This window comes from Metabacillus bambusae, from assembly GCF_017497975.1.
GTDB classification, from domain to species: Bacteria; Bacillota; Bacilli; order Bacillales; family Bacillaceae; genus Metabacillus; species Metabacillus bambusae.
The window spans coordinates 57,672-115,194 of sequence record NZ_JAGDEL010000010.1; the positions used below are offsets into that span (position 1 = coordinate 57,672).

The 57,523-nt window shown below is 35.4% G+C and carries 61 protein-coding genes, 2 pseudogenes and 1 riboswitch (2 of these 64 only partly in view); of the genes and pseudogenes, 32 read left to right on the top strand and 31 right to left on the bottom strand.

Annotation, left to right across the window (positions count from 1 at the left end; all coding sequences use genetic code 11):
- Together I7822_RS14345 and I7822_RS14350 are read right to left on the bottom strand one after the other, a co-directional pair.
- Nucleotides 1-375, bottom strand: partial view of a hypothetical protein gene (locus tag I7822_RS14345; protein ID WP_207979279.1) — the 5' portion only. Its footprint begins 87 nt before the window's first position; the window shows 375 of its 462 coding nt (coding positions 1-375); it begins with the start codon at nt 373-375; the stop codon falls past the left edge of the window.
- Nucleotides 376-401: 26 nt separating this feature from the next.
- Complete coding sequence (locus I7822_RS14350) at nt 402-869, bottom strand: DUF2243 domain-containing protein (RefSeq protein ID WP_307847763.1); 468 nt, start codon at nt 867-869, stop codon at nt 402-404.
- A 346-nt stretch (nt 870-1,215) separates the two neighbouring features.
- On the opposite strand from I7822_RS14350, the gene I7822_RS14355 reads away from it, so the two are divergent.
- The 8 genes from I7822_RS14355 to I7822_RS14390 all read left to right on the top strand — a co-directional run bounded on the left by I7822_RS14355 (nt 1,216) and on the right by I7822_RS14390 (nt 8,091).
- On the top strand, nt 1,216-2,631 hold the full coding sequence (locus I7822_RS14355; protein WP_207979281.1) for a SpoVR family protein: 1,416 nt from the start codon (nt 1,216-1,218) through the stop codon (nt 2,629-2,631).
- Between the two features lie 168 nt (nt 2,632-2,799).
- Nucleotides 2,800-3,144 (top strand): ArsR/SmtB family transcription factor, encoded by a 345-nt coding sequence (locus I7822_RS14360; RefSeq protein WP_207979282.1) that lies wholly within the window; start codon nt 2,800-2,802, stop codon nt 3,142-3,144.
- Nucleotides 3,145-3,160: 16 nt separating this feature from the next.
- The gene (locus tag I7822_RS14365; RefSeq protein WP_243459476.1) at nt 3,161-4,459 is read left to right on the top strand and encodes an arsenic transporter; all 1,299 of its coding nucleotides are present in this window, start codon (nt 3,161-3,163) and stop codon (nt 4,457-4,459) included.
- 25 nt (nt 4,460-4,484) lie between these two features.
- Nucleotides 4,485-4,904, top strand: a complete 420-nt coding sequence (arsC, locus tag I7822_RS14370; RefSeq protein WP_207979283.1) for an arsenate reductase (thioredoxin) — start codon at nt 4,485-4,487, stop codon at nt 4,902-4,904.
- A gap of 94 nt (nt 4,905-4,998) precedes the next feature.
- Nucleotides 4,999-5,358, top strand: a complete 360-nt coding sequence (gene arsD / locus I7822_RS14375) for an arsenite efflux transporter metallochaperone ArsD (protein ID WP_207979288.1) — start codon at nt 4,999-5,001, stop codon at nt 5,356-5,358.
- Nucleotides 5,359-5,379: 21 nt separating this feature from the next.
- On the top strand, nt 5,380-7,152 hold the full coding sequence (arsA, locus tag I7822_RS14380; RefSeq protein ID WP_207979290.1) for an arsenical pump-driving ATPase: 1,773 nt from the start codon (nt 5,380-5,382) through the stop codon (nt 7,150-7,152).
- 20 nt (nt 7,153-7,172) lie between these two features.
- Nucleotides 7,173-7,601, top strand: a complete 429-nt coding sequence (locus tag I7822_RS14385) for a protein-tyrosine phosphatase family protein (protein ID WP_207979292.1) — start codon at nt 7,173-7,175, stop codon at nt 7,599-7,601.
- A 214-nt stretch (nt 7,602-7,815) separates the two neighbouring features.
- Nucleotides 7,816-8,091, top strand: a complete 276-nt coding sequence (locus tag I7822_RS14390; protein WP_207979294.1) for an adhesin — start codon at nt 7,816-7,818, stop codon at nt 8,089-8,091.
- 162 nt (nt 8,092-8,253) lie between these two features.
- Here the strand turns inward: I7822_RS14390 and I7822_RS14395 are convergent, their stop codons facing one another.
- From I7822_RS14395 to I7822_RS14415, 5 genes are all read right to left on the bottom strand, one after another.
- Nucleotides 8,254-8,577, bottom strand: coding sequence for a YnfA family protein (locus tag I7822_RS14395; RefSeq protein ID WP_207979296.1), 324 nt, complete (start codon nt 8,575-8,577; stop codon nt 8,254-8,256).
- Between the two features lie 169 nt (nt 8,578-8,746).
- Complete coding sequence (locus I7822_RS14400) at nt 8,747-8,911, bottom strand: hypothetical protein (protein ID WP_207979301.1); 165 nt, start codon at nt 8,909-8,911, stop codon at nt 8,747-8,749.
- An 18-nt stretch (nt 8,912-8,929) separates the two neighbouring features.
- Entirely contained in the window at nt 8,930-9,796 is an 867-nt protein-coding gene (locus I7822_RS14405; protein WP_207979302.1) for a permease, read from the bottom strand.
- 16 nt (nt 9,797-9,812) lie between these two features.
- A complete protein-coding gene (locus tag I7822_RS14410) occupies nt 9,813-9,989 on the bottom strand; it encodes a hypothetical protein (RefSeq protein WP_207979303.1) in 177 nt (58 codons plus the stop codon).
- Nucleotides 9,990-10,168: 179 nt separating this feature from the next.
- On the bottom strand, nt 10,169-10,492 hold the full coding sequence (locus I7822_RS14415) for an ArsR/SmtB family transcription factor (RefSeq protein WP_207979304.1): 324 nt from the start codon (nt 10,490-10,492) through the stop codon (nt 10,169-10,171).
- A 411-nt stretch (nt 10,493-10,903) separates the two neighbouring features.
- On the opposite strand from I7822_RS14415, the gene I7822_RS14420 reads away from it, so the two are divergent.
- Nucleotides 10,904-11,581: a hypothetical protein gene (locus I7822_RS14420; protein WP_207979306.1), complete on the top strand. Its 678-nt coding sequence runs from the start codon at nt 10,904-10,906 to the stop codon at nt 11,579-11,581.
- 258 nt (nt 11,582-11,839) lie between these two features.
- Here the strand turns inward: I7822_RS14420 and I7822_RS14425 are convergent, their stop codons facing one another.
- Complete coding sequence (locus tag I7822_RS14425; RefSeq protein ID WP_207979307.1) at nt 11,840-12,700, bottom strand: Cof-type HAD-IIB family hydrolase; 861 nt, start codon at nt 12,698-12,700, stop codon at nt 11,840-11,842.
- Between the two features lie 215 nt (nt 12,701-12,915).
- Between I7822_RS14425 and I7822_RS14430 the strand changes: the two genes are divergently transcribed.
- The 7 genes from I7822_RS14430 (at nt 12,916) to I7822_RS14455 (ending at nt 20,614) form a co-directional block, all read left to right on the top strand.
- On the top strand, nt 12,916-13,899 hold the full coding sequence (locus tag I7822_RS14430) for a Gfo/Idh/MocA family protein (protein WP_207979309.1): 984 nt from the start codon (nt 12,916-12,918) through the stop codon (nt 13,897-13,899).
- 160 nt (nt 13,900-14,059) lie between these two features.
- Nucleotides 14,060-15,664, top strand: a complete 1,605-nt coding sequence (locus I7822_RS14435; RefSeq protein ID WP_207979311.1) for a catalase — start codon at nt 14,060-14,062, stop codon at nt 15,662-15,664.
- Between the two features lie 119 nt (nt 15,665-15,783).
- Nucleotides 15,784-15,915, top strand: coding sequence for a hypothetical protein (locus tag I7822_RS30250; protein ID WP_279381977.1), 132 nt, complete (start codon nt 15,784-15,786; stop codon nt 15,913-15,915).
- A 207-nt stretch (nt 15,916-16,122) separates the two neighbouring features.
- A complete protein-coding gene (locus tag I7822_RS14440; RefSeq protein ID WP_207979313.1) occupies nt 16,123-17,019 on the top strand; it encodes a YitT family protein in 897 nt (298 codons plus the stop codon).
- Between the two features lie 366 nt (nt 17,020-17,385).
- Entirely contained in the window at nt 17,386-17,982 is a 597-nt protein-coding gene (uptA, locus tag I7822_RS14445; protein WP_207979315.1) for an undecaprenyl phosphate transporter UptA, read from the top strand.
- A gap of 477 nt (nt 17,983-18,459) precedes the next feature.
- Nucleotides 18,460-20,088, top strand: a complete 1,629-nt coding sequence (locus I7822_RS14450) for an MDR family MFS transporter (protein WP_207979317.1) — start codon at nt 18,460-18,462, stop codon at nt 20,086-20,088.
- Nucleotides 20,089-20,449: 361 nt separating this feature from the next.
- The gene (locus I7822_RS14455; protein ID WP_207979319.1) at nt 20,450-20,614 is read left to right on the top strand and encodes a transcriptional regulator SplA domain-containing protein; all 165 of its coding nucleotides are present in this window, start codon (nt 20,450-20,452) and stop codon (nt 20,612-20,614) included.
- A gap of 126 nt (nt 20,615-20,740) precedes the next feature.
- Here the strand turns inward: I7822_RS14455 and I7822_RS14460 are convergent, their stop codons facing one another.
- Nucleotides 20,741-22,210: a SulP family inorganic anion transporter gene (locus tag I7822_RS14460; RefSeq protein ID WP_243459477.1), complete on the bottom strand. Its 1,470-nt coding sequence runs from the start codon at nt 22,208-22,210 to the stop codon at nt 20,741-20,743.
- A gap of 261 nt (nt 22,211-22,471) precedes the next feature.
- Between I7822_RS14460 and I7822_RS14465 the strand changes: the two genes are divergently transcribed.
- Complete coding sequence (locus I7822_RS14465; protein ID WP_207979321.1) at nt 22,472-22,891, top strand: universal stress protein; 420 nt, start codon at nt 22,472-22,474, stop codon at nt 22,889-22,891.
- 88 nt (nt 22,892-22,979) lie between these two features.
- On the opposite strand, the gene sda is transcribed toward I7822_RS14465, so the two are convergent.
- The gene (gene sda / locus I7822_RS14470) at nt 22,980-23,144 is read right to left on the bottom strand and encodes a sporulation histidine kinase inhibitor Sda (RefSeq protein ID WP_207979323.1); all 165 of its coding nucleotides are present in this window, start codon (nt 23,142-23,144) and stop codon (nt 22,980-22,982) included.
- Nucleotides 23,145-23,403: 259 nt separating this feature from the next.
- Between sda and I7822_RS14475 the strand changes: the two genes are divergently transcribed.
- Entirely contained in the window at nt 23,404-23,508 is a 105-nt protein-coding gene (locus tag I7822_RS14475; RefSeq protein ID WP_207979324.1) for a YhdX family protein, read from the top strand.
- 241 nt (nt 23,509-23,749) lie between these two features.
- On the opposite strand, the gene I7822_RS14480 is transcribed toward I7822_RS14475, so the two are convergent.
- From I7822_RS14480 to I7822_RS14505, 6 genes and pseudogenes are all read right to left on the bottom strand, one after another.
- Nucleotides 23,750-24,796, bottom strand: coding sequence for a ribonucleotide-diphosphate reductase subunit beta (locus tag I7822_RS14480; protein ID WP_207979326.1), 1,047 nt, complete (start codon nt 24,794-24,796; stop codon nt 23,750-23,752).
- Between the two features lie 238 nt (nt 24,797-25,034).
- A pseudogene (locus I7822_RS14485) lies at nt 25,035-26,459 on the bottom strand (ribonucleoside-diphosphate reductase subunit alpha); the annotation flags it as partial.
- A gap of 332 nt (nt 26,460-26,791) precedes the next feature.
- Nucleotides 26,792-27,652 (bottom strand): annotated as a pseudogene (locus I7822_RS14490) (ribonucleotide reductase N-terminal alpha domain-containing protein); the annotation flags it as partial.
- A 141-nt stretch (nt 27,653-27,793) separates the two neighbouring features.
- A riboswitch (cobalamin riboswitch) is annotated at nt 27,794-27,973 on the bottom strand.
- A gap of 174 nt (nt 27,974-28,147) precedes the next feature.
- Entirely contained in the window at nt 28,148-29,524 is a 1,377-nt protein-coding gene (nhaC, locus tag I7822_RS14495) for a Na+/H+ antiporter NhaC (protein ID WP_207979328.1), read from the bottom strand.
- A gap of 287 nt (nt 29,525-29,811) precedes the next feature.
- The gene (locus tag I7822_RS14500) at nt 29,812-30,318 is read right to left on the bottom strand and encodes a universal stress protein (protein ID WP_207979329.1); all 507 of its coding nucleotides are present in this window, start codon (nt 30,316-30,318) and stop codon (nt 29,812-29,814) included.
- Between the two features lie 219 nt (nt 30,319-30,537).
- Nucleotides 30,538-30,855, bottom strand: coding sequence for a hypothetical protein (locus tag I7822_RS14505; RefSeq protein ID WP_207979330.1), 318 nt, complete (start codon nt 30,853-30,855; stop codon nt 30,538-30,540).
- A 218-nt stretch (nt 30,856-31,073) separates the two neighbouring features.
- Between I7822_RS14505 and I7822_RS14510 the strand changes: the two genes are divergently transcribed.
- Both I7822_RS14510 and I7822_RS14515 read left to right on the top strand, forming a co-directional pair.
- Entirely contained in the window at nt 31,074-31,277 is a 204-nt protein-coding gene (locus tag I7822_RS14510; protein WP_207979331.1) for a hypothetical protein, read from the top strand.
- Nucleotides 31,258-31,575 carry a YbjQ family protein gene (locus tag I7822_RS14515; RefSeq protein ID WP_207979332.1) on the top strand — a complete coding sequence of 106 codons (318 nt, stop codon included), beginning with the start codon at nt 31,258-31,260 and terminating at the stop codon, nt 31,573-31,575. The genes I7822_RS14510 and I7822_RS14515 overlap by 20 nt, the downstream gene beginning before the upstream one ends.
- A gap of 299 nt (nt 31,576-31,874) precedes the next feature.
- On the opposite strand, the gene I7822_RS30255 is transcribed toward I7822_RS14515, so the two are convergent.
- Together I7822_RS30255 and I7822_RS14520 are read right to left on the bottom strand one after the other, a co-directional pair.
- Nucleotides 31,875-31,997: a hypothetical protein gene (locus tag I7822_RS30255; protein WP_279381979.1), complete on the bottom strand. Its 123-nt coding sequence runs from the start codon at nt 31,995-31,997 to the stop codon at nt 31,875-31,877.
- 213 nt (nt 31,998-32,210) lie between these two features.
- Entirely contained in the window at nt 32,211-32,429 is a 219-nt protein-coding gene (locus I7822_RS14520) for an alpha/beta-type small acid-soluble spore protein (protein WP_207979333.1), read from the bottom strand.
- Between the two features lie 649 nt (nt 32,430-33,078).
- On the opposite strand from I7822_RS14520, the gene I7822_RS14525 reads away from it, so the two are divergent.
- Nucleotides 33,079-33,321 carry a hypothetical protein gene (locus tag I7822_RS14525; RefSeq protein ID WP_207979334.1) on the top strand — a complete coding sequence of 81 codons (243 nt, stop codon included), beginning with the start codon at nt 33,079-33,081 and terminating at the stop codon, nt 33,319-33,321.
- A gap of 63 nt (nt 33,322-33,384) precedes the next feature.
- Here the strand turns inward: I7822_RS14525 and I7822_RS14530 are convergent, their stop codons facing one another.
- From I7822_RS14530 to I7822_RS14565, 8 genes are all read right to left on the bottom strand, one after another.
- The gene (locus tag I7822_RS14530) at nt 33,385-34,497 is read right to left on the bottom strand and encodes an ABC transporter ATP-binding protein (RefSeq protein WP_207979335.1); all 1,113 of its coding nucleotides are present in this window, start codon (nt 34,495-34,497) and stop codon (nt 33,385-33,387) included.
- A gap of 128 nt (nt 34,498-34,625) precedes the next feature.
- Nucleotides 34,626-35,525 (bottom strand): PucR family transcriptional regulator, encoded by a 900-nt coding sequence (locus tag I7822_RS14535; RefSeq protein ID WP_207979336.1) that lies wholly within the window; start codon nt 35,523-35,525, stop codon nt 34,626-34,628.
- A 428-nt stretch (nt 35,526-35,953) separates the two neighbouring features.
- Nucleotides 35,954-36,145: a hypothetical protein gene (locus I7822_RS14540; RefSeq protein ID WP_207979338.1), complete on the bottom strand. Its 192-nt coding sequence runs from the start codon at nt 36,143-36,145 to the stop codon at nt 35,954-35,956.
- A gap of 57 nt (nt 36,146-36,202) precedes the next feature.
- Nucleotides 36,203-36,412, bottom strand: coding sequence for a YheE family protein (locus I7822_RS14545; RefSeq protein ID WP_207979339.1), 210 nt, complete (start codon nt 36,410-36,412; stop codon nt 36,203-36,205).
- 44 nt (nt 36,413-36,456) lie between these two features.
- On the bottom strand, nt 36,457-37,518 hold the full coding sequence (locus tag I7822_RS14550) for a YheC/YheD family endospore coat-associated protein (protein ID WP_207979341.1): 1,062 nt from the start codon (nt 37,516-37,518) through the stop codon (nt 36,457-36,459).
- Nucleotides 37,505-38,878, bottom strand: a complete 1,374-nt coding sequence (locus I7822_RS14555; RefSeq protein WP_207979343.1) for a YheC/YheD family endospore coat-associated protein — start codon at nt 38,876-38,878, stop codon at nt 37,505-37,507. Before I7822_RS14555 ends, I7822_RS14550 begins: the two co-directional genes overlap by 14 nt.
- Complete coding sequence (locus tag I7822_RS14560; protein ID WP_207979344.1) at nt 38,878-39,981, bottom strand: YheC/YheD family endospore coat-associated protein; 1,104 nt, start codon at nt 39,979-39,981, stop codon at nt 38,878-38,880. The genes I7822_RS14555 and I7822_RS14560 overlap by 1 nt, the downstream gene beginning before the upstream one ends.
- Before the next feature lie 81 nt (nt 39,982-40,062).
- A complete protein-coding gene (locus tag I7822_RS14565; protein ID WP_207979346.1) occupies nt 40,063-41,427 on the bottom strand; it encodes a YheC/YheD family endospore coat-associated protein in 1,365 nt (454 codons plus the stop codon).
- 275 nt (nt 41,428-41,702) lie between these two features.
- Here I7822_RS14565 and I7822_RS14570 point away from each other — a divergent pair, with 275 nt between their 5' ends.
- From I7822_RS14570 to I7822_RS14580, 3 genes are all read left to right on the top strand, one after another.
- Nucleotides 41,703-42,836, top strand: coding sequence for a DUF445 domain-containing protein (locus I7822_RS14570; protein WP_207979348.1), 1,134 nt, complete (start codon nt 41,703-41,705; stop codon nt 42,834-42,836).
- Nucleotides 42,837-42,941: 105 nt separating this feature from the next.
- Nucleotides 42,942-43,289: a YlbF/YmcA family competence regulator gene (locus I7822_RS14575; protein ID WP_066336969.1), complete on the top strand. Its 348-nt coding sequence runs from the start codon at nt 42,942-42,944 to the stop codon at nt 43,287-43,289.
- A 540-nt stretch (nt 43,290-43,829) separates the two neighbouring features.
- On the top strand, nt 43,830-44,699 hold the full coding sequence (locus I7822_RS14580) for a Cof-type HAD-IIB family hydrolase (RefSeq protein WP_207979352.1): 870 nt from the start codon (nt 43,830-43,832) through the stop codon (nt 44,697-44,699).
- Nucleotides 44,700-44,796: 97 nt separating this feature from the next.
- Here the strand turns inward: I7822_RS14580 and I7822_RS14585 are convergent, their stop codons facing one another.
- Entirely contained in the window at nt 44,797-45,342 is a 546-nt protein-coding gene (locus I7822_RS14585; protein ID WP_207979354.1) for a C40 family peptidase, read from the bottom strand.
- Between the two features lie 102 nt (nt 45,343-45,444).
- Here I7822_RS14585 and I7822_RS14590 point away from each other — a divergent pair, with 102 nt between their 5' ends.
- Nucleotides 45,445-46,359 (top strand): phosphatidate cytidylyltransferase, encoded by a 915-nt coding sequence (locus tag I7822_RS14590; protein WP_207979356.1) that lies wholly within the window; start codon nt 45,445-45,447, stop codon nt 46,357-46,359.
- Nucleotides 46,360-46,410: 51 nt separating this feature from the next.
- On the opposite strand, the gene I7822_RS14595 is transcribed toward I7822_RS14590, so the two are convergent.
- Nucleotides 46,411-46,740, bottom strand: a complete 330-nt coding sequence (locus I7822_RS14595) for a hypothetical protein (RefSeq protein WP_207979358.1) — start codon at nt 46,738-46,740, stop codon at nt 46,411-46,413.
- A 254-nt stretch (nt 46,741-46,994) separates the two neighbouring features.
- Here I7822_RS14595 and I7822_RS14600 point away from each other — a divergent pair, with 254 nt between their 5' ends.
- Nucleotides 46,995-48,494 (top strand): coproporphyrinogen III oxidase, encoded by a 1,500-nt coding sequence (locus I7822_RS14600; protein ID WP_207979360.1) that lies wholly within the window; start codon nt 46,995-46,997, stop codon nt 48,492-48,494.
- A gap of 228 nt (nt 48,495-48,722) precedes the next feature.
- On the opposite strand, the gene I7822_RS14605 is transcribed toward I7822_RS14600, so the two are convergent.
- The gene (locus I7822_RS14605; protein ID WP_207979362.1) at nt 48,723-49,592 is read right to left on the bottom strand and encodes an AraC family transcriptional regulator; all 870 of its coding nucleotides are present in this window, start codon (nt 49,590-49,592) and stop codon (nt 48,723-48,725) included.
- A gap of 266 nt (nt 49,593-49,858) precedes the next feature.
- On the opposite strand from I7822_RS14605, the gene I7822_RS14610 reads away from it, so the two are divergent.
- Nucleotides 49,859-50,635, top strand: coding sequence for an enoyl-CoA hydratase (locus I7822_RS14610; protein ID WP_207979363.1), 777 nt, complete (start codon nt 49,859-49,861; stop codon nt 50,633-50,635).
- Nucleotides 50,636-50,727: 92 nt separating this feature from the next.
- On the opposite strand, the gene I7822_RS14615 is transcribed toward I7822_RS14610, so the two are convergent.
- Nucleotides 50,728-51,033: a hypothetical protein gene (locus I7822_RS14615; RefSeq protein WP_207979366.1), complete on the bottom strand. Its 306-nt coding sequence runs from the start codon at nt 51,031-51,033 to the stop codon at nt 50,728-50,730.
- Nucleotides 51,034-51,180: 147 nt separating this feature from the next.
- Between I7822_RS14615 and I7822_RS14620 the strand changes: the two genes are divergently transcribed.
- Entirely contained in the window at nt 51,181-51,318 is a 138-nt protein-coding gene (locus I7822_RS14620; RefSeq protein ID WP_207979367.1) for a hypothetical protein, read from the top strand.
- 271 nt (nt 51,319-51,589) lie between these two features.
- Here the strand turns inward: I7822_RS14620 and I7822_RS14625 are convergent, their stop codons facing one another.
- A complete protein-coding gene (locus I7822_RS14625; RefSeq protein ID WP_207979369.1) occupies nt 51,590-51,775 on the bottom strand; it encodes a YhzD family protein in 186 nt (61 codons plus the stop codon).
- Nucleotides 51,776-51,906: 131 nt separating this feature from the next.
- Between I7822_RS14625 and I7822_RS14630 the strand changes: the two genes are divergently transcribed.
- From I7822_RS14630 to I7822_RS14645, 4 genes are all read left to right on the top strand, one after another.
- Nucleotides 51,907-52,806, top strand: a complete 900-nt coding sequence (locus tag I7822_RS14630; RefSeq protein ID WP_207979371.1) for an ABC transporter ATP-binding protein — start codon at nt 51,907-51,909, stop codon at nt 52,804-52,806.
- On the top strand, nt 52,799-54,052 hold the full coding sequence (locus I7822_RS14635; protein WP_207979378.1) for an ABC transporter permease: 1,254 nt from the start codon (nt 52,799-52,801) through the stop codon (nt 54,050-54,052). Before I7822_RS14630 ends, I7822_RS14635 begins: the two co-directional genes overlap by 8 nt.
- 502 nt (nt 54,053-54,554) lie before the next feature.
- The gene (locus I7822_RS14640) at nt 54,555-55,802 is read left to right on the top strand and encodes a metallophosphoesterase family protein (RefSeq protein WP_207979379.1); all 1,248 of its coding nucleotides are present in this window, start codon (nt 54,555-54,557) and stop codon (nt 55,800-55,802) included.
- Nucleotides 55,799-57,523, top strand: the 5' portion of a protein-coding gene (locus I7822_RS14645; RefSeq protein WP_207979381.1) for an ATP-binding protein. Its footprint extends 1,260 nt past the window's final position; only the first 1,725 of its 2,985 coding nucleotides appear in the window; its start codon is at nt 55,799-55,801; the stop codon falls past the right edge of the window. Before I7822_RS14640 ends, I7822_RS14645 begins: the two co-directional genes overlap by 4 nt.

Consider the following 57,523-nt stretch of genomic DNA (forward strand, 5'->3'; position numbering starts at 1 on the left):
AAGCGTCACCTTAATATGATAAGTCCCTGGCTTGAGAACATCTAAATTGTAAAAATTACCGTATAACCGATTCTTTTTCTCTCCGTTTATATAAAGGTGGGCATGTCCCTCATCATAACGAATATCATTTGTTCCAATTTTTTTTGGTGTAAAGCTGAAATTTTCTGTTTGGATTTCCAGTAACCAGGTACCAGATGGGTCTTGTGTAACAGAGCCTGTTAACGAAGGTGGTTGTTGGAAGTGAGGGATTTCAATTAGCTTATGGTTATGAACTTCAGAATTACTCGATGCATGATCGTGCCCATTTTGAAGATGGAAATATAGCATCACTGAAACAAAGGAAAAGATCACAATAAAACTAAAAAATCTATACATTATGTCCTCCTATTTTTAAAATTACATTATGCATTAATTGATGTTAGATGTGGTCTTCCACTTCGCTTAATGATCATACCAATGATAAGTAAAAGTAATCCAACTGCTAGGAAAGCAAGATCAAAAGCTAAAGCATTCGGATCACCTGGCTTCACACGATGGATTTGAAGTATATGGTGGTTTATAATACCTTCCACTATATTGAATGTACCACCCCCGATTAAAATACCTCCGACTAACAACCTAATACCTTTTGAAAGATTAGTTGGATTTCCAGCTACCCACAGTAGAATTCCTCCAAGAACTAATGTAATGGTAACGGCAAAATGAAATATCCCATCACTGACAATCTGTCCGGGCCGATCTGTTGCCATTATCACACTATGCCATTGCAATAATTGATGAAAAATAATCCCATCCAAAGCCCCTAAAAAACCAAATCCTAATACAAAACTACCAATATTAATGAATCTTGTTTTTGTTTTTGTACTCACAATTTTTTCTCCTTTATATACAATTCTGAACATTAATACATTTTTTCCGAATTATTAAAAATTAAACTGTTAATTTAATTGTGACCCTCATTTCATGCGTTTTTCGTTTTTCAAGGACATTCCGTACATCTGATTTGTAATGTTTGCAATTTTAACAACGCTCAAAAAGAAAATATTGATGTTCATAATTACGAACCCTTGTATGTTGATGTAGATGCATGTAGAAGTATTTTCGTTTTGTTATTTCTCATTTTTAAGATAAAAACTTATTCATATGAAAAATACAACCTCATGTTTCGCTAATTCCGCTCATACACTATGTTAAGAATAGCTTAGGGGGGAGACCATGAAAGATGCTGATCAAAAGGCCCTTGAATATGCAATTGGTGAAATAACTGAAATTGCAAAAGGATTTGGGCTAGATTTTTATCCGATGAGATATGAAATCTGTCCTGCTGATATTATTTATACATTTGGCGCATATGGTATGCCAACGAGGTTTTCACACTGGAGCTTTGGTAAACAATTTCATAAAATGAAACTCCAATATGATCTTGGATTAAGTAAAATTTATGAACTAGTTATTAATTCTGATCCTTGTTATGCCTTCTTGTTAGACACGAACTCCCTGATCCAAAATAAATTAATTGTTGCCCATGTATTAGCGCATTGTGATTTCTTTAAAAACAATGCTCGTTTTAGTAATACAAAACGGGAAATGGTTGAAAGTATGGCAGCAACTGCTGAACGAATAAAGAATTATGAAATTGAATACGGGAGACAGGAAGTAGAGACGTTTTTAGATGCAGTCCTTTCGATTCAAGAGCATATTGATCCATCACTTGTTCGTCCAAAGCTTGCGTGGTCAATCGATGATATCGACATCGAAGAAGAAGAACAAAAAACCGTCACACCTTATGATGATCTTTGGAAGCTTGATCAAAAACAAGACCTAAATCGTTCAATTAAAAAGAAAAAACGTAAACTTCCACCATCTCCAGAAAAGGATATTCTCTTATTTATAGAGGAATATAGTCGGGAACTAGAGGATTGGCAGCGTGATATTTTAACAATGATGCGTGAGGAAATGCTGTATTTTTGGCCACAGCTTGAAACAAAAATCATGAACGAAGGCTGGGCTTCCTATTGGCATCAACGGATCATCCGTGAGCTTGATTTAACATCTGATGAGTCAATAGAATTTGCAAAATTAAACGCAGGTGTAGTTCAGCCATCTAAAACTAGTATTAATCCTTACTATTTAGGATTGAAAATCTTTGAAGATATTGAGGAGCGCTACAACAACCCAACTGAAGAGATGAAAATGTTTGGTGCAACACCCGGATCTGGTCGAGACAAAATGTTTGAAGTACGTGAAGTTGAATCAGATATATCGTTTATTCGCAATTATTTAACGAAGGACCTAGTCATGCGTGAAGATATGTATTTATTCCAAAAACAGGGCCGTGATTATAAAATTGTTGATAAAGAGTGGGAAGCGGTCAGAGATCAGCTTGTAAGTATGCGTGTAAATGGTGGATTTCCATACATCACTGTAAATGATGGAGACTACTTGAAAAATAATGAGCTTTATTTAAAGCATTGGTTTGAAGATATTGAATTGGATCTTAAGTATTTGGAGAAGGTTCTGCCTTATGTGTATCAACTTTGGGGTCGACCAGTTCATATGGAAAGTGTGCTAGAGGATAAGCCAGTGCTGTTTACGTATGATGGTAAAAGTATTTCTAGGAAATATTTATAAGTGGAGAGAGTCACTGAGATTTCAGTGGCTTTTTTAATGGGGAAAAAATAGCATATTATCTGCATAAACTAAGAAGATGCTTCTAATAATAAAAAAACATCTATTCTATTGAATATATAAGTGAATTATTATATAGTAATATACGGATAATCATTGGAGGTGTATAAAATGTTAGAAACTACGATTGAAATAGAAAAAGCTGCAACAATTCTAAAGCTTTTAGGTGATAAAACAAGACTGACAATGGTGAAAATGTTAGATTCAAATGATTGCTGTGTTTGTGAGTTTGTTGAAATCTTTAAAGCAAGTCAGCCGGCAATTAGTCAACATCTTCGTAAACTAAAAGATGCAGGGATTGTGAAAGAAACGAGAAGAGGGCAGTGGATCATTTATTCGTTAAATAAAAATAGTGATTATTATCCTCTTGTCCAAAACTTACTTCAACACCTTCCGAATCAAGATTATCGAATAAAAGAATTAGAAGAACAAGGTTTACGAATCTCGTGTGAATAAATGGAGGATTTAACAAATGACATCAATCATTTTAGCATCAGTCATCTTTTTACTTACACTTACATTAGTTATATGGCAACCTAAAGGACTATCCATCGGTTGGTCTGCATGTGGTGGTGCCATTTTAGCTCTTATTGTAGGTGTGGTTGATTTTAAAGATGTTATTGATGTGACATCAATTGTATGGAACGCCACGTTAGCATTTATTGCAATTATTATTATTTCACTCATATTAGATGAAATAGGTTTTTTCGAATGGTCAGCTTTACACATGGCTAGAGCAGCTAAAGGAAACGGCATTAAAATGTTCGTTTATGTAAGTATCCTAGGAGCAATTGTTGCGGCATTCTTTGCGAACGATGGAGCTGCATTAATTCTTACACCAATTGTACTTGCAATGGTACGTAATTTAAACTTTAGTGAAAAAATGGTCTTTCCATTTATTATAGCAAGTGGATTTATTGCCGATACAACATCACTTCCATTAGTGGTAAGTAACTTAGTTAACATCGTATCAGCTGACTTTTTTGGCATTGGCTTTGTTGAGTTTGCATCTAGGATGATCATTCCCAACCTTTTCTCTTTAGGTGCAAGTATCTTGGTTTTATTTCTCTTTTTCAGAAAGAGCATTCCAAGTAATTACGATTTATCTCAATTAAAAAAACCTGTTGAAGCAATTCGTGATGAAAAGATGTTCAAATTATCTTGGATTGTTTTGGGCATATTACTTGTTGGCTATTTTGCAAGTGAATTCATTGGAATTCCTGTATCGATTATTGCAGGTATTGTTGCCATCTTCTTTCTCTATATGGCAAAAAGAAGTCCTGCTGTAAACACAAGGACTGTCATTAAAGGGGCACCTTGGGCAATTGTATTTTTCTCAATCGGAATGTATGTAGTTGTTTACAGTTTGCGAAACGTTGGATTAACAAATGTTTTAGCAGATTTAATCCAAGTGACAGCTGATCAAGGTTTATTTGCAGCAACTATAGGAATGGGCTTTATTGCTGCTATTTTATCGTCTGTTATGAATAACATGCCAACAGTTATGATTGATGCACTTGCGATCTCTGATACAAATACAAGTGGTGTCATTAGAGAAGCGCTTATTTATGCAAATGTGATCGGTTCTGATTTAGGTCCGAAAATTACACCAATAGGTTCACTTGCAACTTTATTATGGCTACATGTTCTATCATTAAAAAATGTGAAAATCTCTTGGGGAACCTACTTTAAAACAGGAATTATCTTAACCATTCCGACATTGTTTATTACACTTGTTGGTCTATATATTTGGTTACTTATCATCCATTAATCTTATTTAAAAAGGAGTAATTAATATGTCTAAAAAAACTATCTACTTTTTATGTACTGGGAACTCTTGCAGAAGCCAAATGGCAGAAGGCTGGGCAAAAAAACATTTAGGTGACGAATGGGAAGTGAAAAGTGCTGGCTTAGAGGCTCACGGTTTAAATCCGAACGCAGTAAAAGCAATGAAAGAGACTGGAATTGACATTTCAAATCAAACATCAGATGTGATTGATCCAGAAATTTTAAATAATGCTGATTTAATCGTAACACTTTGCGGCCATGCGGCAGACAATTGCCCAGTGACCCCTCCACATATCAAACGTGTACACTGGGGCTTTGATGATCCTGCTAAAGCTGAAGGAACAGAAGAAGAAAAATGGGCATTTTTTGGCCGTGTTCGTGATGAAATTGGAGAAAGAATTGAACGTTTCGCGAAAACTGGAGAATAATAAAAAAAACGAAAGCCGTGAGTATATCTCCCGGCTTTCACTTTAACGAATGTATAAGTAAATTCTTATATCTTAATAAAGGGGATGAAAACATATGAAAGTTGAGATATTTGATCCTGCTATGTGTTGTTCAACGGGTGTATGTGGACCAAGTGTTGATCCTGAGTTAACTCGAGTAGCGTCTGCCGTTTATTCACTTGAAAAAAAAGGCTTAGAAATTAAAAGGTACAATCTTACAAATGAACCTGGTGTATTTGCTGAAAATAGTGAGATTACTCGAATTCTTATTGAAAAGGGTCCAGATGCTCTACCTGTAACCCTCTTGAATAGCCAAATTAAAAAAGTTGGAGAGTATCCAACCACTGAAGAGCTTTCTGAATGGTTTGGTGTTAATCCAGAAGAGTTAAAAGAAAAGCCAAAGGTGAAATTATCAATTGATTTAAAACAACTGTAAAACCTAGGAAGGTGGGATTGAATGTATCACCCTTTTCACCCAAAGAGTATCCATACTCCATTTCTATTTTTTACAGGAAAAGGTGGAGTAGGAAAAACCTCTACTGCTTGTGCATCAGCTGTTGCATTAGCTGATGCAGAGAAAAAAGTATTGCTTGTCAGTACAGATCCAGCTTCAAACTTACAGGATGTATTAGAAGTGGAATTAACGAATACACCGAAGTTAATTCCAAATGTACCCAATCTTTATGCATGTAATTTAGACCCAGTAGAAGCTGCTAAAAATTATCGAGAAAAAGTTGTCGGCCCTTATCGTGGTAAATTACCTGAATCAGTAATTGCTACAATGGAAGAGCAACTTTCTGGTGCTTGTACGGTTGAAATTGCTGCTTTCGATGAATTTACAAGTTTGTTAACTGATGATTCAACTGTGAACAAGTATGAACATATCATTTTTGATACCGCTCCGACAGGACACACATTAAGACTTCTCCAATTGCCTACTGCATGGAGTGGATTTTTAGAAGAAAGTACACATGGTGCTTCCTGTTTAGGTCCATTATCTGGTTTAGGAGAAAAGAAGGATATATATTCTAAAACTGTTGAGGCATTATCAGATCCCGAAAAAACTACATTATGCTTGGTATCAAGACCTGAAGTTTCATCCATTAATGAAGCAAAGCGAGCATCAGTTGAATTAAAGGGAATTGGTATAACAAATCAGACGCTTATTATGAATGGAGAGTTACAAACTCATGTTTCGGACGATGCGGTCTCTACTGCTTTTTATCATCGTCAGCAAAATGCACTGAAAAACATTCCTGATGAATTAAAACAAGTGCCGATCTATTCCTTACCATTTGTGTCATATCCTTTAACAGGTATCGAAAACCTTCGTTATTTATTTAAACAGTATTCATTATCAGAATCAGAAGAGGTAAGAGGTATAGATTCCAATCTCTCCTTAAATAGACTAAAAGATGTAATTGATGATTTATCAAGTACAAATAAAAGAATAATATTTACCATGGGAAAAGGTGGAGTAGGGAAAACAACAGTTGCATCAGCAATTGCTGTTGGACTAGTAGAAAAAGGGCATAAGGTCCATTTAACAACAACAGACCCTGCCTCCCATATTCATTACATGTTTGATAATAGTGAGAGTAATAATAATCTAACCATTAGAGCCATTAATCCAGTTGAGGAAGTTGAAAAGTACAAGAAAGAAGTCATTTCAAAAGCAAGAGAAGAACTTGATGAAGAAGGTATTGCCTACTTACAAGAAGACTTAAATTCTCCTTGTACAGAAGAAATTGCTGTTTTTCGAGCTTTTGCAGAAGTTGTTGCAAAGTCAGAACAAGAAATTGTCGTGATTGATACAGCTCCAACTGGGCACACGTTATTGTTATTAGATTCAGCACAGAATTATCATAAAGAACTTGCTCGTTCTACTGGAGATGTGCCAGAAAGTGTAAGCAAATTGCTTCCAAGGTTAAGAAATCCTGAAGAAACGAGTGTAGTGATTGTTACTTTAGCTGAAACAACACCTGTTTTAGAAGCTGATAGGCTTCAAGAGGATTTAAAACGGGCAGATATTCAACCAAAATGGTGGATCATTAATCAAAGTATGTATGCAACAAAAACTAAAGATCCGATTTTAAAGGGAAGAGCTGCATCCGAAAAAAAATGGATTAATAAGGTTAACCTGGAACTAGCCACTCATTCTGCTATCATTCCTTGGATAAGTGAAGAGAAGATAGGCTATGAAGTAATTAAAGAGTATGTGAGATTATAACATAAATAGGAGGAGTTAATATGACAACTAAGAATTACCATGAATTATTGAAAGATCGTATTTATATCGGTGGTGCAGATGATATCCATGAAGTGATGAAAAATGAAAAAATCGATATTGCATTTGATTTAAGAGCAGAGGCACCGAAAGAAGAGTCAACATATAATCGTTTGCACAGTCCAATTGTTGATGATGCAGACCAACAAGATGAATCGGTTAAGAAATCGATTGATCAAGTAGTAAATGCATATATCGAAGGGAAGAATGTGTACTTCCACTGCCAAGGAGGCAGTAACCGTACAGGTACTGTTGCCATTGGAACACTTTTAGCTTTAGGAAAAGCTAAGACAATTGAAGAAGCAGAAGATATGGCAATGACTGCTCGACCAAAAATCAATGTAAAAGCTGAGATGAAAGAAACTTTAAATAGAATCTATCCAAATGCATAATAAAGTGAGACTTCATTCAGTGGTTTTTTTTCATCCCCCACTGAACGGTAGTGAAACTTATCAAACTTAAAACGCCACGTCTTGTGGCTTCGTCTGACTTGGACGTCTGTCCTTCGTCGGATATTTACGGGCAGTTATCGCCCATCTTTACTTAAGCTTAGAAATTAGGGCTTACTGCTCGTTAAGAATTGGATAAAGTAAAGGGGAGAAAGTAATGAAAATAACGGATGAAGCAAAAATACTCTTGGAAAACTTTTTAAATGAAAAAGGTGCAGAAGGAATTCGTCTTACTTCTGTTGCTGGCTGCTGTGGACCGCAATTTACGATCTCATTAGATGCACCACAAGAAGCAGATACAGTTCATACCATTAACGGAATCAAAGTTGCTATCGATTCACAAATTACAGGAACAGAAGATTTAACATTAGATAAAGAAGCTAATCAAAACGGTGCAGGATTAGTTTTATTAGGGGCAAGTGATTGTTGTTAAATAAAGAAGGAAGTCAGTGTTGCTTGTACTGTGTATAAAGCTTTGACATCTAGCTCCTAGTCCCTCTAGGTATTAAGCCACACATGAATAAAAGGTGAAAAACACCTTCTATTCATGTGCGTCTTATTATTGTCGGGGCTGATCAAGTTGGGTGAGTTTTTATTATTGCCTTGAAGGCAAGAGCATAACTGAGACTCCTATTAAGCAAATTACTGCCCCAATCCAATCGTATGTATCAGGTGTTTTCTTATCCACTCCCCATCCCCAAAGGACAGAAAGAACAATAAAAACTCCACCATACGCAGCATAGACCCTTCCGAATGATGGAAATGATTGAAAGGTGGCTATCACGCCATATAATGCTAAAGCCACACCACCAGCTATTCCATAATAAAATGGTTTCCCATCACGTAACCACAACCAAATTAGATAACCTCCACCAATTTCCGCTAATCCTGCTAAAAGAAATAATGCAATAATAATCACTCATCTACACCTACCATTCTCTTTCTCTAAATAAATAATTACATGTACAGTTTGCTTTTACAAACTAAATGCCAATTTATGCACCCCTTAAATAGAATAAAAGGTCCCCGTTCTAAGAAGACCTTTCTATTTTTAAATCAATTCGATCTCTAGCTGTCTAACAACAATCCTACTTAGCATCATCTGTTGAACAGCAGACTTTCTTTTCGTCCTCATTTAAACTTTCTTCAGAGGTAGAGGTAGAGGTAGAGGTATTGCTATCTTTAACTTCTTCGATTTTGACATTACAACAATTTGCATCCTTTTTAGAACCATTTTTGAAAAAACGTAACATAATATCATCTCCATTTCATTAAATTAGATAAAATATAAAACCTGAAATCGTGGACATTGTTACAACAGATAAAACAAAGGTAACAACCAATTCCTTTTTAAAGATTGATTTTAATAAAATGACTTCTGGTAAACTTGCACCAGCTGAGCTAATCATCATTGCCATTACAGGTCCTAGTGCCATCCCTTTCATAATAAGAATTTGCGATATAGGGATCATACTGGAAAGACGGATATACAATGGTATTCCAATAATCGCAGCTATTGGGATTAGCCACCAATGGTCTTCACCGAAAATAGATGAAATCCATTCAGTTGGAACTAATCCATTAATGATCGCTCCAATAGCTGCACCAATTATTAAGTAGGGATAAACATTTTTCATTAGATCCATTGTTTCTTTAACAGCTAGTTTAAAATTGAACTTATTGTTACGATCTTGATATCCAGTCATAACTACATTTTTCACATACTTTTCAAATCCAAATGCTTCAAGTGCAAAGCCAATAATGACTGAAAAGATGCTTGTAACAATGGTGTATAGAATGGTTACTTTCCAACCAAGTACTACACCCATAATTGTTATTATTGTTGGGTCTAAAACAGGTGAAGCAAATAAAAAGATCATCACAATCCCAAAAGGCATCTTCTTTTTTAACATATTTACAACTACTGGTATGGTGGAACATGAACAAAAAGGCGTAATAAAAGCAAATGCAATCGCTGCTGAAGCAGCTAAAAATCTATTTTTACCTGCCAACTTCTTCTCGATTTTTTTGTAAGGAATATATCCTTGTAAAAGACTAATGAGAAAGGAAATGATGACAAATAAAATCGTTAATTCAAGTGCAATATAAATAAAGCTTTTAACTAGATCGATCCACATCTTTAATCACCCCCTATTAACAGCAAGCTGTTTCACAGCAAATTGTGGAATTTTTTGGTTTAGTTTTTACTTGTACCTTAAAAGTGTTTTTCTGATCCTTTATTGAGGAAAATGACATACGTTCGTTAGCAAATGTCACCATTTCTTCTTGTTTTAATTTTGAAAGCATATAGAATTCATAATCATTAAACATTATTTCTCCTCCTAAAACAAATAATTTTGATATATTAATCAAAAAAAATTGATGTTATTTTCAAAAAAAATTTACCCCACATTAACCTGACAGAAAGGTTCCTGAAGTCTAAGCATTAGGTGATAAAAGAAGTAAAGATAAGGGATAACTGACCGTAAAAGTCGATCAGTCTTGTTTTATTAGCAGGTAGGTCTAAATAAACAACAGAGTTCTGCAGACAATAAGTGGTTAACTTCATCTAGATTAAGTTTGTAATAATTCCATGTACCTCTAGTATCTCTTATGATGAAGTTTGCATCTAAGAGTATTTTCAAATGGTACGATAACTTTGATTGTGTCATGTTTACCATTGGAGCAAGATCATTAACGTTTATTTCGCCTTTTTGTGTAAGGAGATTCATAATTTGTAGTCTTTTTTTATCTGCAATCGCTTTAAATTTTCCTTCATATGTCTCAAAAACTTTTTCTAATGACACATCCTGTAGGTTAATATTTTGATTCATGAAAAACACCTTTTCTTAATCAATTTTTTTTGATGTTTTAACTATATCTCCAATATTTTCATTTGTCAATTAATTAAATCAAAAAAAATTGATTTAATTAATTGAGAGGTTTTGACAATACAATTTCACTTTCATTTGGGCTTATAGGCATCTTGTATAATTATTATTAAAAATACGAAAGATAATTACTATCTAGTTATTAGGAGTAGGATTGCGATAATGCGATTGAAGAGAAAGTTAAAAAACAATTCAGTACCATTTGTAGTGCTATTAATTGTCCATGTGCTAATTTTAGCCTTTACTTTTTATAAAAAAAGAGACAAAAGCTACCGTATATTATTATGGTCAAACATTGGATTTGCCTATCTCTTTGAATATTTTGTCCTTAATTTATTCCAGGGATATAGATACATGCCCAAAATCTTAAAGAATCGACAATTGGATAATATTTTAGGTGCCGTATTTTCACAGGCAATATATATACCAATCATAGGGACGACAATAACCGCATTTCGTTTGGGATGGAAGTGGAAGCTATTTTTCACCATTTATTTTACCTTAATTGAGCGTTTATTTATTTATTGGAAGATCTTTAAGAAAAGATGGTGGGAAACATACTATACATTCTTTTTTTTGTTTCTATTTTTTAATGTAAGTGACTTCTGCTATCGGTTATTAAAAAGGAAAAATCCGATTGCACAGGGGATTACTTCATACCTATCTGTTACTTCTATTAGTGTGAATGTTCTATTTATACTTTCAATTTTCAGTAGGAGGTTTAAATCAGGCTTTGGTGTAATTCATACTTGGAAAGAGCACTTTATTATTATTCCGTGTTACTCCTTTATTATATCGGCAATATTATTAACAACATACAAAATTAGATTTAAATATTCTCTGCTCCTCAGGATTTTCTTTGTTGCAATATTGGATTATCTTTTATATCGATTCAAGGTTTTCAAAAACAAACAGACCGTATTCTTACTATATCCGCTCCACTTCTTTATGTTTTTTATCTCAAATCGATTATTTGATATGATTTATAATCTTGATGCTGCTGACTCAGAAAAGGTAATAGACAACGTGTAATAATTGTTGTCTATTTTATTTATTTGGTTGAAGTGTTTAAACTGTTTGTATCTGTCAAAGAAATTAGGGAGAAACAGAGTAAGTGTTGCAGCCAGAAAAAAAGCTAACAAGTCTTAGTTGATCTTGTTAGCTTTTTAGTATGGAAGAAATGTGATGGAAATTCGAAATTAGCTTTAATTATCATTATAGACCCTGCTTCGTTTGAGGAAGAAGAGTTCTTGTATTCATTGCAGTTTTTTTCAATGGTTGCGATTTAGTTTAGTTATTTGTTAAAACATACTTTTCTATAGCGTGAGCAACACCATGTTCATTGTTTGTTAAGGTTACAACATCAGCAATGTCTTTTACAAACGGATCAGCATTTCCCATCGCAACTGAAAGGCCAGCTGCTTCTAGCATTGGAACATCATTGAAGTTATCACCGATTGCAACCGTGTTTTCGATAGGAATATTATAGTACTCAGCCATTACTTTAATCCCATTGCCTTTATGTCCATTTGTGTCCATAATTTCGATATTGAATGGACCTGAAGTAGTAATTGAAATGCCTTCAATTTCATCGAGCTTGGAAATGAGTTCGGTTTTTCCTGATATAGTTGGGATAAAGAATTTTTGAACAGCAATATTCTCTTTATTTAAAACGTCGTCTATATGATCGAATATTTTAATAGTATCTGTTTCTTTAGGCTGCTCAGTCATAAATTTATATTCTTTTGGTGTTAATCCTTTACTAACTTCTTGATTTTGTTCTAAGAATGCAAGCATGCGCTCAGTCCAGGTTGAAGCAACGAAAATACCTTGGCTTGAATAAATTTTGAAAGGGTATTTGTTTTCATTAAGTATATTTGCAACGGTTTTCACGTTATTTTTATCTATTGAAATTTGGCTTAATAATTTGCCGTCAGCAAGAACCATTGTACCATTGCTTCCTGCAACAGGACATTCAAGTGGAGTTTGGCTAATGACTGTTTTTATATCCTCTGGTGCACGACCTGAACAAATCATGACGACATGGCCTGCCTTTTGAGCTTTTTGAATAGCTTGAACGTTTACCTCAGAAATTTCAATGTTAGATGATAACAATGTTCCATCTAGATCAATTGCAATTAATTTTTTCATACTAATTGTCTCCTTTGCTACTTTTCGATTCTACATATATGTAAATGATGTACATTATAACTCAATTATTTATTATGACATATTATCAGTTAATTAATTATAAAAAAGGAATGAAATAATAATAAATTTACAAAAAGATAATAGTTCTCTTTTTCTTTATTCAAAAAAAAGATATACTGTCCAATAGAAATAGAGTACATATGGAGGGATAAATCATGGTTCGATTCGGAATTATCGGAACTAACTGGATTACAGAAAGCTTTCTTCAAGCTGCTAGTAAAGTGGAGGGCTTTTCACTCACAGCTGTTTATTCTAGAACAAGTGAAAAGGCGGAGGAGTTTGCTGGCAAATTTGATATTAAGCATACATACACTGATTTAGAACAATTTGCTAGTAGTAACGAATTTGATGCAGTTTATATTGCAAGCCCAAATTCACTTCATGCGTCTCAAGCAATTTTATGCATGAAAAATGGAAAGCACGTTCTTTGTGAAAAGCCAATGGCATCTAATACAAAGGAAATTAGTGAAATGATTAAGGTTGCTAATGAAAATTCTGTTGTCTTAATGGAAGCTCTTAAAACAACTTTACTACCGAACTTTTTAGCAATAAAAGAAAATCTACATAAAATTAGCCAGATTCGTCGCTATTTTGCAAGTTATTGTCAATACTCTTCTCGTTATGATAAATACAAAGAAGGTATCGTATTAAATGCATTCAATCCAGAATTCTCTAATGGAGCATTAATGGATATTGGAATTTATTGTGTGTATCCTGCTGTTGCATTATTTGGTGAGCCAAAGCAAATTCAGGCTTCAAGTTATATGCTTGAGTCTGGTGTTGATGGTGAGGGAAGTATCCTGCTAACGTATGATGAGATGGATGCAGTTATTATGTATTCTAAGATTACAAACTCATATGTGCCTTCTGAAATACAAGGAGAAAACGGCAGCATTATCATCGATCAAATGAATACACCTCTAAGTATAAAAATTCAGTATAAAGATGGAACGGTTGAAGACATTACAAGAACACAAGACTCAGATAGTATGTATTATGAGGCAAAAGAATTCGTTGAATTAATTACGCATAAAAAGCAGCAATCAGAAATGAATTCTCACCAAAATTCCATCATAACAGCAAAAATATTAGAGGATACTAGAAAACAAATTGGATTGGTTTTTCCAGCGGATAAGTAAATTTTCTTTGGGGACAGTCCCTCACTGCTTTAAAGCAGTGAGGGACTGTCCCCTTTTTAATTAACTGGAATATTTTACTGAAAAGCGGGAGATAGTAAAGATGAAAATATGAAAAACCATAAAATACCAATGTTTACTTGCATACTGAGGAGGTCGAGGGTTGACAAAGGATCAATCAAATCAAGGAAATCAAAATACGAATGAAGAAAACGAAGATACCTTAACAAACAGACAGGGGCATCCTGTAACAAATAATCAAAATATGCGAACAGTGGGAAATCGCGGTCCTGCAACGTTGGAAAATTACGATTTTATTGAAAAAATAAGCCACTTTGATAGAGAACGTGTTCCTGAGCGTGTTGTTCATGCGCGTGGTGCTGGTGCACATGGTTATTTTGAAGCTTATGGAACAGCAGGAAATGACCATGTATCAAAATATACTCGTGCGAAATTATTTCAAGAAAAGGGGAAAAAGACTCCTGTTTTTGTCCGTTTTTCATCTGTTATCCATGGTGGGCATTCACCAGAAACACTTCGAGATCCTCGTGGGTTTGCTGTTAAATTTTATACGGAAGATGGAAACTGGGATTTAGTTGGGAATAACTTAAAAATTTTCTTTATCCGCGATGCGATAAAATTCCCTGATATGATTCATGCCTTTAAACCAGATCCAGTTACGAATATTCAAGATAGTGAAAGATTTTTTGACTTTTGTTGTAACTCTCCGGAAACATTCCATATGGTCACTTTTGTCTATTCACCATGGGGAATTCCAGCTAACTATCGTATGATGCAGGGCTCTGGCGTTAATACATACAAATGGGTAAATAGTGAAGGGGAAGGGGTTCTTGTAAAATATCACTGGGAACCAAAGCAAGGGATTAAAAACTTAACACAAAAGGAAGCCCAAGAAATTCAAGCAAAAAACTTTAACCATGCTACCCAGGATTTATATGAAGCAATTGAGCGTGGCGACTTTCCAGAATGGGAGTTGCTTGTCCAAGTTATGAGCGATGATGAACATCCTGAATTAGATTTCGATCCTCTTGATGATACAAAACTTTGGCCTGAAGATCAGTTTCCTTGGCTACCAGTAGGAAAAATGGTGTTAGATAGAAACCCTGAAGATTATTTTACTGAGGTTGAACAAGCTGCATTTGGAACAGGAGTTCTTGTTGATGGGCTTGATTTCTCTGATGATAAAATGCTTCAAGGTCGGACGTTCTCATATTCTGATACTCAACGTTATCGAGTAGGTGCAAATTATTTACAGCTGCCAATTAATGCTCCAAAAAAACGAGTAGCGACTAATCAAAGCGGGGGACAAATGCAATACAAAGTAGACCGCGCACCTAACCAAAATCCTCATATTAACTACGAGCCATCAATATTGGGTGGGTTAAAGGAAGCTAAACAATATGGAAAAGAGCACACTCCAAAAGTTGAAGGGAACCTAGTCCGTGAATCCATTGATCGCCAAAGTAATACAAAACAAGCGGGTGAAACATATCGTAGATTTGAGCAATGGGAAAAAGATGAACTCATTTCAAACCTTGTAGGAGATCTTTCTACATGTGACCAAAGGATCCAAGATAAAATGGTTGCTCTTGCTGAAGAAGCTGATGAAGAGTATGGTCGCCTTTTAAGAGAAGGCTTGGCTCACGCTTCTAAGGAAGGATCAAGTCAAAAACCTCTTGGCAACAAAGATGGAAATCAAGCAACTAAAACTGCTGTGAATAAGGGGCACGATGCTGAACCTTATTAATAGGGAGAGTCATTGTATGATCACTTCAAAATTATGAGAGCTTTAACATAATGATTTTTGAAAATATGGTCATACTATTTTTTAATGCTAGTCAATAAACTAAAAAGGGGCTAATTAATATGGCTGAAAGAGATAGTCACAAAAATCAACAAAAGAAAATGAAAAAAGCAAGTGACGCAATAAATACAGACAAGGACTTTGGAAATGATTTAGCTGAAAAAAACCATAACGAGAAAAGTTCAAAAAAATAGTGCGTTTTTTAAAAAAGCAAAAAACTTGGGTTTGTTCGAAAGTGAACAAACCCAAACTTTTTTGTGGAATTCTCAGGTTGCTTTGCTTTAAGCATTTTAGTCCACTATTCACTAAATTAACGTTATAATAGAGTAATAATACTTTAAATAAGTAGATATTTTCTACTTAATAGATAGAATGAAAATTTGAATAAAAGGGGGACATTTATGACAGAAATTCCAATGGTAGTACAAAAGGAAATAAAAAAACATCAGGGTTTAACGAAAGCGAAAATATTTAAAAGAGCTTTTTTCATTTTTATTGGTGCAGTCTTAATGGCTGTTGGTTTAGAGATCTTTTTAGTCCCAAATAAGGTTATTGATGGGGGAATTGTTGGGATATCAATCATCTTATCCCATTTACTAGGAATGAATCTTGGTTTGTTTATATTCCTATTAAATATTCCATTTTTCTTCATTGGTTATAAACAAATAGGAAAGACATTTGCTCTATCTACTTTGTTTGGAATTACCGTGTTATCAATAGCGACGGCATTATTTCACCCTGTTCCAGCTTTCACTGAAGATATCCTTCTAGCAACAGTCTTTGGCGGGATTATTCTTGGAGTTGGTGTAGGAATTGTTATTCGTTATGGAGGATCGTTAGATGGAACTGAAATTTTAGCTATCCTTGCGAATAAGAAGTTACCTTTTTCTGTTGGCGAAATCATTATGTTTTTTAATATTTTTATTCTAGGAAGCGCGGGCTTTGTCTTTGGCTGGAACAGAGCTATGTATTCTTTAATCGCTTATTTCGTAGCATTTAAAACAATCGATATTGTTCTTGAGGGACTTGATGAATCAAAATCTGCATGGATTATTAGTGAGCACTACCGTGAGATTGGAGACGCGATTTTAGCTCGGTTAGGCCGTGGTGTAACATACCTCAATGGAGAAGGGGCGTATACAGGAGATGATAAGAAGGTTATTTTCTGTGTCATTACTCGATTAGAGGAAGCAAAATTAAAATCGATTGTTGAAGACTTAGATCCCTCTGCCTTTTTAGCAGTTGCAAACATTGCAGAGGTGCGAGGCGGAAGGTTTAAGAAAAAGGATATTCATTAATGATGTTGCAGCTCTGTGGAGAACGTATCCCACAGAGTTTTTTTTGTCTAGGAAATTATAAAAAACTAGTACTGTGGATAAGCGCTAGGCATCTAGCTCCAGAGCCTAGCCCCTCTTGGGTCTACAGCCACTCATGAATTGAAGGTGAAAAATACCTTCTATTCATGAGCGTCTTATTTACCCGAGGCTGTTCAAGGCGCTCGCGCTTTTGTTCCTGGTTACATAATTTGTTCCTATTGAAAAGAGCACAACATTATATTAATGCTTTTCTTTAAGTGTTGAAAATTGGGCTAATTTCTTATACTTCTTCATACCTTTATAAGGACAAGAAATGCTTGGACTTTAAAAAGGTAAGGGTGTGAACAAATGGAGCAAGCGATTCTGAACATATTAGAATGGCTAACAGGTCTTGGATATGTAGGTATAGCACTAGGGCTAATGCTTGAGGTCATTCCGAGTGAAATAGTTCTTGGTTATGGTGGGTACTTAATTGTACTTGGACGGGTTGGTTTTATAGGAGCATTTGCTGCAGGTGTAATTGGAGGAACAATTGCTCAATTAATCTTATATTGGATCGGTAGCTACGGGGGGAGGCCCTTTCTTGAGAAGTATGGAAAATTCCTGCTTTTAAAAAAGCACCATTTAGATTTAGCAGAAACCTGGTTTGAGAAGTATGGTTCTGGTGTTATATTCGGAGCAAGGTTTATCCCAGTTGTAAGACATGCAATTAGTATACCTGCTGGGATTGCAAAAATGTCATTATGGAAATTCACCTTATATACTGTTGCAGCGATGATCCCATGGACGCTTTTCTTTTTATATTTAGGGATTGAGCTAGGGAGTAATTGGATGTATATAAAAGAGGTTGCTCGTCCTTACCTCATTCCAATTATAAGCTGTGCACTATTAATGGCTGTGGTTTACTATTTAGTGAAAAAGTTTAAAGCTCCACGGACATATTAATGAAAAACATCTTATGCATGGCTTACGTTTTGGTAAGCCCTTTTTGTCGTTTAGAAATTCTAAAATTCTTGAACTGTGGATATGCGCACGACATCCAGCTCCAGCGCCTAGCCCCTCGAGGTCAAAAGCTAATTTAGAATTGAAGGCAAAGAACGCCTTCTATTCTAAAACATCTTATTTGCCTTAGGCTGATCAAGGTGCTTGCGCTTTTGTTCATTGTAAATATATTTTATTGCATTTTAGAGGGAATCAGAATATAATCAGTATTGCTATTATTTTTCTATATGAAATATTATCTAGGTTAAGTATTAGTTTCTTGAATAGATAAATTGAATAGAATCCAACAAATGAATAGGTAAAAGCTCTGTCGAAAGTGGGAATCATTCAGATGATCTCCACTTTTTAAATCGATTAATACTTCATTTAGTTAACATTATGACGAATAAATAATAAATAATAAATAAGGGGGAACGTATAATGGAACATTTAAGTAAGAAAGAAAAAATTACAATTATGATTGCGATTATTGGAGCAATGTTTTTTGCTGCGGTAAACCAAACAATTGTAGGGAATGCTCTTCCTAAGATAATTGCAGACCTGGGAGGACTAGATTACTATAGTTGGGTCTTTACAATCTATATGTTAACATCAGCTATTACAACGATTCTTGTTGGTAAATTATCAGATATATATGGACGTAAACCATTTATATTAATCGGGATCTTTATTTTTATGGTCGGTGCCTTTTTATCTGGCTTATCAAAGGATATTTTTCAGCTAATTACCTATCGAGGTTTTCAAGGATTTGGAGCAGGGATGATTATGTCCACAGCTTTTACAGCTGTTGGAGATCTTTTTGCACCGCGTGAACGTGGCCGTTGGCAGGGTGCGATGGGAGCTGTATTTGGAATTTCGAGTGTGTTTGGCCCAACTCTTGGTGGATATATTGTCGATAACTTAGAATGGAAATGGGTATTCTGGGTGTTTTTACCTTTAGGAATTGTAGCTGCTATTTTAATATGGAAGCTTTTCCCTAAGGCGGAGAAGAAAGAAGGAGAGTCTGTCGATTACTTAGGATCGATTTTCTTAACTACTACTATTGTTCCTACATTATTAGCATTTTCATGGGCAGGTACAAAATATGATTGGAATTCTACGCAAATTATTGGTTTATTTGCTAGTGCGATCATTTCATTGATTTTATTTATTTTAGTAGAAAGAAAAGCTAAGAGCCCAATTCTCCCACTTTATTTGTTTAAAAATAGCATTTTTACAATATCAAATATTATCGGTTTTGCAATTGGTGTTGCGATGTTCGGTGGTGTTATGTATATTCCATATTTTGTTCAAGGAGTATTAGGATTTACAGCAACACATTCAAGCTTTATTACAATGACCATGACATTAGGATTAGTTATTGCAAGTGGCATAGGCGGACAGATTATTACGAAAACAGGGAAATATAAGCTACAAGCAATTATCGGATTAATTGTAACAACAGTTGGAATGTTTTTATTTACAACAATGGATGCTGGAACGTCTCAGTGGTTATTGATTATTTATTTAGTATTAGTGGGACTTGGTCTTGGTGTCGGAATGACTGTCTTTACATTAACTGTGCAAAATGCTGTTGATCAGCGTTATTTAGGAGTGGCAACTGCAACTTCACAGCTATTCCGTTCTGTTGGAGGAACAGTTGGAGTAGCAATTATGGGAACTGTTTTAAATCAGCGAATGAGTGACAAAATGGCTGAATCGTTTGCAGGGGTCAGTAAGCAGGCAGCAGCTGTACCACCTGAAATGCAAGATAAGCTAGCTGAGCTACAAAATCCACAACTATTATTGGATCATGAGAAGTTAGCGGAAATCCAACAAAGCCTTCCTGAAGAAATGATTGTGTTTTTTGAAAAAATTGTAAGTATGCTTCAGGACTCATTGAGTTTTGCATTATCTGGCGTGTTCATGACTGCAGCAATTATTATGATCCTTGCTGTCTTTTTAACCTTATTCTTAAAAGAAATACCTTTAAGAAGTTCAAGTGATGCCCTTCCTGATCCACAACAAAATCAGCATAAGAAAGAGAAATTAACAAAACAACCTGTTTAAAAAAGTTGAGAGGATTGCCTCTCAACTTTTTTTAGTATGGAAAATTGTCAATCGCAGTATAAGGAGAGGCATCAAATTGCAGTTGGTTTAATAAATGAGATAAGTGGTTCAATTCATAACATAGGTGGTTAAATTATCTAAAAAAGAGGTTCAATCCGCAATAAAACGACGATCTTAAATTGGAGGTTGGTTAAATAACCAGGATAAGTGGTTCAATAAATGACAAAGCAGGTTCAACCTGCTTAAAATAAATTGATCAAACCATAATAAAAAATGAATTGTCATACTTCTTACATAAAGCCTCAAATACATGGATAAAATGTAAGCGATAGAACTGCTAATAGTAGAAAGGAATGAAAAAATGTTCCCCAAAGATGAAGAATTCTATGATAACGAGGTTTTTGCTCAGGCTGAAGTGGTTCCACACCCTAAAGAAGAAAATCGGTCTGCACTAATCTTAACGCAATCGTACCATCTTTTGTCTAATGATGACCTATCAGTTGGTGACAACTCTTCAAATGATTAATTAACTCATTAACGCTTAGTATTAAACTGAGCGTTTTTATTAAGTTTAAAAGTTTAGGCTAAAGAGCGTTAAATGAGACTATAAAAAGATCCTGATCAATAAAGATCAGGATCTTCTTTGAGTTTATTAATGATTTGCCATTTTAGCTTTTGCTTTATCATAAACAGCAAGTTTTTTTACGAGTGTTGAACTGTCTTTATTTAGGCCTTCAATACTAACATTTGTACCGTTTTGCTTGAATTTAAGGACAACTTTATCAATCGCTCCAACAGCAGAATCATCCCATAGGTGTGCATGACTAAAATCAATAACAACATGCTGAATATCTTCTTTGAAGTCAAAGCTTGACACTAAATCTGTAACAGATGCGAAGAACAACTGTCCTTTTACATTGTAAGTTTTGTGATTTTGTTCATCAAGTTTTGATTCAACTTGTACCTTTGAAATTTTAGCGGCAAAGAAGATTGCACTAAGTAAAACACCTACTAGTACACCCTTAGATAGATCATGTGTAAGTACAACAGTAACAACTGTAACAATCATAACAGCAGAATCAGTAAGAGGCATTACCCTTAGCTTTCTTAGAGAAGACCAATCAAATGTACCAATTGATACCATGATCATAACACCAACTAAAGCTGCCATCGGGATTTGTACTAAAATGTTGTTCAGTAGTAAAATTAACACCATTAGGAATACACCGGCAACAAGTGTAGACAATCGACCACGACCACCAGATTTAATATTGATACCTGATTGACCAATCATCGCACAGCCTGCCATTCCTCCAAAGAAGCCAGCTACAATATTAGCAATACCTTGACCTCTTGCCTCTCTGTTTTTATCACTTTCAGTATCGGTCATATCATCAACGATTTGTGCAGTTAATAGTGATTCTAATAATCCGACAAAAGTTAAAGCGATTGAATAAGGGAGGATAATTTGCAATGTTTCAAGATTAAAAGGAATCTGAGGAATTAAAAATAATGGTAAAGCTTGTGTTAATTCACCCATATCTCCAACAGTGCGAACCGAAACTCCTGACATAATTGCATAGATTGTCATCACAATGATCGCTACAAGTGGCGAAGGAACGACTTTCGTAAATCTAGGCAGTATATAAATGATTGCTAGTGAGCCAGCAACCATTGCATACATTACCCAGGATTCACCAATGAAGTGTGGTAATTGTGCCATGAAAATAAGGATAGCTAGAGAGTTTACAAAGCCCACCATAACAGAACGAGGGATAAACCTCATAAGCCTTCCCACTTTTAATACGCCAAGAATAATTTGAATTATTCCGGTTAAAATTGTCGCTGCAAGGAGATATTGTAGTCCATGGTCAGCTACTAAAGTAACCATAACTAATGCCATTGCACCTGTCGCAGCTGAAATCATTCCCGGTCTTCCTCCTACAAAGGCAATCACGACAGCGATACAGAATGAAGCGTACAATCCAACCATTGGATCTACACCGGCGATAATGGAAAACGCAATTGCCTCAGGAATTAGTGCTAATGCAACAACAATACCTGAGAGAATATCTCCTCGTATGTTTCCAAACCACTGTTGTTTTAATGTTTGTGTGTTCAAAACAGCACCTCTTTCTTCATATTTAATTGTCTGAAAAGATATGTGACTTTCAACTCTCATGAAAGTCGGGTCCGTTATTATCGGTCATGATTATACCATCGAATAATAAATTATAGTAATACTATGTAAGCGTATTAATCGAATGTTTTCTTTTAATATCTTTAAAATTCTCCGTTTTAAGCAGAAATTTGTAAAAAGAAGTTTATATTAATGAAGCAATTGCTGTTGTAAAATAATAGTAAAGAGTTTGGAGGGGGAAACATGTTCAAAGACATATTATTAGCAATAGATGGATCAGAACATGCTTTACGTGCAGCCATTAAAGCTTCCGAAATTGCAAGAATGGACCCTGAGGCAATCATTACAGTCGTTTATGTAATAGATGGAACAAAATCTAAGTCCGATATGTTATCAGAAGGAAATAAGGAAGCAGTTCAAGAAATGCGTTTGAGGAAGCTAAGACCAACTGAGGAAATACTAAAAAAACAACTTGTGAACTTTAAGGTGGAATTGCTTAAGGGTGAGCCTGGTCCAGAGATTGTAAAGTATGCAAATAAACAGCACTTTGATTTAGTTGTTGTGGGCAGTCGCGGTCTTAATGGTTTACAGGAAATGGTTCTAGGTAGTGTAAGTCACAAAGTTGCGAAACGTGTTGAATGTCCGGTTATGATTGTGAAATAAAGTAAACTAAGGATTTTTCTATATTGGGTTGACCTAAAGGGTGTGAGATGTAAAAATCTCATTACTCTCTAGGTCAACTGTAAAAAACTTAATCTACTTTCTTTAACTGCTTATGAAAAACGTTCGGAAGAGGAAGTCCTCTCTCATTAATCTCCTTTTCTAGCATTTTAATAAAGTCAGAGCTTATTTGTAATCTGTATGCTTCATGAAAACTTACTATTAATGTTTCATCTGACATTTTTATAAATCTCATTGAAAACCATCCTTTAATTTAATGCTTTTTAGAACAATCATCGCTGTGTTGCTTGCTGTTAAACCACTTTCCTTTTACATACCACGAAAGAAAAGTCCCTAAACTGAAGTTTGTAATAAAATGTAGAAAATAGAAGAATTCTATATGACGGAATTAATATTTTAGTAGAAAAATTCTTTTAATTTAGTACTTTCGTTATGTTTACATATACAATGATTTTTTTATAATGTAGGTAAGCTTTCGGGAGGAGGGAACTCTGATGGGAAAAGGTCGAATCCGAGTGGAAGAAAGTATTAAGGTAGAGACAGATAAGGAAATTAGTGAAGCTAAGCTTTTAGATGATAAGGAAAAAGAAAAAGAGTAAAGAAGAGGAGAGTGACTTAAAATCAAGGGCGCAGACCCTTTAAGTCACTCTCCTTTTTCTTAATGTCTAGGAAATTATAAAATTGTTGTACTGTGGATAAGCGCTTGGCATCCAGCTCCAGTGCCTAGCCCCTCTTGGGTCTACAGCCACTTAAGAATTGAAGGTAAAGAACACCTTCTATTCTTAAGCGTCTTATTTGCCCGAGGCTGTTCAAGGCGCTTGCGCTTTTGTTCATGATTGATCAAAGATCATCAAAGCCATTATCTACATGGTTTACTTTCGTATATTGTCTTGATTTTTGTTCGAAGAAATCGGATTTACCTAGATCTACTTCTTCGTAAGCTTTAATCCATTTAAGAGGGTTTGTACGGTATCCCTCAAAAGGGCGGTCATAGCCTAGTTGATGGCATCGGACATTTGCATAAAACTTAATATAATCTTCAAGGTCCTGCATATTAATCCCATCCATTTTATTGCCAATAATAAATTTTCCCCATTCAATCTCAAGATCAGCAGCTTGAATAAATGTATTTTTTACAAATGTAGCTAGCTCTTTTGTATCATATTCAGGGTATTGATTTAAAACTTCTTTATAGATTTGAACAAATAAGTCAACATGTATTTGTTCATCACGATTGATATAGTTAATCATTGTGCTCGTTGCAACCATTTTCTGATTACGTGCAAGATTGTAAAAGAAGGCAAATCCTGAATAAAAGAAAAGTCCTTCTAATATGACATCATATACGATTGATTTTAACAGATTCTCAATGTTTGGTTGCTCAGAAAAGGCTTGATAGCCATCCGTAACAAATTCATTTCGTTTTCTTAGGATGGGTTCATTTCTCCAATACTCAAATACCTCATCTTGTATCTGCTTAGGTACTAGACTTGAGAGTACATAGGAATAGGAATGATTATGAATAACCTCTTGTTGAGCAAGAATAATCATTAAAGCATTGACGCTGGAATCTGTAATGTAGTCAGAAACTTTTCCAGCATAATCAGTTTGAATACTATCTAGAAGAGCAAGAAGCCCAATGATTTTTAGAAATGCATCCTTCTCATCATTTGTTAGATTGGGATATTGTTTTATATCCTGAGCCATATTGATCTCAAATGGGGTCCAGAAATTTGCTAGCATTTTTTTGTAGCGTGGATATGCCCATGGGAATGTGACATCATCCCAGTTTAAAACATTTGAGCTTTCGCCATTAATAATTGCAGTTGAACGGTTTGGAGCGGAAGCATCCATGATTTTGCGTTTAATTAAAGCTGTGTTTTCCATTTTGGAACTCCTTTTAACGTTTTGATTAATTAAGATAGAGAGGCTGACCCTTTACATAAGGTCAGCTTCGAATTTTTTATACACCAGAATTTATAATTATGTACTTAGTGTCGGTGTCTAGCTTCAGCGCCTAGCCCCTCGAGGTCATAAGTCACAAATGAATTGAAGACAAAGAACGTCTTCTATTCATTTGCGTCTTATTACCCGAGGCTGAACAAGGCGCTTGCGCTTTTCTATGTTAGCTAGCACATGAATCGCAGTCTTCAATTTCACTAGAAGTTGAGCGTACGTAATAAGTCGTTTTCAACCCTTCACTCCAAGCAGTCAAATGTAGATCCAATAGGTCTTTAGCTTTAATGTTGTTCTGTACATAAAAATTGAAGGAGATAGACTGATCGATATGACGTTGTCTTGCAGCATTTTGCTTGATACTCCAGAGCTGGTCAATAAAATAAGCAGATTTATAAAACCAGGTTGTTGATGTATTTAAATCAGGAACTGTAACCGGAATTTTATAGTCTTTCTTTTCTTCTGAATAAACCTTTTGGAAAATTGGATCGATGCTAGCTGTACTTCCTGCGATGATCGATGTCGATGCATTTGGTGCAACTGCCATTAAGTATCCATTGCGAATTCCGTATTTTTTTACATTTTCTTTTAATAAGCCCCAATCGAATATGCTTTCCTTTGACTGATAGCCTCTTTTTTCGAAGTACGAACCAGTTTCCCAATCTGACCCTGCAAATACGGAATAGGAACCTTTTTCCTTTGAGAGCTCCATACTTGCTCGAATTGTAAGATAGGATATTTTCTCATATAGCTCGTCTGCGAATTTAACAGCTTCTTCATGCTCCCACTTTATTTGTTTAAGAGCTAATAAATGGTGCCATCCAAATGTACCTAGACCGATGGCACGATATTTCTCATTTGTTAGCTTTGCTTGCAGAATTGGTATTGTATTTAAATCAATGACATTATCTAACATTCTTACTTGAATAGGGATAAGTTTTTCTAATACATCATCTGTAACAGCTTTTGCAAGATTAATAGAGGAGAGGTTACAAACGACAAAATCGCCAGGTGTTTTAACAGTAATTATTTTTCCGTCCTCTGTATATTGCTCCTCAACAGTTGTAGCGCTTTGATTTTGTGTGATTTCTGTACAAAGATTGCTGCAGTAAATCATTCCTTTGTGAGAATTAGCATTTTGTCTGTTCACTTCATCACGATAGAACATATATGGTGTACCAGCTTCTAATTGGCTGATCATAATACGTTTCATTATTTCAATTGCTGGTATCTTTTCTTTAGAAAGTTGTTCGTTATCGACACATTCCCAGTACTTTTGACGGAAGCTACCATTTCCTTTTTCTTCGTCGTAAAAGTCCTCAATGCTATACCCCATTACTTTGCGAACTTCATGTGGATCAAATAAATACCAATCGGCACGAGCTTCAACCTGCTCCATGAAGATATCTGGAATACAAACACCTGTGAATAAGTCATGGGTACGCATTCGTTCATCACCATTATTAAGTTTGGAATCTAGGAATGAGAAGATATCTTTATGCCATACATCTAAATAAACAGCAATTGCACCTTTTCGCTGTCCAAGTTGGTCAACGCTTACTGCTGTGTTGTTAAGCTGTTTCATCCATGGAATTCTTTAATTGTTACTCTCTAAAAAGTTTAGAGGGATAGGTCATTTCTGCCTATCTCTGCACATCGCTGTCCAGAACAGACTATATCTTTATCCACTTTTCACTTATTGGTAGTGGATAGGTGGTTTGAATTATAAAATCTCTTTTATAACTACTTAGTCGTTGAACCTTCTACCTATTAAAATAGGTAGCTCGGCTGCGGATTATCCGCACTCTCGGTTTTTTAGGGTTCGCCATGTCATTACTGCATGGTATCCTACCTTGAGATACTCGGAGTTTCCCGCAATTGACCACCATTATTACTTGTAACTTACGCTACAAGAGGGCTACATTTAACCCCTGATGAAACACCTTTAAACCCTTTAATATCACTGCCACGGCTTCGGATTTTCCCGAAATACGCGCCTACGCCACCACCCGACTTTGATACGTTCGCAATATCCGTATTACTATCAAATATCCCTTGTAAACTATCATCAATTGTATCAATAAAACAACTAGATAATTGTCCTATAGGTTTTCCGGCATTTGATAATGTTGGAGTTGCTACAGTCATATAAAGGTTACTCATGGCCCAATATGCTTGTTTAACGAGCTCAAAACGTTTTTCTTTATGCTCCTCGGCCATAAGTGTCATTGCGATAATTAAGAACCTTTCTTGTGGAAGCTCAAAGGTTTGTTTTGTGAAATCACGTGTTAAGTAGCGATCTGCTAAAGTTCGAAGTCCAATATAAGTAAATAACCTATCTTTTTCAGGTTGGATAAATGAGCCAACTTGTTCTATTTCTTCTTTTGTATAAAGATTAAGCAGCTTAGAGTGGTAAAGACCCTTTGAAACTAATGTCTCAACTAATTTATAGAAGTTACCATATTTTTGATTTTTGTCATATCCACGGTTAGCTGCAGCTTCCTTGTAGAGTTTTGTTAAGTAAATTTGAGCGCAAAAGTAAGTCCATTCTGGCTCTTGTTCATTAATATTAGATAATCCCTCTAAAATAAGTAGATTTGTAAGCTGTTCAGTCGTATAGGAATCTCTCTGGAGAAGGGTATTATTGATCCTTTTAAGATAATCATCTATATTTAGTGAAGGGAAATGTTGATGGATATTCCTAATGAAAGCAGTAAGTTTTGTAGCGTCAAATGCTTCTTCATTTAAGCTATCGATAATGATAGGTGTGGTTGTTGTTGTACTCATGATAATTCCTCCATCTGTTCTTTTGGTAAAAAAAACCGCTCGAGAATGAGCGGATAAAACGACAGATAAGAAGGGCAGGCATATAGTTAAGCCCATAATTACTTACTATCGTTTCATCTTCTCAGTCCCCGAAGAAATTGAAACTTTGGCAAGCTTTAGGTAGGTCTCCTGACTTGTGCTCGTCCTACTATGAGGCCTTCCCATACATGTTGATGTACAGTGGCTATCTCAGTTCGTCACACTTACAGTTGCGGGGACAGTTCTGGATTTACACCAGATTCCCTTTTCAGCCTTATAGGCGCCTATCACTTGCAAAGATACAATATATAGTTTTTATGTTTATAATTCTATCAATATGTAGTTAATTGTTCTATTTACATGATAAGGCACACTTGCAAATTAATCAACCAATACTTTCTAATTGTCGAAATTTATCTATATCAAGAGAATTTTGGAAGGAAAACAAAAAGGATCTGACAAACTAGGTCAGATCCGTTAAGATGTCGTTTTAGCTTTACTAAAAAATCCGAAAAGGATCGAAAAGAATGGTGAGAGATACAAAAAGAATGCAAAAGGTAAAAAAGCGATTACTGGAACACCCAGTGTTTGAGCAAAGAAAGCACCACTTACGCCCCATGGAATCAGTGGATTTATCAAAGTTCCAGCATCCTCAAGTGTTCTTGACATGTATTTACGCTCAAGCTTCATTTTGTCATATATGCCTTTAAAAGATTGGCCTGGGATGAGAATTGATAAGTACTGTTCACCTGTTAATAAATTCACCCCAAACGAGGATGCAGCAGTTGATAGAATCAGCTGGCCTTTTGTTTTAACGCGCTCTATCAATCCATTTAAGAGGATCGGAATGATGTTTAACGTATCGAGTAATCCACCGAAAGCAAAAGCAATCAGGATGAGTGAAATCGACCACATCATTGATTGTAGTCCACCACGGTTCATCATATTGACAACCTGCGCATTTTCAATTGTGAAGGTTGTACCATTTTGTAAAACATGAAGGAATTCGCCTAATTTTACTCCTTGAAATCCTATAGCTGTAATCCCTGCTGTAATAATTCCAACGATTAATGCTGGTGCGACTGGTACCTTACGAATAGCTAAAATAATAACCAATATCGGTGAAAGCAGTGTAAGACCACTTATTTGAACATGACTCTTGATTATATTTATCATGTTTGTCATTTCAGTAAGTGATGCTGATTGGATAGGAGTGATTCTCCCAAGTATGAAAAAAATTAAAGTTGTAATAAGAATGCTAGGAATGGTAGTTTTTGTCATATGTCTAATATGTGTGAAAAGCTCAACAGATGAAACACCTGACGCAAAATTTGTTGTATCAGACATTGGAGACATCTTATCACCAAAGCAAGCACCGCAAATGATAGCACCAGCCACCCATGGGGCAGGTATGCCAATAGCGATTCCAGCACCCATAAGAGCTACACCAACAGTACTAACTGTAGTAAATGAGCTTCCAACAAGGCTTGAGATGACCATACACGAAAATAATGAAGTAATTAATAAGTAGTTCGGATTAATTACTGTTAGTGCGTAAACCATTACTGTTGGTATTGTTCCACTGCTCATCCATGCACCAATTAAGATTCCAATTAATGCGAGCACAATTATTGGTTGAATTCCGCTCTGAATGCCTTTGATCATTCCTGTTTCTAACTCTTTCCATGAATAACGCTTTATTAACCCAAGAATAGCCACAACAACTAAACAATTAAGTAAGGCAAGATGTGGTTCTGTTTTTAATACAAATAGACTCGTAAAGATAATGGCCAAAATAAGAAATAAAATTAATACTGCTTCTTTAAACTGAAAAGTCTTTTTATAGCTACTCATATACTTGCTCCTTTATGGCTTAAACGCTTTTGTGCTTTTTTGCGCAAAAGCATACCATGAAATATTATATCAATCTAATAATATATGTCAATTGTTAAAGGGCATTAATGTTTAAATTTGCTGTTTAATCAAATTGATTATTGAATTACATGGATTATTTTGAATTTTCATTTTTTAGCTAAGGAGGGAGCTATTTTATTGAAATAGTAGTTGGGGAATTAGATGAAAGGAAAAAAATCTGCAAAATAAAAAGAGATAGACATTATAAGTGTCTACCTCTTATATCATCACTTAGCAATTAATACAGGAATGTTAGAACGTTGTGAAACCTTTTCACTAACACTACCAAATAATAAACGTTTTAACCCACTAATATCGCGACTGCCAACAACGATTAAATCAGCATTATGTTCAGTTGCGAATGAAACAATTGCTTCGGATGGTTCACCATAGGAAACATTTACATTTCCTTTAATATTATGATGATCCAATATCCGTCTTGCTTCACTTTCCAAAGCCTGTGTTTCCTTACTATGTTCTTCCGTGTCTAAATGTTCAGTTGGCACTGGCATAATTGGATAGTGCCTTATGTCATCTGTTGGGTAACTGCTATTAGTTCCTGGAAAAACCATGTTATCTTCAATAGAATCTCCATTGAAGACCCCCTTTTTTTGAATATGAACAACTGAAAGTTCGGAATGTAACTGCTTACTTATATGAATTCCTAACTCAAGAGCATCTTTACTATCTTCAGTTCCATCAAAAGCCACTACTAAATGTTGAAATTCCTTCATTTCGATCATCCTTTCAAAAGCTTTGATGTTATTTCATACCCTTTTGAAAAAAATGTAATCTTTCGTAACCCTTATATATGCAACTTCGTAAAATCTATTATTAGAATATCAAATTAAGTAAAAACCCAATGACCACAATAGCACCCACAACCATAAATATCGTTCGCAGCATTTAAAATGCACCTCCTAGAAGTTTTTTATATAGGAATCTAATGCAAATTAAAGCTTTATTTTCATGGCAGGCTGTAAAACTTGCTGACGTTGTTTAATAGCAGTTGAAGAACAAATTTCTTCGAGATCATTTACGATTAGATGTGGAAAAGGCCCATCTATAATGACATTTAAGGCTTGTCCATTTTTTACAGTTAATAAATAGGTAATTAAAGACGGGAATTTAGAAGCATCAATAACATTTTTACTCTTAGATAGAAAATATATTTTTCCTGAATAGGATTTTGCTAATTGAGTTATTTTTAATATTTGATCAATCCTTAATTGCCTTTTCATACGTAGGTTTATTTTCATTAATTTATTCATATATACCTCCAAATTGTAATTGTTAGTATTATTTTGTTAATGATTAAATACCTCTATGACTTGAATTGAAAACACAATGAAGTGAAAATGGTTATATAGTCCCGATGTTCATTCATATTACCTATTGCTTGAAAAGTTTTGAATACATGTAAAAAAGCATTCATCTTTTTTCTAAAAGGAGATATAGTAAAAGTAGTGAATGAGAAAGGAAGTTGAAGATGGAAAAAGTAAAGTACATTAGTATGATTACTGCAATCTTCACTCAGATTACTGGTATTATTTTTTTATTTATAAACATAAAAATAGCATTTGGACTGTTTTATGTTTATTTCTTTTCTTTGCTTGTGTTGCTCGTCGTGTTTATAAAATCTAGAATGGATGAGAAAAAGGAGGATGATAAAAATGATTATCGTGACTACTGAATCAGTACCAGGTAAAGAAACAAAGGAATTCAAAGGGTTTGTAAAAGGAAGTACTGTTCAATCAAAACATATTGGAAAAGATATAATGGCTGGACTAAAAACTATTGTTGGAGGTGAGCTAAAAGAATACACTGAAATGATGGATGAAGCGAGACAAAAAGCGATCGGAAGAATGGTAGAGGATGCAAAGGAGAAAGGTGCTAACGCAGTAGTATGTATGAGATTAGAATCCTCAGCTGTCATGCAAAATGCTTCTGAAATTATTGCCTATGGAACCGCAGTATTGATCGAGGAATAAAGGATACATATCTTTTGTTTTTTGAGAAGAGGCTGAATCCTAGGGCCAGCCTCTTGTTTGTTACTACCTTTATTTAAGCATTTAATAACAGATATCAACACGTTTAATGGCAATTTACCCACAATAGCAGATGCACCTAACAAAGCAATCTCCATTTTTCTTTCTTCTTTAATTTTCATCTGACATTAACAATCACAAAAATTAAATATAAATTTTAGGAATAAAGTTAATCCTAAACATGATAATTTTAGAAAAGTAAAAAGCTGACATTCCGTCAGCCTTCTAGGGAATAGTATAAATTATAGCTTCTTCTTTGCTTGCTCCCAATAATACATTTGCGGAAAGCGTATATGAACAACATATTCATGGAATAGAGTATAGCTAATAAAACCAACGAGCTTCCAATCTACTGCATCAAACATAAACGATCAGCCCCTTTATTGTGTGAAACGAACATGATGGGAAATATAAGTGCTTAGTAAAGGGAACATTACATGTACGTTTTTATAATATATGGTCTGATAGACTTGTTTGATACATAGGAAATTGCTTTTGTGTGTTTACTTCGGGATTGATATAGAACAGTAAAGAGGTTGACACAAAGTGCCAACCGCTTTAGCCAATTTATTAAATTGTTATTGTTGAGAAAAACCGCCCATAGATTGTTGAGCCATTGATACTAAACGTTTAGTGATTTCTCCACCTACAGAACCGTTAGCTCTTGAAGTAGTTTCTCCACCTAAGTTTACACCAAATTCTGAAGCGATTTCATACTTCATTTGATCAATCGCTTGTGCAGCTCCCGGTACTAAAAGTTGATTAGACGAATTGCTGTTTGAACTGTTTTGTGCCATCTGTCATTCATCTCCTCATAAAAGTTGTATTGGTTGGGTTAGTTGGAATTGCACCAAACATATGAAGACCATATTGGTTTCAAAGCCTTACTTGGCGTAACCCATTCATAAAAAATGTTGGTTGCAATTGCGTTGTTGCATCGATGTTACTAAATATTATGGATAATTCTTTCGTTAATATTCAAAGAAAATGTGGTAATTTTTTCTGATTAAAATAAATTAAATTTTATATAATAACTTGCTCCAAGAGCCGTAGTTTGAAACAAAGGATGTCATGTTATTAAATGCGAAGTATTGGACCACCATCTATTCTTAATTACTTTTTTATCTCAAGGCTGCCCAATGTATTCCGCATTTGTTTTTACATAAAGGCTCTTTTCTAAGAGATTGTTGCTTTTAAAACAAACTATTTAAGGTTGATTGGAACGGATTGCGAGACTCCTGCGGGAGCAGTGGGACAGGTGAGACTTATGCAGGCGTTTACGCCGAGGAGGCTCACCGCCCGCCCCGCGGAAAGCGAGCATCTCTCACTGCAATCAACCACACCGCATTACTTGGTAAATAACAACAAAGTTTGCGAAAACAGCCTACATAAAAAAATGATGTTTAGAGATTCTAAAAATATGTAGTTAATAAAGGGGATGGGTCGATGGAATTGTGTCCTTTATGTAATGGGTTGGAAACGCGAATTATCCAATGTCCTAATTGCCAGAGGATCATGGAGGATAGAGGGAAGATCACCGATTATCTTGATGATTATAGTGCATATATGGATATTGATATAATGAAGCTGTTTGATGGAAATGTAAACTCCTTGGAAGGACATCAATGTATTCATTATTTTTATTGTCCTACGTGTCAGCATGAAGAAACAAATGCGATAAATGAGTGACTTTGTTTCACTTTAGAAAAAACAAAAACCCCGTTCATTAGAACGAGGCTTTTTGTCCATTTCTTATTTCTCACCAGCAGGGCGAATTCTTAGTTCAGAATCATTATCGAAGAAGTGAGCTTTGTTCATATCTAAAGCTAAATCAAGTGTTTGACCTGGTTTAATGTCTGTACGAGAGTCAACACGCGCTACGAATGTTTGACCATCAATTTCAGAGTAAAGCATAGTTTCTGCACCCATTAACTCAGCAACTTCAATTTTTGCAGTGATTTTTGTATTTTGGGAAGCATCGATGAATACTGGCTCATCGTGAATTTCTTCAGGACGAACTCCCATAAGAATGTCTTTGTTTACATAGCCTTGCTCACGAAGGTATTTCATTTTGCCTTCTGGAACAACTACTGAAGTAGTACCAAATGAGAATTTACCATCTGTAAGTTTACCTTTAAAGAAGTTCATTGCAGGTGATCCAATGAATCCACCAACGAATGCATTTTCTGGCTTGTCATATACTTCTTTAGGTGATCCAACTTGTTGGATGATACCATCTTTAAGTACAACAAGACGAGTAGCCATTGTCATCGCTTCAGTTTGGTCATGTGTTACATAAATTGTTGTTGTTTGTAAGCGTTGGTGTAATTTTGTGATTTCAGCACGCATTTGTACACGAAGCTTAGCATCAAGGTTAGATAAAGGCTCATCCATTAAGAATACTTTTGCATCACGAACGATCGCACGACCAAGCGCAACACGCTGACGTTGACCACCTGATAATGCTTTTGGCTTACGTTGTAAGTATTGTTCAAGCCCAAGGATTTTAGCTGCATCTGTTACACGACGCTCAATTTCGTCTTTTGGTAGTTTACGAAGCTTTAATCCAAATGCCATGTTGTCATATACGTTCATATGTGGGTAAAGAGCGTAGTTTTGGAATACCATCGCGATGTCACGATCTTTAGGTGCTACATCGTTCATACGTTTTCCATCGATGAAGAAATCACCTTTTGAAATTTCTTCTAATCCTGCTACCATACGAAGTGTAGTAGATTTACCACAACCAGATGGACCAACGAATACGATAAACTCTTTATCCTGGATATGAAGGTTGAAGTCTTCTACTGCAGTTACTTTATTGTCATAGATTTTGTAAATATTATCTAGTCTTAATTCAGCCATTTTTAATTCCTCCCCGATTTTGAAAGCGTTTTAACTTGTTTTCATTGTAAGGGATTTCATAGAAGAAAGTAAACGTACAAGTTGCACGAAAAAAAATAGGCTCTTTTGTGCAACTTGTAAACGCTATCCTAGTTTTCTTGACGAACTAGCATAATTGCTAGGAAAATAAAAGCAGCATTTGAAAACGTTCGGATGTCCAAACCCGTCTTTTCTAGTAACTTTTCTAATCGATATTGCAGGCTATTACGATGAATAAATAATCTTTTAGCCGTTGATGAAGCATTTAAATTTGATTGTAAAAAGGCCTCAATCGTATAGAGAAGCTCTTTATCTTCAATTGCCTCTACTAAATGATTAGATAGAATATCCTTTTTAGCACTAGATGGAGACTTCATGATTAGCAAGGGTAATCCCTCATAAAAGGTTAATGCTTTTTCACGATTAGAAGAACGGTGCAAGGTTTGGAAGCAGTTTTGCTCCAAGGAAAATTTGTCTCTCAAAGCATTATCATTTTTTTGTAGCTGGCCAATATAAAAATAGGGCTCTACATAAAAATCAGTCGTTAATGTATCACTTAGATCCTTTAGAGATTCAACTTCAAAAGTAATGGTCGGTTTTTCCTCTATAATAATACCATGAGAACAACTCAACCATAAGACAAGCTCGGAGTTAATAATCCCTTGAACTGCTTCCTCAAAGTTTTGTTTATCCTCAATTGGCTGTTTTAAATAAAAGTAATAAAACCGGAGTGCCACATGATCTGATGGAAGGGGGGATTCACCACTTTTACTCTCAGTAAATAGGTAATCAAACCATCTACGCTGGGACGCTGTAAAGTTATCTTCATTCAGCAATTCAACAGGTTGAAATAGGGAAGAGAGTAACTCTATTTCTTTTTCTGCTAAATTAGTTTTAAGAATACCAAAGATTTGACCAATCTCAGTTCGGAACCATTTAAATCTTGTATCATTTGGATTATATGTAATCGTCATGGCTTCTTTATAATGTTGCATAAGATTTTCTAACATCGAGATGCTCCTTTAATGCATGGATTCTTTATATCCATTATAGAAAAGATAGCGAAAGCATGAAAGCCTAAGTATTTAAGATTACGTCTTACTATCAACTGTTGACCTTAGGAACAATAAAATGTTGTTTAGCTTAGAAGTATTGGAGGGGGGCTGCTTTCTAATTGAATAAAAAGTAAAGGATGTTTTCGCAAACTTTGTTGCTATTTACCAAGTAATGAGGTGTGGTTGATTGCAGCGAGAGTTGCTCGCTTTCCGCGGGGCGGGCGGTGAGCCTCCTCGGCATAAACGCCTGCGGGGTCTCACCTGTCCCGCTGCTCCCGCAGGAGTCTCGCAATCCGTTCCAATCAACCAAATAGTTTTTGTTTTAAAAGCAACAATCTCTTAGAAAAGAGCCAAAGTAAAAGACTGCAATATTGATTGCAGTCTTATTCCTCAATTTGATGTGGTCGTTCTTCTTTTACAAGATCCCTTGCTTCTTCAATATTAGTCGTGTCTTCTCTCATATGGACAGAACCGCCAGATAATCCTTCATTTATCATTCGGTCAATATCCAAATAAGCTTTGTCTTTCCCTTCATAATTCAGATCCTGTTTTACAGCATCATCATTATTGGTCATTTTTAAAACCTCCTCATACACGGTAGTTTGTGCTTGAGGTGCTATCATCATTCATGATTATTCGTATACATGGAAAAGCATTAGTTCGTGAATTTGCGATTGGATATTTGTTACTACTTCTTTAGGGGGTGTCATCACGCCCCATTCAATTTGTCCATTTTTATGGTAAATTCCGTCGTAATGATTTCCTCTAAAGTAAAAGGAGATTCGCCAGCCTGGTAAATTTACTTGCTTAAATAAAGGTTTATATTGAAAATGTGTAATCAACCATATCGCCCCTTTCCTATAATAGGATTAATACGGCGAAATTCTCAAAAATCCTCCTGATCATATGTGGTAACATTTGTTAATTTTGTAAACAATTCTATTAACTGGGTTATTCGGTTTTTTTGGATAGTCATTTCATCAAATATCATAGGCTTTGAATTAACTTCAAATAGCATTGGATCTCCTTGAGGAGTTAACCCGACGTCCATTGAAAACTCTCCGATAAAACCGTAGTTTTTTGTTAGTTGATTACCAACTGTTTGAGCTAACCAATTTAATTGCGAAATAGAACATTTATGCTCAACACTTTGAAATGAAGTAATATCCCCACCATTTGGAACATGAGTGATAATTGAGTGAGCTGCTGCTTTTCGAACCCCAACCCCGAAGATTTTATGTATACCATTGTCAAATAGGCAGAGGACTCTTAAATCATATTTGCAGTTGTCGATTTTATCAGTATGGATTTCTGTTTGAATGAGGTACTGCTTTTTCTTTAAAAGCGTCTCTACGTCCTGAACAAAATCTGAGTGGAAATATTTTATCCTTTTATTTTTTCTATGGAGGTAATAGTGTAATCCATCAAAAGATAGTTTATAAATGCCTTTTCCTTTATGACCAGTTACAGGCTTAACGTAAAGGGAATGATAGGTACTTAATTTAGAAAGTAAATCATTCATATTTGAATATATCCAAGTTTTGGGTAAATAAGCTGATAGTTGCTTTGATTTTGATAGAGAATTATAGCTTTCCCATTTATCAAAAAAACATTGATTAAAAAAGTACTTCCCTTCTTTTTTATATAGTTGTTTAAGAGCTAGAAATGGAGCTTGTGTTTCTTCTATTCTAGAAGAAATTTTGTTATAGATGAGGTCAGGAAAGGGGAAGGCAAGCTTCCCCCATTTTTGATCATGATGCAGATAGATATAGCCAGAAACATAGTCCTCGTGGACGCCTTCAGTTGTAAAAATAAAGGATAGACCCCCAACTTTCATCAGTTCCATTTGGATCGACTTAAAAACTGAGTGATCACCGCGAAAGGAATCCTCTAGTTTGCCTCTACTTGTTAGAATTCCAACAAGAGGGGAGTAATTAAACTTTCTCATGAATCAATTCCTCAGGATTGAAAATTGCCTTTTTTGATAAAAATAATCCGTATTCTAGAGATGCCTTACGCGAGAGTATATCTGCATCCTTTAGTTCTGGGTGGCAAAAAATCGATCTGCCAGGCTTTGAATTTGCCTCGAACATCCAAATTTTCCCGTTTTGATCAATTCCTAAGTCAAAGCCAATCTCACCGATAAAGCCTTGTATCTTGTCATCAATGACATTACTTAAAATAATTGCTGCCTCTGTTAGGTCATGAAAGGCCTTTACTCGATCCTGTGGCTCAGGATATATTTCTTCGAGTGTTTTAACAACACCTCCACTATTTAAATGTGTGGTAACACTCCCTTTTCCCGCAACCTTTGCTGCAATAGCCGTAACTTTCCATACACCGTTTTCATCTTTGTTTGTATGGATTCTAAAATCAATGGGCTTCCCATCTAAACGAATCAATTTAATGCCTTGTTGAGCGAGATAACTAGAAAGAAGTCTGTCTTTAAAGGACGCCTTTAAGAAATGTTCAATGGAAGGATATTTTCTTAATCGATTAATTTCCTTTTCATCGCGATATCTAGAATAATATTGATTGTCCTCACGTGAATACATAAGATGATAGACTCCTAGACCTAAGCTGCCATTTGCAGGCTTTAAATAGATGCTTTGGAAGGATGCGAGCATTTCTTCCATTTTGCTAATGGTAGGAGTGTGGTAGGTAGCTGGCAAATACTTAGCTGCTTGAGTGTCATGAATTAAAAGTTTATGGATTGACCATTTATTAAAAAATCCAGGATTATACCATGGAATAGAGTATTCCTCAGTTAGACGTTTTTTTACGAGTCTTAATGCTTGATGATTTTCGATTCGCCGATTTGGCAAACGGTCGTATACAGTATTGGGAAATGGGAAAGTTGCTTGTTTCCAGCCATTCTTTCCGTAAGTAAAGCCATTTATTGTACCTTCCTCCCAATTAATATGGTGGGCACCAAACACATATGTGTAAAGTCCTAGCGATTGATCAAGAGATAAAAACTTAGCGAAAAATAAGGAGCGTTCACCAATCGGACGCAATATAGATTCAGTAAACCCTGCTGTGAAAATACCAATTAAGGGTCCTAAATGAAGGGTACCATCATTAAAGAAGAGATGTGTTTTTCCATAAGTAGGAAGCATGAGTTTATTTGCCATCTCTAGTGGTAATAAGATACTCTCCTTTAGCTCTTGACTGTATTGAATCTCACAAGGAAGCATAAGTGTTCCAAAAGATAGTGTATTAACGTGCCCGAATTTCATTGTAGAGATCGGTAAGTGAATGCAATGATCTGTAGAGTTTGTTGTTTTAATGGAATATGTTGTACTCATTAGTTCGACTCCTTTATAGCTGCTTGGTTTCGTAAAAACTGACAATAGGCTAATGGAGCTTCAAATAGATTTTCTGCTGCATTAGGATTTGTTTGGGTAAGTGTTTTCCTGCCTGGTTTTGAGTTCATATCTAAAATCCATACTGAGCCATCTTTTGCATAGCCAATATCAACTCCAATTTCAAATAAACGAGTTACTTTTTCTTCTATTAAAGTAGGTAAGCGCGCAATAATCGTTCTGAGCTCATCCTCGAATAGTACTTTTTGCTTTGCTGATAAGGTGGAGGACCATTCATTGTATGTTAGTGCTTCACCACCACTATTTAAGTTTGATAGAAAGGAGCCATAATAACCTTTGCGAACACCTTTCCCAACTAAATTCCATTTTCCATGTTTATTTTTTTGGAGAAACAATCGAATATCAAATGGATATCCTTGATTATCTAGTAGAGGGAGTAAGGGTTGAAGTAGATAGGTTTGCTGTTTTAAAAGTTTTTCACACCAACCCGCAAACTCCTTTACTGATTGGAAATCCTTTGTTTTTTTATCTGGACCTTTATGGTAGGTTATCGTAATCGCTTTAGCATGATGTTTCACTGCAATGATCCCGTTCCCTCTCGAACCATTAATAGGTTTTAATAAACAGGTGGAGTCTACCTTCAAGCGGTGGAGAATTTGGTTTGGTTCTCGTACTAGTTCAGTGTGAGGAAGATAGCTGCTAATAATCGGATCACTCCGTAAAGAATGATAGATTTTCCACTTGTCTGGTAACCCGAATCCTAAAAAGGTTGTTTGAGGATTCTTTTTAAGCCATTCAACAATTGGTTTGCTTTTTTGAATCGCTTGTTTTTGGTTATAAAAGCAACGATCATAAATAAATGAAGGGATAGGGAACACCTCACTTTTCCAGCTCTGTGTATGTTGATCAAATTTCTCACCATTTATCATTAATGAGGAAGGCTCAATTGAAGTAGGCTCAAATCTAACGAATTGGATGTTAAATTGTGCACTACGTTTGGCAATTTCAGTCGCATATCCATTCTCATGATGCTTATTAACGACTAAAAAACCTAAAGTCGGTTGTTCCAATTTGCTCAACTCCATTCACTTATTTCTCCTTACGCCTAACGCTCCAATCAACAGTGAGCTTTTAAGGGACTTTTACCAAAGGAAGAGGTAGGTATCTTACTGCCCGCTAAAGTGGGATAAAAATAAACAATAATTAATGACAGCACGTGCTGAAGGCCTGATTTTCCCCTTTCTCGGATCATTTATTGATTTAGATGGCTTTGTATTTACCTCAATGATCCAAGGATGACCATCTTGATCTAATGCAAGGTCAATCCCGAACTCACCAAACTCTCCACCAGCATGAAGACAGATACAAGTTACAATTTCTAGTGAAAGCTCGGCTAACAGTTTACGGAGATGAAGACTTTCGCTTTTACCATACAGTTCATTTAAAATATTTTTTATTTGGTAAAGCTCACCACCTCGTGCTAAGTTTGCAACAAACTGGTTTACGCTAGAAACTCTAGCTATGCTTGAGGAAACTTTCCATTGATGAAAATCCTTCTTATGGCATAAGAATCGAAAATCAAGTGTTCGATTTTGATACCTTTGTAAGTGGATCGTTTCTTGTAGCAAAAAGCCTTCTCTTTTTAGTCGAGGATAAAGGGCGGAAAAAAGTTGTTGAAAGCTCTCATATTCATTATTCATTTCACCGGAGAAAGTAGTGAAGTCAAGAAGGTGGGTTCCATCTTCTCTTTCCTTTACTCGGAAAATTCGTTTCCCTTGGCTGCCATTTATCGGTTTAATAAACAGATCTTTTTTATCTTTGAGCATATTCTCAAGATTGGATTTTGATTCTAATAAATGACTTTCAGGTAGAAAAGGTTTGAGATGCTCACTAGCAGCTAAAATTTGATGAACCTCCCATTTATTTAAAAATCGATCGTTAAAATAAGGGACCTTATTCTCAATAAAATCAGATGTAACATGTAAAAACGTTTTAGAGTGTTCAACTTTTCTCGAATGGATACGGTTGTGTACCACATCTGGATAGGGAACAATTGCTTCCTTCCACTGATTTTGATTGAAGTAGTACCCTTTTATTTGTTCTTTGTTGTAAGTCGATAGAGAAAAAATATAAAAGAAAGCACCAATTGCTTCACAACATGTAGCAAGCTCCTTGCAAAATTCATGAATGGACACAAAGCTTACTTCTTTATCAGTTTTTTTTATTTCGGTTAACAGACCGATTACAGGTCCAAGCTGAAGTTGATCGTGATTGATTAGCTTTCCTTGAAGTGATAAGGAATGTATAGGTAGGTGGATATCACTTAAAAGTTGTTCACTGAGAGACAAACTTAGACGATCCTCATTAATAAATACGATTGGACATTTCACAGTATGCATCCCACAGCCAATTTTCAATGAATATAGGTTTTTAGGTAGACCTAAATAGTTCCTAAGTTTTTCGCTCATTTCACATAAATAAGGCCTAGATGTATTTAATAAAGGTGTTATTTCAATGATTTTTTGTTTCATGGTAAACCCCTCATTTGATCGCCGTACGGACAAGCTCTATAATGTTCATAGGCAGATGTTCTATAACATCGTATGTTTTTTATGAAGGAATGGGGACGGAACTAGCTTAATTTTAATTGTATTTTCAAATTACATTTTAAAAGATTTAGTATGACAATAAGAAATTGTCTAAGCTTTAAATTATACGGGGTTTGAAAAACATTCATTTCAGTTGTGGTAATAAGCTATAGGGGTTTAGTACATAAAACTGGTGAAGTAGTGGAAGGTAGATGAATATGAACAATTTAACAATGACGATAGTAATGATTGTAGTTGGTGCAGCAATAGGTGGAGTAACAAACCATTTAGCAATTAAGATGCTTTTCCACCCTTATAAGCCGCTATATTTGTTTGGGAAGAGAATTCCTTTTACACCTGGACTTATCCCAAAAAGAAGACAGGAACTTGCAAATCAAATGGGTAAAATGGTTGTTGAGCATTTGTTAACAGCTGAAGGGATTAAGCGTAAGTTTATGCAAACACAATTTCAGCAACAGCTAATTTCTTGGGGAGAAACTCAAGTTAGAAAGCTTATAAACTCAGACAAAACAGTTTCACAGCTTATGTCTAATTTTCAAGTTGGAAATCCTTCTGAGCTAGTAAACTTTAAATTGAAGAAGTTTTTACAAAGCAAGTTTGTAGGTATAGTGGAAGACAATAAGGATAAATCCCTACAGGAAATGTTACCGAAGGAAATCCTTGATGATGTATATGTAGCCATTCCTAAGCTTGGAGAATTTATTACAGTTAAAGGAGTTGCCTATTTTGAAAGCAAGGATGGTAAGCAGCGCCTAGGTAAAATGATTGAAGATTTTCTTTCAACAAGAGGAATGCTTGGAAATATGATCGGCATGTTTTTAGGTAACGATAGTCTAATTGATAAAGTTCAACCAGAAGTCCTTAAGTTTTTGAAAAATCAAGAAACGAAAAACCTAGTAAGTACGTTAATCGCAAAAGAGTGGAATAACATTCAAGAGATGACGATAGAGGATATTGATCAGAAGTGGGAAATCATCCAAAAGGGATCAAATTTAATTGGGACAATTGTTGAAAAATTAAATGTAGTTGAGATGTTTACAACTCCGATATCCGTTTATTTAAAGCCAAATGAGGAAACAATCATTGGGGAATGGCTTCCAAAGGTTGTTGAAATGACAACCGGTTACCTCGTTACACATTTAGATGGAATGCTAAAACAGCTTAAATTAGAAGAGGTAGTTCGTGAACAAGTAGAATCATTCCCAGTAGAACGACTAGAAGATATGATTCTTTCAATATCACGAAGAGAATTTAAAATGATTACCTATTTAGGTGCGCTTCTTGGTGGGATTATTGGTGGATTACAAGCTATTGTTGTGATGTTTCTTTAAGTAATCTAGTGTTTTGACTTTTAAGATTAAATGCAAATTTAATAATAGTTTGTTATAGTGGAGAAAGAGCCTGCATGGGTCAAAACTTGAAAGGAGGCTCATCATATGTCTAACAATTTATATGATGTTGCATACAATTTAGAGAAAGCCTTGCGTGAAAGTGACGATTTTAAAGCGTTAAAACGTCTTTATGAAGAAGTTAATGCAGACGAGTCAGCAAGCAAAATGTTTGAAAGCTTCCGTAATATTCAATTAAATCTACAGCAAAAGCAAATGTCTGGAGAAGAAATCACACAAGAAGAAATTGAACAAGCGCAAAAATCTGTTCAACTTGTTCAACAACACGAAAAGATTGCTCAACTTATGGCAGCAGAGCAGCGTTTAAGCATGGTCGTAACAGAGTTAAATAAAATCATCATGAAGCCGCTTGAAGAAATGTATGGAAGTCTCTAAGTAGCGTAAAATACATAATATTTGTTGTAAGAAGTAAGCAGAATGGATCTATTATCATTCTGTTTTTTTGATGTCTAGGAAATTATAAAATTCTTGTACTGTGGATAAGCGCTTGGCATCCAGCTCCAGCGCCTAGCCCCTCTTGGGTCTACAGCCACTTAAGAATTGAAGGTAAAGAACACCTTCTATTCTTAAGCGTCTTATTTGCCCGAGGCTGTTCAAGGCGCTTGCGCTTTTGTTCTTTTGGCTCTGTTAAAGCTTACGGTTGATTTTGGCACTTTGTTGATTGGGAGCGAAAGGCTCCCGGACCCCCGCGGAAAGCGAACGCCTGCAACGGAAATCAACAACCAAGTTTAAAGAGACTTTGTTTTAATAAGCTAAAATGAGTGGAATGCTGTGATTCTCTGAAGAACTGCAAGAGAAATGTGAGTCTTGGGTAAAGCTTTGTCTCATACATAAATCACTACTGTTGTTCTATTTTTACTGAGAGGGACATAACCTCTTAATAGGTTTTTTACATCAGTAGAAGGGGGAACCACAGTGACTCATTATCGGTTGCTTGCATTAAATATTGATGGAACATTGCTTCGTTCGAATGGTCGCCTCCAGCCGTCAACGAAAGAAGCTATTGAGTATGTTAAGGATAAAGGGGTTTATGTGACTTTTGTGACAAACAGGCATTTTCAATCAGCGAAAAAGCTTGCAAAGGCATTAAAGTTAAACTCATTATTAGTAACTCACGGGGGAGCATTTATTTCAGATAATCTTGATGAGCCTATATTTGAAAAAAGAATTTCCGAAGAGATGACGTTTAATCTCGTTCAAGTGCTTGAAAATTTCAAATGTAATATCCGCATTACGCATGAACGCTTTTCAATTGGAAATAGAACAAAAATTGCTTCAAATTTACTTAGTAAATCAATTCTAAACACATCAGATTCGATGTTTTATCCTGTGCAATTTGTTGATTCATTAGGAGATTCTTTAAGAGACGAGCCAGTTGGAGCAACAAGGATTGACGTGCATTTTTCTAGTGAGGAAGAAAAAGAAGAGGCTGCTGAATTAGTAATTGAAGCATTTGATAAAATTGATGTTAGAGTGAATCAAGCGAAAAAGCTCGAGATCGTAAGAAAAGGCGTTTCAAAAGAAAATGGATTACGTGCTCTAGCTAGTCATTTGAAAATTCCAATTGAAAAAACAGTTGCGATTGGAGATAGCGAAGATGATATAGGAATAATTACTTCAGCAGGGTTAGGTGTGGCGATGTGGAATGCTCCATTCGAAGTAAAGCGAGCAGCAGATTGGGTGACTCGATCTAACAATCAACAAGGTGTAGCTTACATGATCAAGGAGCATTTTCGAAAACAACAAAGATTAGATTTCTTGCGTAAAATTAAGGTTGATAAATAAGAAAATCGACAGCACCTTAATTCGACTAGAACAAATAGGAAGCTGGAGCTAATTACTAAAACCAAAGTAAGAAGGGGAATGAAATTGTTTCCTCTTCTTACTTTTTTATAGGCACATAATCAAATAATTTACCTTCGTAAACGCAGATTAGTTGCTTATGTTTTCTAAAATCATCAGGAGTAACTAATGCCGGAAGTTTATCCCAGAGTTTAATTCCTGAGCGATGAAATACTTCTGCAACAAATTGTGAACAAAAGTAGGAATTGCTAAATTCAACAGGCTCATTTAAGGACACGCCCAACACGCCGATAAGATTATATAGAAACTTCTTTTGATTCTTTATAAAAACATTCAATACTCGCTTCATTTTTTCAATTTCACGTTCAGATACTTCGAGCTTATAAATCACACATGTTGTTTCAGGGTATTTACTATAGGTTCCTGTAAAAATATCTTCCTTTACAAATCCCCCATTAATTGGATTATTAGGGTTTTTTCTTCCGAAGCTATACATTTCCTTTAATTCTGCATCAAAAGCGATAGAGGCATGATTATAAGGTGCCTTTGTGTACTTTTTGATCGACTTTGTAAACAATGTTCCAGTATCTGTAAGTAATAGATAAACATAGCTTTTAGGTGTCATTGGAAATCCCTCTTTAACATTTTTCCATTTTATTCTATCCTTAATTATACATTATGCTTTACTATATGATCATTCTAATTTTATTTTGAGTGGGTGTGGAACATGGTTACAACTATTTGGACACTTTCGATCATTTTTCTAGGTTTATCTTTCGTTAGTATTATGTTTAATGTTTTGAAAAGGAAAGAGCCAAACAAGGATTTTTCAGCAGTATCTTTAAGGGTAAAAACATGGTGGGGGATGTTTGTTGTTTTTTGTATGGCAACATTATTTAATCCAGTTGTATCGTTGATCTCATTAATGATACTTTGCTTCTTTGGATTAAAAGAGTATTTTTCGATGATGAAAACTAGGAAAGCTGATCGCCGTTTATTTCTTTGGTCTTACCTAGCGATTCCATTACAATTTTATTGGATCTATATCGGATGGTATGGCATGTTTATTGTTTTCATTCCTGTTTATGTCTTCTTATTTATGCCATTGCCTAGACTATTAGGAAAAGGAACAAGTGGTTTTTTGCGTTCAGTTAGTTCGACACAATGGGGATTAATGTTGATGGTTTTTGGACTAAGCCACTTAGCCTACTATCAATTCGCGACACCGGAATATGGTGCAAACCTAGTGTTATTTCTTGTCGTATTAACACAAATAAACGATGTAGTTCATTATCTGATTTCGATTTACCTTGGTAAAAGAAAAGTAGTGCCTTCCGCAAATCCTAGTATTACATGGGAAGGTTTTATCGGTGCTGCTTTCATTACAACGAGTATTTCTTACTTGATTTATCCTTATTTAACACCACTAGATTTAACGTTTGGTATTTTGTCAGGAGTGCTCATTAGCTTAAGTGGTTTTTTTGGAAGTTTAACTATTTCAGTATTGAAGCGCGATTTATTGATTGGTGATAATGAAAAATTAAACACACTGAAAAAAAGCTATTTAACTAGAGTAGATAGCTTAACATACACTTCTCCTGTTTTTTTTCATGTCATTCGATACTTTTTTGATTTTATGTAAGTAGATGTAGAAAAGGGGCTGACAAATAACTAGTCAACCCCTTTTCATTTCTTATTCTTTATACCGCAAATATTGATAATTTTCTGTAGGTATACTTTCAATGATGTTGCCTGCTTCATCCTTAAAAACTTCATATTCGCGGTAAACCTCCACAACATATCCGTCATCCTCTGTCACATCAACTAGTTTCGTTTCTAGAGTAGCTATTTGCTGAGATTGATCATTTTCCTGCTCGGATGAAGTGGTAGCTGAGGCTATTTCTTCTGCTGGTAAAGGAAAACTTGCAATGGCAGCCTCTTTTTCAGCAAAGAGGGCAGAATCAAAGTAACCAATGATGGCAATTGTAGCAACAATAATAAAAATAGGAGCAAATTTTTTCAACAGTTGTTGCCTCCTAATTAATTTGGTTATCACCATTGTATGTTTGTCCTATGTAGGAATATGCCTTATTGTTTGTCTTGCTATGGAAGGGGAGTAATCCCTATTCAAAGCAAGCCTCAATCTCATCATCGTTAAATCAAAATCAATAAATTCATTGTCATTACATTTACACTCCTAACATCTAACATTGACCTGCACGGAGACTTTTCTGTACACTTAAAGAAGTTTTGAAAAAAAGATAAGGTGATAACTAAATGAAAATATATATTAAAGGGATAGATGACGAACGTTTCCATAGGCCACTTCGTTTAATCGGTAATTTGTTTTTTGAAGAAACCGAGCTCTGCTTTACAGAAGGCGATGCACCCCTTGAGGCAGAGTTTTTCATTGAAGAGAACAACGAGGGTGTTTCGATAAAAGGTTTTTTGCGTACGGAAAATGGAGAAGAATTTGTAGCAAGTAAAGACCGACAAATAGCTTCTCATATTGAGGGCAAGGATCGTTTAAGACAAGTGAAAAATACACTATCTTATGTTTATTTAATGATGCTTCAGAATTACACAGGAATTACTCAAAAATGGGGGATTCTCACTGGTATCAGACCTACCAAGCTCTATCATAAAAAAAGACAAGAGGGTATGCCAGAGGGTGAGATCCACCGCATGTTTAAAGAGGAATATTTGCTTGCAGATGAAAAGATTCAACTGATGAAGCAAATAGTTGAGCGACAATTACAGGTTATTCCTGATCTTGATTCATTGTCAAATGAAGTTAGTATTTATATTGGGATTCCCTTTTGTCCCACTAAATGTGCTTATTGTACGTTTCCGGCTTATGCAATCAACGGTCGTCAAGGCTCAGTTACTTCATTTTTAGGTGGCTTGCATTATGAAATGAAGGAAATAGGTCGCTGGTTAAAAGATAAAGGAATAAAGATTACAACTGTCTATTATGGTGGCGGAACACCAACAAGTATTACAGCAGAAGAGATGGATATGCTTTATGAGGAAATGGCCGAATCATTCCCAAATGTTGAAAACATTAGAGAGATTACCGTTGAAGCTGGAAGACCTGATACCATTACAAAGGAAAAGCTGGATGTTTTAAATAAATGGAAGATTGACCGCATAAGCATTAATCCACAATCCTATATACAAGACACACTAAAGGCAATTGGCCGTCACCACACTGTGGAAGAAACAATTGAAAAATTCCATCTTGCTAGAAGCATGGGAATGAATAATATAAATATGGATTTGATTATAGGATTACCTGGTGAGGGTGTTAAAGAATTTGATTATACCTTATCAGAATCAGCTAAACTTATGCCTGAATCATTAACTGTTCATACTTTATCTTTTAAACGGGCATCTGAAATGACTAAAAACAAGCATAGATATAAGGTAGCAAGTCGTGAGGAGATTAGTACGATGATGGACCATGCAATAACGTGGACCAACGAGCACGGTTATGCACCATACTATTTATATCGTCAAAAAAATATCCTTGGAAACCTAGAAAATGTCGGTTATGCCCTTAAAGGACAGGATAGTATCTACAATATTATGATTATGGAGGAACAGCAGACGATTATTGGCATTGGCTGTGGTGCGGCAAGTAAGTTTGTTCACCCAGAAACGATGAAGATTACTCATTTTGCTAATCCTAAAGATCCAAAGTCCTATAACGATGGGTTTAAGCATTATACTGATGAGAAAATTAAAATATTAGAAGAGCTATTTATTAAAGAATAAGGTCGATTTAAGACTACAGCAGTGCGATTCTTATGTGAGGATCACACTGCTTTTTTATTGTCTAGGAAATGATAAAATTCTAGTGCTGTGGCATCCAGCTCCAGCGCCTAGCCCCTTCTGGGTCTACAGCCACTCATGAATTAAAGGTAAAAAACACCTTTTATACATGAGCATCTTATTTGCCCGAGGCTGTTCAAGGCGCTTGCGCTTTTGTTCGGTTATTGGAATTTATTTTAAAATTGGTATCCAGATTTCGCTTTTAAATGTAGGTGAGGAAACATCCTTATGCTCGTTCCACAGGATTTCTGGACCTTCTGTTTGTTGATAGTTTGTTGATGGAAACCATTCAGAATAGATGCGTCCCCAGATATCTTGCAACGTATCAGGAAATGGTCCAACTGATTCGAATACAGCCCATGTTAAAGCAGGAACTTCAAGTTGTGTAAGGTCATCAGGACACTCATTAGTTGTTGCAACCCCTATATAATGATCGAGTTCTCCTTTTTCATCCATTCGTCCATCAGAAAAGTTCGATGATACTTGAAGAAGGCCTAAAGGCTCAACATTAGAAAGATTCTTAAGCCTATTTATTATCTCATTATTTAAAGTTCCCCACATAGCGGCAATCTCCGGATTTACTCCGTGGAAAATAATCGGGACTCTTTTCTTGATACCAACTATGCGAAAAGCCTCTTTTTCCTCTATACGGTAATTCATTTCACTTCCTCCTTTAATTGATAGTTGAAAGGTCATTCGTGGATAGGCTTTTAGTGATTGACCATTATTTCTGGCTTCTGACGGTGTTACACCATGCAAGCTTTGAAAGGCTCTTGTAAAAGAATCAGGTGAGCTGTATCCATATTTAATCGCAACATCGATGATTCTTAAGTTACTATTAGTAAGTTCAAATGCAGCATGTGTGAGGCGTCTGCGGCGGATGTACTCCGATAATGTAACACCCGCAAGGAAAGAAAACATTCTTTTAAAATGATATTCCGAACAAAAAGCCAGCCTTGATACTTCTTTGAAGTCAATATCATTCGTAAGATTTTCTTCAATATAGGTTAATGCTCCATTCATTTTTTCAAGCAAATCCATGTAAATGACCTCCCTCTCAACAAAAGAATAGCAGGTGTTGTAAGTATCTATCCGACATTTCGTGCACAATTATGCAGGGTTTGTTCACTTTAATCGAATGTAAGCCACGGTACAACCATAACAATTGTAATAGTTGCTGCAAACGAATTACACACGATTATCCGATAAAAATTTTATAGTTCCTTAATGATCTTTCTAAAAAAAGAAGGATTATGCTATAGCTTCTCCGAAATTGGTATATTGATATAAATTTTAGGGGTGAGTGGATGAAATATCAAACAGTGGATCTCGTAACAGAGGGGAAAACAGCTACATTATATTTGAATAGAGTGGATTCATTAAATGCAATGGACGTACAAATGATCCAGGAGTTAACAAACGTATTGAAAGAGGTATCAGCATCTGAAGTGAAGCTATTGTTTATCACTGGCAGAGGTCGAGCATTTTCAGCTGGGGGAGACCTAAAAACGATGTTATCGAATAAAGATGACACGGGATTTCAACCCGTCATGGAAAATATTAAAAACATGATTGTGACACTTTACACGATGCCTGCTGTAACTGTTAGCTTAATAAATGGAGCAGCCGCAGGATTAGGACTAAGCTTGGCATTAGCTTGTGACTATGTGATGGCAGAAAAACAATCAAAGGTAGCTATGAATTTTATTAATATTGGGCTTGTTCCAGATGGAGGAGGTCATTTCTTCTTAAAGAAAAGACTTGGTGAGCATCGAGCAAAGCAAGTTATTTGGGAAGGGAAATCGATAGCTACTAATGAAGCATTCCAAGTTGGTATTGTTGATGGGGTGTATGAAGGGGATACTGAGGAACAGCTTGAATTAGTGAAGCAGAAAATGGAGGCGCGACCATTAAAGGCTATGATTGCTTCAAAACTTATTTTTAGTAAGCAAGAATTACCTCTATTAATGGATACGCTCAATCTGGAAACGATGAATCAGCTTGAGATGCGTAGAACGGAGGATCATCGTGAAGGGGTAGCGGCTTTTTTAGAGAAGCGGGCAGCACAGTTTAAAGGTGAATAATATACAAAGTGAAAGGGGCTGAAGCTTTTAAAGTAAGCGATGCCTTATCTAGGCATCGCACCCGATACTTTTCGTTAATCTTTCCATAAGGCCTAGAATAAATTGATATACTCTATTTGACCTGACTCATGTTCTTTTTCAGCTTCATTCTTTTTTCCTTCTAGAATTTTTGAGATAAATGAATAGGCACTTTTTTGGTCTGTTAAAGTCTTTTCGTAAAATTCAGTAAGCGTATCTGGATCAAAAACAACAGCTTTAAAAGTGTTTCCGTCATTGTTTAATAAAAGTTTCACTGCGTCACCAAATTCCTCAGGTGGTCTTACTTTAAAAAAGATTTCGTGAGTAGATTCTTTGGTTCTAACATTATTTATTTTCTCGATGATTTCTGTATTCTCCATTGTAAAACCTCCTTTTCTACATACATCATTCTTATTTTGGTATTTCCCTATCATTTTAAACATAAAACCGGATGAGTTTTATTTTCATGTTCTGTACTTTTATCATTTAAATAAAGGGATACTAACGTCGAGGAGGAGGTGTATGTAGTGACAAATATAATTGATGGAATGGATCAAGCAAGATTTAGATCAAATGGTTCTAATCAAAATAAAGGTCAAAACAGGGACAAAACAGAGGAAAAGAAAATGCCTCTAGTTTTAAAGAATCTAAAGAATGGTTCATAATTGAGTGAGAGAGTGTAGATACACTCTCTGTCTTTTATCACTAGATGAAGAAATTTTGTAGTCTAGCTTCAGCAGTCAGACTTTGTTTTCAATAATCGGATGTTTAGACCTTTTGGATCTACTGCCGCTTAAGGATTGAAGATAATGAATACCTTCTATTCTTAAGCGTCTTATTGGCCCGAGGCTGTTAAAGACACTTACTGCTGTACCATTATTTACTTTAGCTTGCTCTTCTTAAACGGAACCTAAATCGTTTATCAGCCATTTCTTTTTATCGTCCAAATAAAACAAGTTTCCCAGCAGCCGAAGTACACCGATGTGTTTTATCTATCCAATTGTTTTCTTCCAATTTACGTTTCCCTATTTCCTTTGCTTCCTGCTCTGTTTGAGCTTCAAAGCTTTCATCTAAAAGTTTTTCTCCATTTTTCTCGAAAACCGTTAAATAGTACAAACCCATTCTCCCAATCCTTCCTGTAGTTAAATACTATCATTATATGATTATAATTCTTACTCCACATTTATTTTCCTGCATAATGATGAAACCTTTTCTTTGTTTATCCGTAATACAAAAAGGTAAGGAGGATGAGTATGAGTTTGAAAATTGATGGTGTTACAAAGAGCTTTGGTGCGCATACAGCTGTTGATCAGTTGTCAATTGTTATTCCTGAGCGAGAAATTTTTGGATTTCTTGGTGCGAATGGTGCGGGAAAAACGACGACATTTCGAATGATTTTAGGGTTATTAAATCCGTCTGATGGATTAATTACATGGAATGACAAAAAAATTACATATGATACAAGTGATCAAATCGGTTACCTACCTGAGGAACGAGGACTTTATCCAAAGCTTAAAGTAAAGGAGCAGCTTATCTATTTAGGTAGATTAAAAGGAATGTCAAAACAAGAAGTGCTGGTAGAAATGAATCATTGGCTTAAGCGATTTAAGGTACCTGAATATGCAAATAAAAAAGTTGAGGAACTTTCAAAAGGGAATCAACAAAAAATCCAATTTATCGCAGCCGTTATCCATAAGCCTAAGCTTTTAATACTGGATGAACCCTTTAGTGGATTGGATCCAGTTAATGTAGAGCTATTAAAGAAAGCCGTTGTTGAGTTAAAAGAGGCAGGCACATCGATTGTATTTGCCAGTCATCGAATGGAGCATGTTGAGGAACTCTGTCAGCATTTGTGTATTATGCACAAAGGTAAGCCTATTGTACATGGTTCACTCCGAGAGATTAAACGATCCTTTGGAAAGAAGAATGTCTTTGTCCAAGGTGATTTCGATATGAGTTTTTTAGAAGAAGTTCCAGGTGTGACAAAATATAAGAAAATTTCTGAAGGTGCCGAGCTTCAAATTGAAAATGAAGATGTAGCCCGGATTATTTTTCAGGAGCTTCAAAACAAAGGGTTTGTCCGTAAATTTGCACTTGAAGAACCATCTTTAAATGATATTTTTATTGAGAAGGTAGGTGCTTCCTATGAATAAGTTTTGGATTATGGTAGCACATACATACTTAAGTAAGATAAAAACGAAGTCATTTCTTATTACTACGTTAATAACAGTATTGATTATCTTCGGACTATCAAATATTTCTACAATTATCGAGGCTTTTGATAAAAAAGATGAAGCGAAATCGTTTGCTGTCCTCGATGAAACGAATGAATTCTATACAACCTTCGAAAATAATCTTGTTGCAAGCCAAATACAAATTGAACTTGAAAAATCAACACTTTCAGAAGCAGAACTTGATAAACAAGTGTTGGAAGAAGAGTTGGATGGCTTGATCATCTTAACACTTGATGAAAATCAACTTCCAACAGCAACAGTGAAGACATTGTCTATGACAGATAGTGAGGCTTTTACGCAAATCGAACAAGTACTCCAACAGACAAAGCTCGAATTTGGAAGAGAGAAGCTAGGGGTAGATTCAGATGAGTTAAACCAATTGTTTACACCTGTTGAACTCAATAAAGTGGCATTAGAAGATAATGCGAAAACAGAAGAAGAGTTAAACCAAGCAAGAGGGCTAGTCTATGTTCTATTGTTTGTCATTTATTTTTCTGTTATTTTTTATGCAAGTATGATTGCAACAGAGGTGGCAACGGAAAAGTCTTCACGAGTCATGGAAATTTTAATTTCTAGTGTATCTCCAGTAAAACAAATGTTTGCTAAATTAATTGGTATTGGACTACTAAGCTTAACGCAAATGTTTGTAATCCTTGGTGTAGGCTATGCATCCATTAAATCGCAAATCGATAATTTGAATGCAATGACAGGTGGGGTTTTAGGATTTAGTGACATTCCGACATCAACATTCGTTTATGCAATCATTTACTTCCTTCTAGGCTATTTCTTATTTGCGACCCTAGCCGCGTTCCTTGGATCACTAGTTAGTAGAATAGAAGATGTTCAGCAATTAATCTCACCAATGATCTTCTTGATTGTTGGCGCATTTATGATTGCGATGTTTGGATTGACTAATCCAGAAACACCGTTTATTACAATTAGCTCATATATTCCATTTTTTACGCCAATGATTATGTTTTTACGAGTTGGAATGTTGAATATTCCACCTTGGGAAATTGGGCTATCAATTGCTTTATTGCTAGTTTCAATTGCCCTGCTAGCTATCTTTGGTGCTCGTGTTTATAAGGGTGGAGTGCTGATATATGGGAAATCTTCATCTATTAAGGATATAAAAAGGGCTTTGACAATGACGAAGGATAAGTAGTTCATCATTATAAATTTATTAATTAAGTGAAGCAGCGATATGTTTTTCAAGATAAATAAATTTATATAGGGCAAGCTAATAGATCAGGTTATATCTTACTAAAATGAGTGTAAATGGGGCTAAACATTAAAAATATGTTAGTCCCATTTTTGTTTTTTTTTTTGCTGTTTTCGCAAACTTAGTTGCTATTTACCAAGTAATGCGGTGTGGTAGATTACAGCTCCAGATGCTCGCTTTCCGCGGGGCGTGCGGTTAGCCTCCTCGGCGTAGACGCCTGCTGGGTCTCACCTGTCCCGCTACTCCCGTAGGAGTCTCGCAATCCGTTCCGATCAACCTAAATTAGTTTTTGTTTTAAAAGCAACAATCTCTTAGAAAAAAGCCTTTATTTTGAATTTAATGTTCTACTTACATACAAATAATATTGGGAACGTGCATTCGTATACTGACGGTGGTAAAATAAATGTATTAACTAGTTAGGCTCTAAAACAAAGGGTGATCATTTATGAAAAATTCAATTACATTTATCCATGCAGCTGACTTACATTTGGATAGTCCGTTTGTTGGTTTGAAGTATTTACCTCCTCAATTATTTGAAAAAATCCGAGAGAGCACATTTCTAGCATTTTCTAAAGTAATAACATGTGCAATAAATAAGAAGGTTGACTTTGTGCTGCTCTCTGGAGATTTATATGATGGAGAAGAAAGAAGTCTGAAAGCACAATTGAAGTTAAAAAAGGAATTTGAACGATTGGCAGAAGTAGGTATCGAAGTGTTCGTGATACATGGTAATCATGATCATACTAGTGGGAAATGGCTTGATTTACAGTGGCCAGACAATGTTCATGTTTTCTCTAGCAAGGAAGTAGAAATGAAAATATATCGTAAAAGCGAGACACCAATTGCCCATATTTATGGCTATAGTTATCCTTCTCGGTCCGTACTAGAAAATATGACACAACAGTATAAAAAGAAGGGGAATTCCAGTGTTTATCATATAGGAATGCTCCACGGCTCAATTGAGGGAAATAAAGACCATGATGTGTATTGTCCATTTAAAGTAAATGAGCTGATCAATAAAGAGTTTGATTACTGGGCGTTAGGACATATTCATAAGCGTCAAATTCTGCATGAAACTAATCCGATCATTGCTTATCCAGGAAATATTCAAGGACGACACCGTAAAGAAACAGGAAAAAAAGGGTGTTATCTAGTTGAAATGCAAGAAGACACTTCTTCTACTACGTTTATCTCGACTGAAGAAGTCATTTGGGAAGAAGTCGAGCTTTCCATTGAAGGACTCGATAGTGTTTCAGAGTTAATTAAGAAGTGTGAGCATCTTATTGAACAATTACGTGAAACCGGGTGCTCTACTTGTGTAACTATTGTTTTTACTGGTACTGGGGACATATCAAGTTCCCTACAAACTCCACAAACGATCCAAGATTTATTGGAGGCTCTAAATGATGTTGAAAGTGAAAACGATCAGTTTGTTTGGGTAGTTAAAATCCTAAATAAAACATATGAACCTATTCAAAATAATCCTAACCTTGTATCATTTTTATCCGATTTACATACAACAGTAGAAAATTATCAGTCATTTGCTGAAGTCATACGACCGCTTGAACAGCACCCTGTTTACAGAAAATATATTTCAGAGTTTACATTAGAAGAACAACAACAGCTTCTAATGGAAGCAGAGCAACTTTTACATAGCGAGCTTTTGCAGCAAAGTGAGGTGAAGAAGGTTTGAAGATTGAAAAGCTGATGATATATGGATATGGAAAATTTGAAAATCAAACCATTGAATTTGCTGATTCAAAGCTGCAGGTTATCTATGGAGAAAACGAAGCGGGTAAATCGACCATTATGTCCTTTATTCACAGCATCCTATTTGGTTTTCCAACTAAACAACAAACTGGAAATCGTTATGAGCCAAAAAGAGGGTCCGCATATGGTGGCTATCTTATGATACGAACAGATGCAAATCAACAATTAAAAATAGAAAGACGTCCAGGAAAGGCTGGAGGAGAGGTAATTGTTGAATTAGAGGGAGGAACTGTTCAAAAAGAGGAGTATTTACAAACAATACTAGGTGGAATTGACCTGGAAACATATAAGTCAATTTTCTCTTTTGATATTCATGGCCTTCAACAGATTCATAAGATGAACTCAGATCAAATTGGAAAGTTTCTTTTTCTTTCAAGCATCTATGGAGCGGAAGCGCTATTTACAATTGAACATACACTTATGAAGCAGCAAGACATGCTTTTTAAACCTAGCGGAAAAAGGCCGGTATTGAATGAGGCACTATCAAAGTTAAAAGAGAGCAATAGACAATTGCTTGAGGCAAAAGGAAAAAACAATGATTATCAACAGCTTTTAACTGAAAAAGACTCTTTAAAAGAGCAACTCTTATCTTTAGATTTAAATAAAAAGCAACAGATTACAAAGCAAAAGAAGCTTGAAAAGGTAAAAGCGATTCTTCCACTTATCAGGGAAAGAAATTGGTGTGTTGATCAATTGAATCTGCTTCCCGATACAACAGGCTTCCCAGAAGATGGCTTACAACAACTTGATCATTATGTTTTAACTCTCCAGCCGATGGAGGCACAGCTACATTCATTACGAAGTAAAAACCAGCAGTACGAAGTAGAAGCAGAAGAACTTACTGTTAATCATAATGTATTACATATGCTTCCGACTATACATTCAATACGAGAGCAGCTATCACTTTATAAAGAAAAAAAGCATAACGAACATCTAAAGGAACAAAGCATTGAACAGCTTCAACATGAAATAAATCTATATAAACAAAGGTTGTATCCGCACTTAAAGGATGAAGAAGTAAGTAAGATTCATGCAACAGTTCCAATTAAGGAGTCAATAAAAAAGGCCTTAGCAGACGACCAGCATTTAAATCAACGAAAAAAAATGGTAGACGAGCAATTTGAGCAAGCAAAGAAATCATTAGAAGAAACGGAATGGAAAATAAGTGATTTACAAAAGGATGTATTATCTGTTGAGGAAAGAAAAGCATTGGAAAGTGAAGTATCTAGAAAAGAAGCATTAAATCCAACACAAATAAAGGCGGAACATCAGCAAATCTTATCACAAATTCAAGGTAGAAGACGAGAGCATAAAAAAGAGAAAAAACAACGTGCACTCTTTGTCGGAGGTTTAGCTCTTTTATTATTGGTAGGTTCTAGTTGGTTCATTAGTGAACAAGATTGGCTCATTTCGAGTATTCTGATAATTGGAGTGATTGTAGCTTTACTACAACTAAAACGGGTAATAACAAAAGAAGATCCTCTTGTTGATCATTTAACAAGTCGGCAGAAAATTCTTGAGCAGGAAATCATATCATTAGAGGAAAGTGGAGAAGATTATCAATCATTGTCCGAACTGATGAAGATACTTGATAAAGACAATAAAATAATTCATGCATTACATCACGAGCAGCTTTTACATAAA

What these genes read in the sequence shown, in the direction of transcription:
- I7822_RS14510 (WP_207979331.1), top strand. Translation starts at nt 31,074, where the DNA reads ATGGAAAAAGTAAAGTACATTAGTATGATTACTGCAATCTTCACTCAG.
- uptA (WP_207979315.1), top strand. Translation starts at nt 17,386, where the DNA reads ATGGAGCAAGCGATTCTGAACATATTAGAATGGCTAACAGGTCTTGGA.
- I7822_RS14360 (WP_207979282.1), top strand. Translation starts at nt 2,800, where the DNA reads ATGTTAGAAACTACGATTGAAATAGAAAAAGCTGCAACAATTCTAAAG.
- sda (WP_207979323.1), bottom strand. Translation starts at nt 23,144, where the DNA reads ATGAGATTTATAAAAATGTCAGATGAAACATTAATAGTAAGTTTTCAT.
- I7822_RS14430 (WP_207979309.1), top strand. Translation starts at nt 12,916, where the DNA reads ATGGTTCGATTCGGAATTATCGGAACTAACTGGATTACAGAAAGCTTT.
- I7822_RS14520 (WP_207979333.1), bottom strand. Translation starts at nt 32,429, where the DNA reads ATGGCACAAAACAGTTCAAACAGCAATTCGTCTAATCAACTTTTAGTA.
- I7822_RS14500 (WP_207979329.1), bottom strand. Translation starts at nt 30,318, where the DNA reads ATGAAGGAATTTCAACATTTAGTAGTGGCTTTTGATGGAACTGAAGAT.
- I7822_RS14405 (WP_207979302.1), bottom strand. Translation starts at nt 9,796, where the DNA reads ATGTGGATCGATCTAGTTAAAAGCTTTATTTATATTGCACTTGAATTA.
- I7822_RS14615 (WP_207979366.1), bottom strand. Translation starts at nt 51,033, where the DNA reads ATGGAGAATACAGAAATCATCGAGAAAATAAATAATGTTAGAACCAAA.
- I7822_RS14465 (WP_207979321.1), top strand. Translation starts at nt 22,472, where the DNA reads ATGTTCAAAGACATATTATTAGCAATAGATGGATCAGAACATGCTTTA.
- I7822_RS14515 (WP_207979332.1), top strand. Translation starts at nt 31,258, where the DNA reads ATGATTATCGTGACTACTGAATCAGTACCAGGTAAAGAAACAAAGGAA.
- I7822_RS14610 (WP_207979363.1), top strand. Translation starts at nt 49,859, where the DNA reads ATGAAATATCAAACAGTGGATCTCGTAACAGAGGGGAAAACAGCTACA.
- I7822_RS14540 (WP_207979338.1), bottom strand. Translation starts at nt 36,145, where the DNA reads ATGACCAATAATGATGATGCTGTAAAACAGGATCTGAATTATGAAGGG.
- I7822_RS14555 (WP_207979343.1), bottom strand. Translation starts at nt 38,878, where the DNA reads ATGAGTACAACATATTCCATTAAAACAACAAACTCTACAGATCATTGC.
- arsC (WP_207979283.1), top strand. Translation starts at nt 4,485, where the DNA reads ATGTCTAAAAAAACTATCTACTTTTTATGTACTGGGAACTCTTGCAGA.
- I7822_RS14505 (WP_207979330.1), bottom strand. Translation starts at nt 30,855, where the DNA reads ATGAATAAATTAATGAAAATAAACCTACGTATGAAAAGGCAATTAAGG.
- I7822_RS14560 (WP_207979344.1), bottom strand. Translation starts at nt 39,981, where the DNA reads ATGGAGTTGAGCAAATTGGAACAACCGACTTTAGGTTTTTTAGTCGTT.
- I7822_RS14575 (WP_066336969.1), top strand. Translation starts at nt 42,942, where the DNA reads ATGTCTAACAATTTATATGATGTTGCATACAATTTAGAGAAAGCCTTG.
- I7822_RS14605 (WP_207979362.1), bottom strand. Translation starts at nt 49,592, where the DNA reads ATGGATTTGCTTGAAAAAATGAATGGAGCATTAACCTATATTGAAGAA.
- I7822_RS14440 (WP_207979313.1), top strand. Translation starts at nt 16,123, where the DNA reads ATGACAGAAATTCCAATGGTAGTACAAAAGGAAATAAAAAAACATCAG.
- I7822_RS14630 (WP_207979371.1), top strand. Translation starts at nt 51,907, where the DNA reads ATGAGTTTGAAAATTGATGGTGTTACAAAGAGCTTTGGTGCGCATACA.
- I7822_RS14455 (WP_207979319.1), top strand. Translation starts at nt 20,450, where the DNA reads ATGTTCCCCAAAGATGAAGAATTCTATGATAACGAGGTTTTTGCTCAG.
- I7822_RS14425 (WP_207979307.1), bottom strand. Translation starts at nt 12,700, where the DNA reads ATGAAAAAATTAATTGCAATTGATCTAGATGGAACATTGTTATCATCT.
- I7822_RS14355 (WP_207979281.1), top strand. Translation starts at nt 1,216, where the DNA reads ATGAAAGATGCTGATCAAAAGGCCCTTGAATATGCAATTGGTGAAATA.
- I7822_RS14590 (WP_207979356.1), top strand. Translation starts at nt 45,445, where the DNA reads ATGGTTACAACTATTTGGACACTTTCGATCATTTTTCTAGGTTTATCT.
- I7822_RS14635 (WP_207979378.1), top strand. Translation starts at nt 52,799, where the DNA reads ATGAATAAGTTTTGGATTATGGTAGCACATACATACTTAAGTAAGATA.
- I7822_RS14450 (WP_207979317.1), top strand. Translation starts at nt 18,460, where the DNA reads ATGGAACATTTAAGTAAGAAAGAAAAAATTACAATTATGATTGCGATT.
- I7822_RS14640 (WP_207979379.1), top strand. Translation starts at nt 54,555, where the DNA reads ATGAAAAATTCAATTACATTTATCCATGCAGCTGACTTACATTTGGAT.
- I7822_RS14600 (WP_207979360.1), top strand. Translation starts at nt 46,995, where the DNA reads ATGAAAATATATATTAAAGGGATAGATGACGAACGTTTCCATAGGCCA.
- I7822_RS14400 (WP_207979301.1), bottom strand. Translation starts at nt 8,911, where the DNA reads ATGTTACGTTTTTTCAAAAATGGTTCTAAAAAGGATGCAAATTGTTGT.
- I7822_RS14410 (WP_207979303.1), bottom strand. Translation starts at nt 9,989, where the DNA reads ATGTTTAATGATTATGAATTCTATATGCTTTCAAAATTAAAACAAGAA.
- nhaC (WP_207979328.1), bottom strand. Translation starts at nt 29,524, where the DNA reads ATGAGTAGCTATAAAAAGACTTTTCAGTTTAAAGAAGCAGTATTAATT.
- I7822_RS14530 (WP_207979335.1), bottom strand. Translation starts at nt 34,497, where the DNA reads ATGGCTGAATTAAGACTAGATAATATTTACAAAATCTATGACAATAAA.
- I7822_RS14365 (WP_243459476.1), top strand. Translation starts at nt 3,161, where the DNA reads ATGACATCAATCATTTTAGCATCAGTCATCTTTTTACTTACACTTACA.
- I7822_RS14475 (WP_207979324.1), top strand. Translation starts at nt 23,404, where the DNA reads ATGGGAAAAGGTCGAATCCGAGTGGAAGAAAGTATTAAGGTAGAGACA.
- I7822_RS14415 (WP_207979304.1), bottom strand. Translation starts at nt 10,492, where the DNA reads ATGAATCAAAATATTAACCTACAGGATGTGTCATTAGAAAAAGTTTTT.
- I7822_RS30250 (WP_279381977.1), top strand. Translation starts at nt 15,784, where the DNA reads ATGGCTGAAAGAGATAGTCACAAAAATCAACAAAAGAAAATGAAAAAA.
- arsD (WP_207979288.1), top strand. Translation starts at nt 4,999, where the DNA reads ATGAAAGTTGAGATATTTGATCCTGCTATGTGTTGTTCAACGGGTGTA.
- I7822_RS14570 (WP_207979348.1), top strand. Translation starts at nt 41,703, where the DNA reads ATGAACAATTTAACAATGACGATAGTAATGATTGTAGTTGGTGCAGCA.
- I7822_RS14535 (WP_207979336.1), bottom strand. Translation starts at nt 35,525, where the DNA reads ATGTTAGAAAATCTTATGCAACATTATAAAGAAGCCATGACGATTACA.
- I7822_RS14585 (WP_207979354.1), bottom strand. Translation starts at nt 45,342, where the DNA reads ATGACACCTAAAAGCTATGTTTATCTATTACTTACAGATACTGGAACA.
- I7822_RS14565 (WP_207979346.1), bottom strand. Translation starts at nt 41,427, where the DNA reads ATGAAACAAAAAATCATTGAAATAACACCTTTATTAAATACATCTAGG.
- I7822_RS14550 (WP_207979341.1), bottom strand. Translation starts at nt 37,518, where the DNA reads ATGAGAAAGTTTAATTACTCCCCTCTTGTTGGAATTCTAACAAGTAGA.
- I7822_RS14390 (WP_207979294.1), top strand. Translation starts at nt 7,816, where the DNA reads ATGAAAATAACGGATGAAGCAAAAATACTCTTGGAAAACTTTTTAAAT.
- I7822_RS14480 (WP_207979326.1), bottom strand. Translation starts at nt 24,796, where the DNA reads ATGGAAAACACAGCTTTAATTAAACGCAAAATCATGGATGCTTCCGCT.
- I7822_RS14420 (WP_207979306.1), top strand. Translation starts at nt 10,904, where the DNA reads ATGCCCAAAATCTTAAAGAATCGACAATTGGATAATATTTTAGGTGCC.
- arsA (WP_207979290.1), top strand. Translation starts at nt 5,380, where the DNA reads ATGTATCACCCTTTTCACCCAAAGAGTATCCATACTCCATTTCTATTT.
- I7822_RS14625 (WP_207979369.1), bottom strand. Translation starts at nt 51,775, where the DNA reads ATGGGTTTGTACTATTTAACGGTTTTCGAGAAAAATGGAGAAAAACTT.
- I7822_RS14385 (WP_207979292.1), top strand. Translation starts at nt 7,173, where the DNA reads ATGACAACTAAGAATTACCATGAATTATTGAAAGATCGTATTTATATC.
- I7822_RS30255 (WP_279381979.1), bottom strand. Translation starts at nt 31,997, where the DNA reads ATGTTTGATGCAGTAGATTGGAAGCTCGTTGGTTTTATTAGCTATACT.
- I7822_RS14525 (WP_207979334.1), top strand. Translation starts at nt 33,079, where the DNA reads ATGGAATTGTGTCCTTTATGTAATGGGTTGGAAACGCGAATTATCCAA.